We start from the raw sequence: 57671 nt of genomic DNA on the forward strand, positions 1-57671 counted from the left end.
TAGCATGGAGCCGCAAGGGCTTAAAGGCCATGTCTTCTTTGAGGGCTTACATCTGTAGCGGTGGCAAGGTGACGTCAGAACAGATAAAGAAAAAAGACCAAAAAGGTGAGAATGCGGACAAAAGACACAAATTCACCTTGAACCTGGAGGAGATCTTAGGTCCCGTTATAAGTGAGCTTGGATGCATAACGGTACTGAAAACGGGAAAGGTAACGCCCTTATACACGACCTTAAGGGGCATATGTCATGGCGGGTTTGATTTTTACCTAACCTAAAAGACGTTGCCCTTTAGGACACATGGGGAGTGGTTCCTAAAAATCCTACAAAAACTTGACGCGGTCGAGGCAACTCGGAGGATTGACATGTATTTCATTAGAGTATATAATTTTGACAATTTTAAAATCTATAAAGGTTTCATATTTCGTGTGAATAAAATGTCAATAAACAAAAGTTTTCATGTAGATTATATTAGTAATTTGATAACCAGATATTGTATAATTGGTGTGTAAGGGTAGTGCAAGAAATTTTAAGAAAGAAGGGTGAGTGCAACCATGATGACCAAAAAAAGCACGGACACCCATTCTTGTTTTGGCACTACTTATCACACTGCCTTTAGCTGCACAAGGACAGACTACCGTCACGCAGATCGTGACATACGAAGTGCAGGCGATAAACGAGATCAGCCTTAACACCCCAGTGACACTGGTGATAAACGCAGCTACAGCCGGAGCGCTTCCCGACGACGCTACGGATGATACTACGACGTATGCCATCACCACGAACGAGACCGGCAAGAAGATCACGGCCAGGATCGACTCCCCCATGCCGGCGGGTTTACTTCTGAAGGTGCTTCTAGATTCGCCATCTACCACGGGCACTTCGGAGGGCGAAGTCAGGCTAACCACAACCCCGCAAGACGTTATTACAGGGATAGGTCCGGCAACGGCAAGTAAGATTAGGATATTCTATACGCTTTCTGCCACAGCCGCAGTTGCTCCGAGTTCGGGCCAAAGAAGCGTTACCTTTACCCTTATGGATGAATAGCAGCCGACGGCCCTTTCAACACATCTAATTCATGCTGATACGAAATTAAAGTTAAGGGGGTGGGAAAGCAAGGAAGAAATGTAACTCATTCTATATAGGGGGGCAAAGTTACAAGGTAAAATTATTATGATTTCAAGGATGAAAGGAGTGCTAAATACAAGTGACTTAAACACTTTTAAGAAAATAACCACCGAGATGGCTAAATGTGCTTCAAGCGAGAGGGAAAGAAAGATGATCGCAGATTTTAGGAGATATATAACCAACAACTGGGGCTCCATTACCATTCGAAACGAAGAGGATTGCGGAAGCTTAAGTCCTAAAGGGTCATATTAGCCACGTACTTTCTTCTAGGTTAAGTTCCAGGCCTATAGCATGGAGCCGCAAGGGCTTAAAGGCCATGTCTTCTTTGAGGGCCTATATCTGTAGCGGAGGAAGGATAAGGTCAGAACACATAAAGGATACAAACCAAGAAAGCGAAAGAGCAGACAAAAAGGGATATAACTTCACACTAAACCTGAAAGGTATATTTAGTTCGGCTGCAAGTGAGCTTGGAAGCATAACGGTACTCGGCACCGGAAAGGTGACGCCCTTATACACGACCTTAAAGGGCATATGTCATGGCGGGTTTGATTTTTAACTGACCTAAAAGACGTTGCCCTTTAGGACACATGGGGAGTGGTTCAGGGAAATCCTACAAAAACTTGACGCGGTCAAATACCTAGGGGGTTGACATGTATTTCATTAGAGTATATTATATGGATCATTTCAAAAATTATAAAGGTTTCATATTTCATGTGAATAGAAAGTCAATAAACAAAATTTTTCATCTCTTAGTTTGTAGCCATAGTATACAAGAAAAGGCTGCTTTACTTGCATTTTATTTAAGGTGAGCTCGACGTCGCTACTGACAGTCCCATGAGAATGGCTGCGGATGGGCGAAGAGCTCGACCGGAAAACACAAATAACAAAATTTAAGGGGGGACTTAAAAGGGGAAAACATGGTGTGCCGTACAGGGCAAGAAGTTAAGATCTAAAGATTTGATGAAAAAGCATTTTAAGAAAGGAAGGGGTTAATTAGATGAATATGAAGAAGGCAGTGACAATAATATTGACCATAGCTTTAGCTTTAGGGGTTTACGGCGTCGCGCATGCAGCTGATACAGATACAGCTACACAATCTGTGCACTTTGAAGTGGCGGCGATTAATGAAATTTCAGTGAGCGACGACCCACAAACTCTCATTATAAGTGAAGCCACGCCCGGAAGCGACCCCACCCCCGTTACGGACAGTTCTACGACGTATGCCATCACCACTAACGGAACCAACAAGAAGATCACCGCCGCGATCGGCCCCGCCATGCCGACGGGGCTGACGCTTAAGGTGGAGCTAGAAGCGCCGACCGGGGCTACACCACAACCCGATGTAGTGCTCGATACCAGTGCTTCCGACGTGGTAACAGGGATAAGTCAAGTGGCAGCAAGCAATCTCACAATAACCTACACGCTTGAAGCCACGGCCGAAGCTGAAGTTGGTTCCGGTTCGACAACCGTGACATTTACGCTTACGGATGCGTAATAGCGACGGCATGTTTCTCAGGATAGGAAAGCGGACTTTTGCCCCGCTTTCCTATCCTGCATGAAGTGGAATGGCTTGCATAGGACACCAATGGTTCGAGCACGATGAGGAGTGTAAATGTTGTTTATCTATGGCAGGGGCGCTTTTGTCTGCTCACGAAAAGGCAGAAATATTCTTTTGGGTAAGCATATAAAAGCGTGGTCACTCATTTTGATGATAATGATGCTAACGCTGGGGTCATGCTGCATTGCACAAGCAAATAATGTCGCCACTCAAACCGTTACATTCTTCATAGCCGACATAAACGAACTCAGCAATTTGGCTCCGGTAATTCTCACCATAAATACAGCTACAGCCGGTGCCATGCCCGACCCCGCTACGGACAGTTCTACGACATATTCGATAACAGCAAAAGGGAAGAAAAAAAAGATCACTGCCAGGATCGACACCGCCATGCCGCCGGAGCTGACGCTTATGGTGAACTTAGAAGCGCCGACCTTGGGTACATCATTAGGAGATGTAATCCTATCCACGACAGCTCAAGACGTGGTAATAGATATAAGGAATGCTAAAAACGAAAGTCTGGGCATAACTTACACGCTTTCTCCTGTTGGTAGTACACCGCCGGCGCCAACTGCTGGCGCAAGAACTGTCACTTTTACGCTCATGGATCAGTAGCATGACCATTAATATCTCTTCAATGGGCGTTTTGCCCCTACCCTTCTACACGAATCGGGGTGGTCTGTCATAAAGAAAGCAGCTTTTTTTGCTTTTGTTACTGTGGCATTTCTAATTTTATCCGGGCCTTCCGCTTGCGCCGTTGACATTTACGCCGCCGGCGGCTGCAATTTCATCATCGATTCTTCCTGTCTTGTCGGCGGCGCGGGAAGCGATTTGATGAAATACTTTGAAAGCAAGCTCGACGCCACGGTGATCAATATAACCGGCACCGGCGGAAGCGGCGACGCATGGCAGGTGCGGGTGCGAAAAAGCGGTGTTTCGCAGATGCAAGGGGTGACGCTTTACGTGAAGCGCACGGGGGACGGAAGCGGAAGCGGCACCGTAAGCGGGGGGAGTTCTTATGTAGCTGTCGAGACGTCTGATACGGATTTCTTTGAAGGAAGCGGGGACAGGACGGACATTACCGTCCAGTACAAGGTCTCGGGCATCTCCATAAACGTACCCCCGGGCAACTACAGCGCTACTATAATTTTTACGGTGGTGGATCGATGAAAAAGATACTGCTGTTATTTTTATGTCTGTGTATTTATTTTTTATCTTCCGGTAGGGCTTGCGCCATCTCCCTTCCCGGGGGCCTAACCATAGAAAACGAAGTGACAATAGGTGGAATGGCTTCCGGGAATATCGTCATCATAAACAACGACGCGGAGCCTGTGACCGTCAATATTTATCAGACTGACTACATGTTTTACGCGGACGGAAGAAGCGACTTCGGAAAGCCCGGGAGCACGCCGCGTTCCAACGCTTCCTGGATCACGTATTCGCCTAACCAGATAACCGTGCCGCCGAAGGGCAGCGCCAGTGTGGCCTATCAGATAACCGTGCCGAACGACCAAAGCCTTCGCGGCACCTACTGGAGCGTTATCGTGGTCGAGCCTATCCCTAAGGCAGCGCTTGAACCGCCGAGCGCCAAAAAAGACAAGGTAGCTATCGGCGTGCAGGCCGTATTCAGACACGCTGTCCAGATGATCACGCACATAGGCGACACCGGAGAAAGGGCCCTTAGGTTTGCTTCAAAAAGACTTGAAAGCAGGGACGGCAAGGTCTTTTTGGTCCTGGACGTGGAAAATACAGGGGAAAGGTGGCTTGTCCCTGCCCTTTACGTTGATCTGGCAGACCAGAGCGGGCGTTCGCTGGGGCGGTTTGAAGGGGGAAAACTAAGGATATTTCCAGGCTGTTCCGTCAGATATTTCGTCGACCTTGGAGCGCTGAAACCCGGTGGATATAACGCTCTGGTCATAGCCGACTGCGGCGAAGAAAAGCTCTTCGGCGCAAGATACACGCTGGAAGTTAAGTAACTTCAAAAGCTGCACTATAAAACCATGAAAATCTGTAATCAAAGGTTTACCTTTCTCGTAACAGGAGAAAGCCAATGTGAAAGTTAACAATTTGTCTTTCAGACCGTCCGTTCGCGTCCGGCACATACTGTCTAGGTGCCTTTTACGGCTGCACAAGCGCCGCTGTTTAGCTGTGTTTATCTTCGCCCTTTCCTGCGTTTTAGGAACGAACGCTTACGGTCAAGGGAAAGGCTACGGCGTGCAGGTACGCCTTATGTCTCCGCCTTTAGTGCAGGTAAAGCCCGGCGAGATAGTAAGCGCCACCTTCGTCGTGGAAAACATGACGGGCAGGGAAGAGACCTTTGAAGAGTCCCTGGTCCTGCCCGAAGGGTGGCATGCGATAACGCCTTCGGACGTTTTCACCCTGCAGACAGGACAGGAAGCGGTAAGGATGTTGGCCTTTCAGGTTCCAAATACGGCCGAAGCGAAGGATTACGAGATCATTTACTCTGTGCGGTCCAAAAGGGACTACGCCATAAGGGACGAAGTTGCGCTGGGCGTATCCGTCCTTTCCGTGGGTGAAATGAAGCTTTTCCTTGAAAGCGCACCCGACACGGTTACAGCCGGGCAGACATACGAAATAAGGACCAGGATTACAAACAACGGAAACAGCGCACTTGACGTCCTTATATCCGCAAGAAGCTCAAGCGATTACCCCTTGACCTTGTCCGCTATGGAGATGACCCTAAAGCCCGGCGAAAGCGCTCCCATCTCCCTTTCGGTTCACACCCCTTCAAAGATCCCAAAGAGCTTAAACCACATAGTCACGTTGGAAGCTTCAAGCAAGAAAGACCCTTCAGTGAAGACTTCCCTTTTCGTCAGGACGGAAGTGCTGTCGCAGATGGCAAGGGTAGACCTGTACCAGCGCATCCCGACCACGCTTACCCTGCGCTCCTTGGGGCAAAAGGACGAAGACAAGTCCGAAGGCTTTGACGTCGAGCTTGAAGGCAAGGGATATCTCAAGGAAGGAAGCAGCCAGGTGGAATTTCTCTTTCGCGGCCCCGACACGCAGGACAAAAGCCTTTACGGGGAAAGGGACGAATATTACCTAAATTACTCTGATCCAAAGTTCGACTTTAGGGTGGGAGACCAAAGCTACGGGCTCTCTTACCTGACGTCTTATTCGCGATACGGCAGGGGCATTGAAGCGAAATACCACCCGGAAGATAAAAACTTCAACTTAGGCAGCTACAGCCTAAAAAGCCGATTCGGCGCTCCGGAGTGGGACGAACAGGGCATATACGTAGAAAGCAGGCCTTCATCCAACGCCGCGTGGAAGATAAACTATCTAAAAAGAAAGCAGGACAGCTACTACGTTACCCCAAGCCTTAAAGACGACATTTATAGCGTAGAAGGAAGCTTCAAGCCCGCCAGGGATATGGACCTTGAAGTTGAATACGCGGAAGGAAAGCGCAGAGGCAGGACAAAAGACTTAAAGGGCAGTGCCTACGACGTCAATATGTCGGGCAACTTGGAGAAATTTCGCTATTCCTTCAGCAAGACCCATGCAGAGCCGGACTTTTACGGCTACTACAACGACAGCGACTACACGTCAAGCTCGCTGAGCTTTCTTCTCTCGAAGCGTCTAAACGGATTCGTCTCATACAGCAGCTACGAGACAAACCTTGACATGGATCCCGACAGGGGAGATACGTCGACCGAAGAGACGCTCTTTCAGGCGGGAATCAATCACAACCTCTCTAATGGCTGGTATGCTCAGCTTGCCTACGACGACTTCAGCAGGAAGGACAGGCTGCAGCCTTCAAACTACGACATAAGCGAGAAGGCCTACCGTTTCAGCATCGGAAGAAGCGCTGAGAAATTCAACTACCGGGTCGAAGCCCGCTATGCAGATCAGCACGACGGGATAAAGGGCGTCAGCGCTTCTCCTTGGAACTACAGCTTTTATGCGTCCTACATGCCGTCAGCTGAACTTTTTCTGACGCTTTACGGCGGCTTCGGGGATAATTCTGCCATAGAAGGCAGCAGGCTCCTTTCGGACCAGAATAATCTGGGCCTTTCCTTTCGCTGGCAGGCGACGGAACGGCTGACTTTAAGCGGTTGGTATACGAAGTATAACTTCAACTCCAAAAGGCCTGAAAGCGACCAGTACAACTTCGAGCTGAAATATTTCATGCCCGACGAAAGCTACTGGAGCTTCAAAATCCGCCGCTACGATTGGGAATACGGCGAGTACGTCGAGACGAACTACGTCCTTTCCTACTCCATCCCCATCGGCATACCCGTGGGAAAGAAGAAGTCCCTGGGGGTCATATCCGGAAAAGTTTGGGAACTTCAAGACGACGCCAAGGAGCCCCTTTCAAGGGCGATCGCGACCTTAAACGGCAGCAAGACGGCTACCGACGCCGGGGGGAGGTTCACTTTCTCTGCGCCGCCCGGCACATACCTTTTAAACATGGACCTAAGCTCCATGGGTTTTGGAAAGACGACAGAAGAAAAGCTTCCTATGAAAGTCACCGTCGAAGCGGGAAAGACTGTAAACGTCGAGCTGACCATTGTAAAGGCAGCCACCTTGAGCGGACAGGTGGTCCTGGGCAAAAGCGAACCCGCTCGTGCTCCTGAAACTACCAAACCTGTAATACTCGGAGAACCCGGCTCGGCCGAAACGCCCCAGGTATTTAAGGGAGTGCTGGTCGAGTTGTCCCGCGACGACGAGACTATACGCACGTTGACGGACGACGAAGGAAAGTTTTCGTTCGTGAACATTCGCCCGGGCACATGGAAGTTTAAAGCCTACGATTACAACCTGCCGGCCTACCACTACATCCAAAACCCCGAAATGGAGATAACGCTTTCTCCGGGCGAGAAGAAGGACATCACGGTAAGGGTCCTACCCAAACAAAGGCAGATCGAGATACTGGAAGAAGGGGTTATAAGCAGCAAAAAGATTAATTAGATGCTATACTATATCTTGCAGGTGTAAATTTATAATCCCAAAAGGATGCGCAGCCTGTCTTCCGCTTCCGCAAGCGTTCCTTCTTCCACCCTTCCAAGGCATCTAACAAGCCGTTCTTTTGCAACCGAACGGATGTCTTCGCATTTTATGAAGCTTTGCTCGTTCAGACCGCCTTCCGGCGGGAAAACTCCGACGTGAAGGGGAATGCCCTTATCCTTTGTGGTAATAGGAATTACAATCACAAGCCCGGCAGGTCCGTGATTAAAGCCGTCGACCGAAACGACAAGGGCCGGACGTCTGCCTGCCTGATCGTGATCACAAACGGGATTTAAGTCCACCAGCCATATCTCTCCGCGAGACGGTTCTGCCATTTTTAATTGTCCTTCAGCCCGTCAAGGAGTGTAACATCCCAGGCGACTCTTTCTTCCTGCTCTTCCTTCCACGCCTGTGAGTCTGCCTTCAAAGTAGCAAAGGCGGCGTTAGCTTTATCGAGCAGGAGCTTGCGGCGGTACAGCTCGACCGCTTCGCGCAAAATTTCCTGCATCTTGCGCCCCGTTTGGGCCGAAAGGCTTTGCAGCATCTTGTGAGTTAAAGAGTCGATGCGCACGGTGCTGCTTGCCATTTTTCATCATCTCCCTTGAAAGTCTTATATTAAGTATACTTATTAGTAACAAATTTGTAAACACAAATGTGTCATAAATATGAAGTAAGCTCTACGAGCTTTTAAAGCACATCCCTAATCGGTCTAACTAACAAGCTTACCCTGCGTAAATACTGTAACGCCGATGCTTTATACAGGCTATAATAGATAAAAAGGGGGCATCCAAAGATGACGGACCGAAGAACTGTCGCTTTTTTGGCTTTAGGAATATGTTTAGCCTGTGGGCTCATAATCTCCAGTTACCTTTTAGGCAGCGCCATAAAGGAAATAAAGATGGCGGAGCGTTACGTCACGGTAAAGGGGTTGTCCGAGCGAATCGTGGAGGCAGACCTCGCAATATGGAACATCTCCTTCAGAAACTCGGCAAACACCCTTGAGGAGCTTCAACGGGACATAGACGACAACAAATCGAAACTCTACAACTTCTTACTCGAGGCCGGCTTTTCCGAGTCGGAAATTTCAAGCATGCCGCCTCAAATCACCGATACGCAGTCCCTTCCCTACTACGACGCAGGCAAAGACAGGGAGTATCGTTATATAGCTCTAACCAGGATCACGCTCAGGTCAAATGACATCGCCGGCGTGAAAAAGGCCATGGAAAAGTCCGGAGAGCTGGTATCGGCAGGCATCGCTCTCGGCGAGAACAGCTCTACGCGTTTTTCCTTCACGAAATTAAACGACATTAAACCGGAGATGATCGCCGAAGCGACCAAAAACGCCAGAGAGGCTGCCGAGCAGTTCGCCAGAGATTCGGGAAGTCAGGTTGGCGCCATAAGGCGAGCAACTCAGGGATATTTCACCATAGAAGACAGAGATGCGGGCTCACCCGACTTCAAGATAGTAAGAGTCGTAACGACCATAGATTTCTTTCTGTCTTCCCATTGATATTAATCGTCAAATTTGGTATAAAGACATGTCATTTAATCTAAGCCGTCTAAATTGCAATCGCGACTTTCGTTAGTCATAGCGATCCGACGGATTCACGGGCGTTGCCGGGAGGATGAAGTATGGAAGAGTTGGTAATGGGGCTTGAACTGGATTACGACCAATGGACAGAAACCCTGACGGAAAATTTTGGCCTCCAAAGGTACAGGGCAGACCAGATATGTCAGTGGATATATCAAAAGAAGATCTTCGATTTTCAGGAGATGACGAATCTAAGCAAAGAATTAAGGGGAAAGCTGGCAGATGCGGTTATGGTGGCACCTCCTATCTTAACCCGCGAGGAAACCTCCAAGGACGGAACTAAAAAGTACCTCTGGCAGTTTCACGACGGCGAAAGGGTGGAGTCGGTCCTGCTCACTCAGGAGGGTCGGCTTACTTCTTGTCTTTCCACACAGGTGGGTTGTCCTCTGGCATGTACCTTTTGCGCATCGGGACAGGGCGGTTTCGTGCGCGACCTATCGGCAGGGGAAATTGTGGGGCAGTTTCTTGCGATGGAAAAGCTTGCAGGCCGAGACATAGATAACGTCGTATACATGGGTATGGGCGAACCCTTTTTAAATCAGGAGTCGGTATTTAAGAGCATCAAAATATTAAACGAACCTAAAATGAGGGGCCTCGGTATCAGGCGGATTACCATATCGACGGCAGGCATCGTACCGGGGATACTTGCCCTGGCCGAAGCGCAGATGCCGGTAAAACTTTCCGTCTCGCTTCACGCGCCAAACGACAGGCTGAGGAGCAAGCTAATGCCGATTAACAAAAAGTATCCTCTGACATCTCTGCTGGAAGCGCTTCGCAGATACCAATCGGCTACTAACGACCGCGTTACCTTCGAATATCTGATGCTGGAGGGCGTAAACGACCTGCCCGAACACGCCTACGAGCTCGCAGCCCTCTTGAAGGGGTTGTTCTTTTATATCAACCTGATACCCTACAACCAGGTAGAAGGTTCGACGTACAAACGCTCCTCTGCCGGGCGCATCAAGGCCTTTAGCAACATCCTTTCTCAACTGAACATAGAGCACGAAATAAGGCGAGAGAGAGGCTCAGACATAAACGCAGCCTGCGGACAGCTGAAGCGGATTATGGCATAGCAAATTAAAGGATGCCGGGGAGACCCTGCTTGCCCTGGTATTCTTTTTTTAAAGCCTTAGGTAGTTACTTTAATTCCACGATGATTTCTTGCAATTTCTCCATCGCCTCAGAGGGCAGCTTATCGAAACCGCCCTTTTTGGTTTCTTTTTCCCTTACGAACTTAATCCTATCCTCCATCCGCTCAACGAAGTGTTTTCTATAGGATTTCTCGTCAAAGTCAGGTGAAAAACCATCTATGGCTATGATCTGAAGATCCTTAAAAGGCTTCCACGAGACGAATTTGGCCTCATCTTCGGCGATGTCCTCTATAATTTTTAAAGTAAGGTCAGGACCTATCTTTTTCCCCATAAAATCTCCAGTGTTCAGGATGAAACAATCTATACCGTCAGACAAAAGCTCCTTGAAACCCAGATAATCTATGCTCAACGGATATACCCTGAAGGGATTGGCGTAGGGCTCAAAGACCAATGCATATGGGTCGATCTCAGGTGAAAGCCTCTCTGCCGTGGTCCTCTTGGTAGCGAGGGTAGCCCCCAGGGTCGAACCCAAAGCGGGATCGGTCACCTTTATTACAGGAGGCAGGGTCGGATCCCTCATGAGCCAGAAGATCGCCTTGATGGGGTCATCCATTCTGTCTACCCTATTAGGCGACCATAGCCTGGACCTGATTGCCCTTCCATTGCCATTTCTCACGTCCTCCATGACGGCGTAAAGCTTTCCGTCACTTCCCCTTGCCGCGCCATTATTTTGAAGAGTCAGGATATATTTGCTGGCCTCGCTGTTCATTGTGTAATCTTGCGTCTTATCGAAGTAAGTAGGCTCTAAAGCTATTGAGTATTTTTTGTCGCAACGGATGATGAAGGCATCGTCGTGGAGGATTGTCACTTCGTACTTCCCGCCGTGTTTTGCATGGGTAATGGTAGATTTTCCCGAACCCGACAGACCGAAGACCGCCATGACGAAATCTTCGCCATTGGGCAGGCGAAGCCGTTTTAAGCCGCCATGGCAGGAAATAAAGCCGTTTCTAGTTGCTATGCCCCAAGCCAAAGTCAAGGTACCCTTCTTAAATTCGCCGAAATACCGCATGCCCAAAATGGCAGCACAATTATGTGACGGATCAAATAAAGATAAGCCCAGCGGGTGATCGGGATGTCGCCAATCGGGATCCGAGAAGATGAAAATATCGCCTTCGGGATAAGCTTTGGAATCGCCATACATATTGCTGTACTCACCGTTTAAATGCTGAAAATTAAGCAGCCAGTTATACAAAATGTTTTCATGACCCTCCGGGATCAGAAGATGAGCCTTGACCATGAAGTCAGGATCCAAGCCTACAACGGCTTCGACGTGATATAACTTTCGATAACGGGTACCGTATATTGCCTCGCGAAGCTTGAAAGCGTATTCATCTACGTCGACATCGGGCTCCCCTATAATCTTTCTGGCAGCGGCACAACGACCGACCACCGCCCCGTCGTTAAAAAGAAGCACATTGGCCCCCTGAGGCAAACCGAAACTTTCAGTCTCGCACATCGGCATACCCGTAAGCTCCACCGTTCCCGGACTATTCTTCGCAAGCAGGTAGGCATCTCTCACAGAAGCAACGGGCATCACATTATTGCCGTAAAATGCAGTTTCGACGGTCGCCCTGATCCTTGATCGCAACCCCTCCAACCCGTCCTGATAATGCCCTACAGTAGCCATCTATATCTCTCCTCTCTCTTTAAATGGCTATGTAAATAATTAAGACACAGCTTATAGAATCAAGGGAGCGTTTATCTTGCACGACGATACTCTGGCACGTTTTATTTAATTATAAACATTCCCTACTGTCCTACCCCAAAAATCATCAACGCTCCCAGAACGGCAAAGATGATGCCGACTATCCTTCCCAAGACCGCTTCATTTGTCTTGTTGGCAAAGCCTGCTGTTAACCTTCCCCCTACCACCGTGCCGATCGCGCTGGGTATGGCAATGTCCATGGGGAGATTTCCCGTGAAAGCATGTCCCAAAGCTCCGTAAGCTGCAACCTATGGCATCGAAGGTAGAAGAACCCAACATCACGAGTCCCGGAACTATTACCATTACGCCGCTAGCGCCAATTAGCCCGGTGATCGAACCTGCTATAAAGCTTATGACAGTTATCAGAATATAAAACATATTACCTCATTTCTGACCCACGTACTCGATATATGTTATATGTCATATATTACCACTTCTCCACTTTGAGCTTTACTGCAATTTGTCACATATAAACAGGTAGTAATCGGGGATACCGCCGAAGTACTCCCTTTTATAGGCCAAGTAAAGTTTTACCCTATACTTTCCGGGCATCAGAATCTTGAAATCGTCATTCATCACGCCTGCTACGTGATAAAAGGGGCCCGACCTGGTCATGCCGGTAACGGTCAAAATGAAACCCTATTCGCGCTCGTCGGTTTCGTGGGCTTTAAGTTCTTGATCCAGTATTCCTTGAGGCCGCGGGCTTCCTTACCGAGGGAGAGTATAAGAGATCGCTTTCCTTATGGGTCAAGATGACAGGTGAACTGTTTCTGTTGCGTAGGGTTTTGCAGAAGTCAACTCCCAGAACTGCTGTAAATTCAGACCCGGTTACATATTCACCACCACGGCCTCGGGTTGAGCCATGTTTACTGGTTGTTTCGCCGAGGCCGTTTCCTTATGTCATGTCGTCTTTGGCATTGTCCAAAATACCCACAGCCTCGGGATAGCGCTCTTTCAGAAAGTCCATGAGCTCTTCGGCAGCTTTCGGGGCCTTTTTTCTTAGTCGGTGCGTCGTACATGTATTTTTAGCATGGTATGGACCTGCTGCCGGTCGGTTTTGTACAGATTTCAATCCACGCCGCCTAGCGAACGTGCAAAAACCCATTACCCATGTCCACCACTTGCCGCCAGGTGCACTTGAGAGGCACTAGGATGCATGATGTTTGAGTAAAAGGTATAATAAAGTCGCACTTAGCTGTTTTAAAATTGAAGCTGAACCGTCTACGAGCGTCAAACCCCTTAAATAACGCTTAATAGTAGCGTACAGGCTGTCATAGACAGTATTTACAATAAATACCATTTAGGGGAGGGTTTAGCATGACACAGGAAAAGGTCACCCTGGAACAGCTCAAGGCGGCTCACAAAGCCTTTGCGGAGCACGAGCCCCGGGATCTGTTTTACAAGGCGGCCACCGAATTGGTGAGGCTCGTTTTCGAGGGGAAAACAAAGCTGACACTGGCGGAAGCCCTCGCCGTGCTTCTCCAGACATGGAACAGGGCCTTTTATCGTTACACCCCCTTTGACAGCCGGCATTTTGACGAAATAGAAGGACTTTTGAATCGCCATCGGCAGGTGATTGAAGGCTTCAGGTTGCGCACTATAGAAAGCTTTTCAACTGAAGACAAAGACCCTGTAAGCAAAGTTTTTTCAGAATTTGAAGAACTTCTGGGGCCCGTGGGTGCCGCAAAAAGCCTGCACCTTTTGGCGCCGGAATTTTTCCCCCTCTGGGACCGTGCAATCGCTAAGGCCTGTCGTTGCCCGCTGAAAAAGAAGGGGCAAAACGCCCCTTCGTATTGCAGGTTCATGGAAATGATGCAGGAACAAGTCCGTAATCTTGGAACCGGCTCGGGCATCGATCAAAACCCGCTCAAGATCCTTGATGAGTACTACTACTGCAAATTTACGAAAAAATGGGTTTGAGGTATCGCAAGGAGTTCGGTATGAAAAAGGTTTTCATCGGTGGTTCCACGCGTTTTTTGGAATTTGAGCAAGGACGTTTGCGAGCGGTTGGTCTGAACCGCCCCGGTTTTTCCGGAGGCTCGTTTATTTGAGTCCGGCAACCATGGCGTGGGGTCTTTGGTTCCTGTAATATGTTTCCTCAAGCTCCGCTGGCGGTATATACCCGATCCTTCCAAGAAACCTCCGGTTGTTGAACCAGTCCACCCGTTCCAGGGTCGCGAATTCCACATCTTCAAGGCCTCACCAAGGGCCCCTTCTTTTGATGACCTCCGTCTTGTACAGACCGATGACCGTTTCAGCCAAGGCATTGTCGAAAGGATAGCCGACGCTGCCGACGGAAGGCTTGATCCCCGCATCGCTCAGCCTGTCGGTGTAACGGATCGAAAGGTATTGCGATCCCCTGTCGCTGTGATGGATCAGACCTTTTGCGTCTTCCCGGGCGTACAGCGCCTGTTCCAGGGCATTTAGGGGCAGATCTGTCTTCAGCGACGTCGAGGCGCACCAGCCGACGATGTTCCGGGAAAAGACGTCTGTGACAAAAGCGACATAGACGAAACCGCTTTTGGTTCTCACGTAGGTGAGGTCAGCTACCCACAGCCGGTTGGGGGCCTCAGCCGTGAAGTCCCGGTGGCTTTTTTGTCTTACCACCAACTGCCGCCTTTTTTAGACGACCTTTTTACAACAGTTTAGGGGCTTGATCTTTGCAGAAAGGAATGAAACTTAAAAATATTGACTTTTATACCCATCTATGCCATAAATGTAAGGTAAAATTCCATGTGTGAAGGTGATGAGATGAATAAAATTAAGCTAATTTACGAGGGCAAGGCAAAGAAAGTATACGAGACCGACGATCCGACCCTTGCGATATTCGAGTACAAGGATTCCTTAACGGCCTTCAACGCGCAAAAGAAAGACAGAATGCAGGGCAAAGGAAGGCTGACCAACCTCATAAGCGCCACATTTTTAAAGCTCCTTCAGGACAAAGACATTCCCACTCACTTCGTAAAACTCCTCGACGACAACCATCAGCTCGTTAAAAGGCTCAAGATAATCCCCCTGGAAGTGGTCGTAAGAAACACAAGCACGGGCTCTTTGTGCAAGAGGCTCGGCGTCAAGGAAGGCTTAGACCTGGTGCCACCACTTGTGGAGTTTTACCTCAAAAACGACGAGCTTGGCGATCCCCTGGTAACGGAAGACCACATCAGGGCCTTCGGCTTCGCCTCAAAGCCTCAAGTGGAAAAAATGAAGGAACTTAGCCTAAAGGTCAACGAAATCTTACATAAATATTTGTCTAAGAAAGGCATCAAATTGGTCGATTTCAAGCTTGAATTTGGCATGGACGATGAAGGAAATATTTTCGTGGCCGACGAGATATCTCCCGATACCTGCCGTTTCTGGGACATAACCTCAAAAGAAAGGCTTGACAAAGACAGGTTCAGGAAGGACCTGGGAAACGTCCTTGAAGCCTACGAGGAGATATGGCGCAGGATCGCGGACTGGGACAAAAGTTGCTCAGCCGAATACCGGGCTAACATCCTCGTTTACCTCAAAGAAGGCGTACTGGACACCCAGGGTAAGGCCGTCTGTTCTTCGCTGCATTCCTTGGGTTATGATGAAGTGAAAAACGTAAGGGTTGGGAAATATATAAAAATTACCCTGACCTCTCCATCTCAAGAAGACGCTGCATCCAGGATAAAGGCAATGTGCGAAGACCTGCTTGTAAACGACCTCATCGAGGAGTATTCCTTCGAACTGGAGGAAATATAGATGAAGGTATCAATTGTAATTTTTCCAGGAAGCAACTGCGACAGAGACGTCAAATGGGCTTTTGAACTTTGCTGCAACGCCGATGCGGAGATGATATGGCACGCGGAAAAAAGTCTGCCTTCCGATACTGATATCGTAGTCCTCCCGGGAGGCTTTTCCTATGGCGACTATTTGAGATGCGGGGCCATGGCGGCAAAATCTCCCATAATGAAATCCGTAGCCGAATTCGCCCAAAGGGGAGGCCTGGTCATAGGGATTTGCAACGGTTTTCATATACTCACCGAGGCAAAGCTCCTGCCCGGCGCCCTTTTGCCGAACGCATCGACAAAATTCATATGCAGGTCTTGTCAAATAAAAGTTGAGCGAAACGACACCCCCTTCACCCAACTTTACGAAAAGAACGAAATAGTGAATTTCCCCATCGCTCATCACGACGGGCTTTTCTACCTTGACGACGACTCTTTGACGAAACTTGAAGAAAGCGGCTGTGTAGTCTTTCGCTACGCAGACAACCCTAACGGCTCTCTGAAAGCCATAGCGGGAATAACGAACAAAGAGGGTAACGTACTGGGGCTCATGCCCCATCCTGAAAGGGTTGTTCACCCCCTGCTGGGAGGAGAAGGAGGCGTCAGGTTCTTCAAGGGATTGAGCAAATGGGTAAAGGAGATGCGATGATGGCTAAAAATCTTTACGGTCTAAAGGAAGGGGAATACCTTAAGATAAAAGAGGGGCTTGGAAGGGAACCCAACGAGACAGAGCTGTTGCTCTTTTCCGTGATGTGGTCAGAACACTGCAGTTACAAATCCTCCAGAAAGCTGCTTTCCCTGTTTCCCACGACGGGAAAATACGTTTATCGGGGACCGGGAGAAAACGCCGGGATCGTCGATATCGGTTCGGGCTTAGGCATCGCTTTCAAAATTGAAAGCCATAATCACCCTTCAGCCGTGGAGCCCGTCCAGGGTGCGGCCACGGGAGTCGGAGGGATAATCAGAGACATACTGGCCGTAGGCGCCCGCCCCATAGCCTCTATGGATTGCCTTTTCTTCGGCCCTCCCGAGGAAAGGAGGACAAAATTTTTGAGAGAAGGCGTAATCCGGGGCGTCGGAAGCTACGGAAATGCCGTTGGCGTTCCAACCGTCGGCGGCATGACTTACTACGATCCCGCCTACAGTGGAAATCCCCTGGTAAATGCCATGTGCGCTGGCTTGGTTGAGCTTGACAAGGTAGTAAGCGCAACGGCGGCAAAGCCGGGGAACATCTTAGTTCTCGTGGGCTCAAAGACGGGACGTGACGGTATTGCAGGAGCAGCTTTCGCCTCGGCGGAGCTTGATGCATCCGTAAAGGAAAGCAAGCCGCAGGTCCAAATGGGAGATCCCTTTGCCGAAAAACTCCTCATAGAATGCTGTCTCGAAATTTTGGACAAAGGGCTTATAGTGAGCATGCAGGATATGGGCGCCGCAGGCATAACGTCGTCTTCCGTAGAATTGGCCGCAAAGGCAAAAGCCGGAGCTGAAATCTACCTAGATAATGTCCCCCTAAGAGAAGAGGACATGAAACCCTTCGAGATAGCCCTTTCCGAATCTCAGGAGAGGATGCTACTTGCCATCGATGAAACAAATTTTGGAGAAGTTAGGGCCATAGCCGATAAATGGGGACTGGAGTGCGCCATTATAGGAAAGATCATCGACGAAGACCGATACGTATTGACACATAAAGGCGAGATCGTAGCAGACCTTTCCGCCTCCTTTCTTGCCTCGAGCCCAGAGACGGACTGGCCGGTCCATAAACCCGATGAACTTGGGGTAAGCTACCCCAAAGTTCAAGGTGCTGCGCTTGATCGAAGCGACCCTTCGAAGGTAGTCGATTTTCTGGCCTCTCTACCTCAATTTGAGGACAAATCATGGATTTACGAGCAATACGATCACATGGTCCAGACAAGGACCACTTTAGGTCCCGGAAATCCAGTGGCAATCCTTTATATAAAAGAGGCGGACAAACTAATAGCCCTTGCGGCAGCAAGCGACCCTTGGACATGTGCTGCAGATCCCTTTGCGGGAGGTGTGGAAACTGTAGCGATGGCCATACGAAAGCTGGCGGTAGCCGGCGCATACCCCCTCGGGATGACCGATTGCCTCAACTTCCCATCCCCGGAAGTCCCCGAAAATTTCTGGATCATATCGGAGGTCGTAAAGGGCATGGCCTTGGCGTGTGAAAAGCTCAATTGTCCCATAGTATCGGGAAACGTAAGCCTCTACAACGAATCTCACGAAGGCGCTATACTTCCCACGCCCGTCGTTTGTGCCGTCGGAGCTTTCGATGGCATGCATTTCCTCAAGGCCAAAGGGCCGGAATTATCGGACAGGTTGTTTTTGGTCGGAAAAGAGGCAAGCCTGCAGGCAAGCGCCTATAGGCGCTACGTGGAAGGAAGGATCTCTGGCCCCGTAGACCCCGTCAATTTCGACGATGAACGCACTTTCATCGAAAGGGCAATAAAGACCGCCGCCTTAAAGCTTGCCACCTGTGGAAGATGCGTCAGCCTGGGCGGATTGGCTTTAGCGGCAATAAAGATGGCCTCGGGGTCAAGGTTTGGCCTTGAGATCAAGGGGGGAGACGTCCAATTTTTGTTCGGCGAAGGAGGTCCCCGCGCCCTTTATTCCGTCCCTGAAGCCAAAACAAGCGAGTTTTTGAAGGTGTGGGACGGCTTTCCCGTAAAAGAGATCGGAAGGGTCAGGGAAGACAAAAACGTAAGGTTTGCCTGATCGGCAACGGAGGAAAATCGAAAAATGTGCGGAATCTTTGGCGTTATAGGACCGAAGGAACCTTCTATTTTAGAGGACGTGTATTTGGGACTTTATGCCCTACAGCATAGAGGTCAGGAATCGGCAGGTGTAGCCTGGTTCGACGAAGGCGGCGCCCTGCGCCTTCAAAAGGGAATGGGCCTGGTACACGCTGCGTTAAGCCAGGAACAACTTTCCAAGGAAAGAGGAAGTTGCGCAATTGGACACGTGCGCTACTCCACCGCCGGAGAGTCGTCGATCATAAACGCCCAACCCCTTCATGCAACCTACTCCAAGGGGCAGGTAGCCATAGCCCACAACGGCAACATCACTAACGCCGAAATGCTGAAGCGAGACCTGGAGTCGCGAGGCGCCATATTTCAGTCAACAACGGATACAGAAGTGATACTCCACCTAATGGCCCACGAACAGGACTTGCCTCCAATCGATGCCCTGATAAAGGCACTGAGCAAGTTGCGGGGAGCCTTCAGCATCGTCGCCCTCATAGAAGGACGACTCGTAGCCGCAAGGGACCCTTGGGGCTTCAGACCTCTCGTGATAGGAAAAAGGGACGGCGTTCACTACGTGGCCTCCGAAAGCTGTGCCCTGGACATCGTTAAGGCTACTCATGTGCGCGACGTCAACCCTGGAGAGATCGTAATAATCGAAAGGGGCGAAATAACGAGCCTTTCCATACCGGTTAAGCCGGCGAGGCGTTTCAGATGCTCCTTCGAATACGTCTATCTTGCCCGCCCTGACAGCGAAATTGACGGCAAATCGGTTTACGACGTGAGGTTAAAACTTGGCCAGAACCTGGCCGGGACGTGCCCTTCCCCCGACGGAGAGATGGTCTTAGGCATGCCCGATAGCGGTACCATCGGAGCTTTGGGCTACGCCGTGGCCTCAGACCTTCCCTTCGAGATGGCCATAGTAAGAAACAGATACGTGGGAAGGACCTTCATCCAGCCCACCCAACGCGTGAGGCAACTGGGCGTTCAGATCAAACTCAATCCTATCGACAAGCTCATTCGCGGCCGTAACATAGTGGTCGTGGACGATTCCATCGTCAGAGGCACCACTTCGCAGCTGGCAGTTCGCTTTCTTCGCGAGGCGGGAGCGCGCAAGATACATCTTCGCATAGCTTCTCCCCCTGTCAGGTTTCCCTGCCTTTACGGCATAGACACGCCAAGGTCGGCGGACCTCGCCGCCGCTGCCATGGATACAGGGGATTTGAGGGATTTTATAGGGGCCAACACGCTCTGCTTTCTCAAAGTGGAAGATTTGATAAACTCCATCGACCTTCCCGCAGAAGAACTTTGCACGGCCTGCTTCGACGGCAAGTATTTGGAGGAATAATAAAATGAAATGGACCTACGAAAAGGCGGGGGTTTCCTTAAAAGCAGCCGACGATTGGATCCGAATCGTGAAGGAGGCCGCTTTTATAGCAGAAAGCCGGGGGGTGGTCTCAGGCATAGGAGGTTTTAGCGGCCTATATGACTTGGGAGAAGGGCTTTGCCTGGCAGCATGCTGCGATGGCGTTGGCACGAAACTTGAGATAGCAAAAAGAGCAGGTCATTTCGACGGGCTAGGTCAAGACCTCGTAGCCATGAGCGTAAACGACCTGGTTACATGCGGCGCCAGACCTCTTTTTTTTCTGGACTACCTTGCCTGCGGAAAGTTGGATGGAAAGCGCTACTCTCCCGTGATCTACGGCATAGCCAAAGCCTGCAGGGACAGCGGTTGTGCACTCCTTGGGGGCGAGACGGCCGAGATGCCGGGCACCTATCCGCCCGATGGCTTTGATCTGGCGGGATTCGCCGTCGGAATCGTAAAAAAAGAAGAAGTCATTGCAGGAAGCGATATCCAAGGGGGCGACCTGCTCGTAGGGCTTGCCTCAAGCGGGCTTCACAGCAACGGCTTTAGCCTGGTACGAAAGGTCCTCCTCGACGATGGATTAAAGCTGGACCTGGACAGCAAACCCTTCGGTGAGGATCTGCCCCTTTTTAAGGTTTTACTTGAACCGACAAGGCTTTATCCCAAGATCGTGATAGAGGTCCTACGCAAAACAAAGGTCAAGGCCATGGCCCACATCACAGGCGGCGGCCTTAAAGACAACGTCCTTAGGGTGATCCCCGAAGGTCTATCTGTATCGATAGATTACGGCTCCTGGAAGAGGCCTAAAATTTACGATCTCATAGCCCAAGCCGGCGTCGAAGAGAAAGAGATGAGAAGGGTATTTAATCTCGGGGTAGGCTATGTCTTCATTGTAGAAAAGGGCGAGCTTCCCACCTTGAAAGAGGCCCTTGAGGAGCTTAACGAGCCTTCTTTCCTAATTGGCGAGGTGACAGGGCCGTGACGAAGATGGCCGTTCTTATATCCGGAAGAGGAACAAACATGGTCGCTTTGGCCCAGAGGTGTTTCAGCGGAGATTTAAAGGCCCGCATCTCATTCGTGGCAAGCGACAAAAAGGATGCCTTAGGGATAAAAAAGGCAAGGGAAATGGGCTTTGAGACGATTATTTTGCCTTACAATGAAGGAAGAGCAAGGGCCGAGGGGCATCTTAACGAAAATATATTGTCCCAATCCGTCGAATGGATCGTCCTGGCTGGCTTTATGAGGATTCTTTCTTCAGATTTCGTCAGTAAATACAGGGACAAAATCGTCAACATACACCCCTCTCTTTTGCCGGCCTTTCCCGGCACCAGTGCAATTAAGGATGCCTTTGAATACGGAGTAAAGGTGACGGGCGTCACCGTTCATCTCGTCGATGAACTGATGGATCACGGCCCAATATTAAGCCAAAGGGAGGTCCGCGTCGAAGACAGCGACACCCTCGAAAGCCTCGAGGGAAAAATCCATAAGGCAGAACACGACCTTTACTGGCGGACCTTAAGGGAACTTTTTTCAGGACGTTATAGGAAGAAAGGGAGGCGAATGATAATTGAAGGACCATATTAAGCGCGCATTGATATCCGTGTTCGATAAAAGAGGGATAGAAAAGCTGGCAAAGAGCTTGCACGAATTGGAATACGAAATAGTTTCCTCTTCGGGAACGGCACAATACCTGAAGGACCAGGGTATCCCCGTGAAGGAAATCGCCGATCTTTCGGGATATCCTCATATTTTGGGAGGAAGGGTCAAGACCCTTCATCCTTCCGTATTGGGCGGCATACTGGCCCGCAGGGATTTTCAAATGGACCTGGCCGACGTAGAAAAATGGGGAATTCCCCTAATAGACATTGTGGTCTGTAATTTATATCCCTTCGAGGAAGTGGCCAAGAAAAGGTCAGGGCTGGGAGATCTGATCGAAAACATAGATATAGGCGGAGTTACCCTCATCAGGGCTGCTGCCAAAAACTACCGCTACGTGACAATCGTCACCGATCCCGACGACTACGAAGGGATAACGGAGGAACTTAAAACCCTGGGCAACGTGACTATAGAGACTCGCCAAAGGCTCGCCTTGAAGGCCTTCGCAAGAACCGCCACCTACGATTCGATCATCCATTCCGTCTTAAAAGACGCGATAGCGGAAGAGGAGTCTTTCCCCAAGGCTTTCCCCATTGCCCTGACAAAGGCAATGGATATGAAATACGGCGAAAACCCGCATCAGACCGCTGCACTTTACGAAGACCCAATCAAGGAAACGCCCTTTAAACAGTTGGGAGGAGGCGCCCTTTCCTACAACAACATCCTCGATGCCGACGGCGCCGTAAAGGGCATAAAGCTTTTAAGCGACTCCATAGGGTGCGTAATCATCAAACACACAACACCCTGCGGGATGGCCATCGGAGAAAGTTTGATCTCCGCCTACCGAGGCGCCCTTGCCTCCGATCCCGTATCGGCTTACGGCGGCATAATAGGCTTCACCCGCGAAGTGGACGAAGAGGCAGCTCTTGAGATCTCAACGAAATTTTACGAGATAATAGTCGCCCCCTCCTTCGCCCCCAAGGCGCTAGAGGTGTTTCGACAAAAAAAGCCAAATTTGAGGTTGCTGGCCTTTGACGTAAGCAACATCGACGATTTTCGCATCGCCAAGACAGCCTTTGGTTTTTTAGCCCAGGAAGATACACTCCCACCCGAGCCCGATTTCGACGGCGGCGAATGGATAGGAGAGAAAAGACCGGACCTCAAGCTAGATGCCCTCGTGGCCTGGAAGGCGGCCGCACTTGCGAAAAGTAATGCGATAGCCCTTGCAAAGGATGGCGCCACTATCGCTATCGCTTCAGGTTTTACGAGCCGCGTGGACGCCGTAAAATGGGCAATCGAACATGCAGGAGAAAAAGTACGCGGTTCCGTCATGGCCTCCGACGGATTTTTCCCCTTCTCCGACAGCGTAGAAGCAGCTGCCAAGGCTGGAATTGCCCTAATCCTTCAACCGGGAGGCTCCAAGCGCGACGAGGAAGTAAAGAAGGCCTGCATCGAACGGGGCGTTCCAATGCTTTTGACGAAGGCAAGGACCTTCCGTCATTGAGGAAAGCATTGAGGAAAGCATTGAAGAAAGCGAGGGTTTCGCAATGAAGGCGCTAATTTTAGGTGGCGGAGGAAGGGAACACGCCCTCCTTTACTCCCTTAAAAAATCTAGGGTCATAACGGAAGCGATAGCCGCTCCCGGAAACGGCGGCATCTCGGAAATGTGTCCCCTTTTCCCGTCGAATATTCTGGACGCAAAAGAGGTAACGGATCTGGCAAGGAGTCAAAAGATCGACCTCGTCGTCATAGGTCCAGAAGCCCCCCTGGTAGCCGGAGTGGCCGACGCCTTAAGGCACCATGGCATCCTGGTCTACGGCCCTGGTAAAGAAGGAGCAAAACTTGAAGGCAGCAAGGCCTTCGCCAAAAATTTCATGAAAAGGCAAAACATACCAACTGCACCTTTCGACGTGTGCAGTGATCTTGATGAGGCAAAAAAGGCGCTCGTCAAACGGACTCCTCCCTACGTGATCAAGGCCGACGGACTGGCCGCCGGCAAAGGGGCCTTCGTCGTCAGCGAGATGAAGGAGGCAGAAAGGATCGTAAGTGAGCTTTTAGTCGAAAGAAGGCTTGGTGAAGCGGGCCAAATCATCGTGGTCGAAGACTTTCTAAAGGGCTACGAGCTGACGGCTATGGCGGTAACGGACGGGAAAAGCTACAGGATGCTGCCTTTAAGTCAAGACCACAAAAGAGCCTTCGACAACGACGAGGGGCCAAACACGGGCGGCATGGGCGCCTACTCTCCTCTGCCTCAGGTGAGCAAATCACTCATAAACAGGATAGAAAGGGAGATCATAGCCCCGACAGTTGAAGGCTTGAAGGCAGAAGGCAGGGACTTCATCGGAACCATCTACGCCGGGATCATGGTACACGATGGCGATCCCTACGTGCTTGAATACAACGTCCGCTTCGGAGACCCCGAAGCGCAGGTAGTCCTTTCCATATGCGACGTCGATTGGGGCGATCTTTTCACTGCCTGCTGCAGCGGCACCCTCGAGGAGTTCGGTGAGATAAAGGCCAAGACGACAGCCGTTGGGGTTGTCATGGCCTCGGGCGGATATCCGGGCAGTTACGAAAAGGGATACCCCATCGAGGGCCTGGAGAGGCTGAAGGATAGGGAAGATATTTTAGTCTTTCATTCGGGCACCAAAAAGGCCGAGGGAAAATTTTTCACCGACGGAGGAAGGGTCCTGACCGTCGTTGGCTTGGCCGACGACCTGAGACAGGCGAGAGAAAAGGCCTACCACGCCGTATCGTCCATAACTTTCAGGGACGCTCATTACCGCAGGGACATAGCATGGCAGGCCTTTGTTTAGTATTTATTAAAGCATGAATTCCTTAAGCAAAAATAGCACGGCAAGCACGTACATCGTCTTGCTGACTTCCCTGCTGCGTCCGGCAAGGAACTTTATCAGCGCATAGGAGATTATCCCCCAGGAGATGCCCTCCGCTATTGAGTAGGTAAAGGGCATTGCAAAGATGGTAATGCAGGCGGGAACGATCTCCGTTATGTCGTCGAAGTTCAAATTTTTTAGCGACTGCATCATGAAGACGCCGACCATGACCAATGCGGGCGCTGTCGCGACGGATGGTACTATCTTTGCTATAGGTGATATGAAGAGGGCGCACAAAAATAGTATCGCTACAACTAGGGCCGTAAGACCCGTGCGTCCTCCTTCCTCAACTCCTGCTGCGCTTTCCACGTAGGTCGTCGTGGTGCTCGTTCCAAGGCATGCACCCAAAGTCGTCGCCACGGCGTCGGCAAAGAGGGCACGACCGACCTTGGGAAGCTCTCCCTTTTCGTTCAGCATGCCGGCCCTTGTGGAAACTCCTATGAGCGTGCCTATGGTGTCGAACATGTCGACGAAGACGAAGGTTATAATCACGGGAAACATGGCAAAGGTCAAAGCAGATTTTAGGTCCAACTTAAAAAAGACGGGAGAAAGGCTCGGCGGAGCGGAAATGATTCCCTCCGGGGGAGTCGTGATGCCGAGGGGGATGCTAACGATGGTGATCAGCAAAATACCCCAAAGCAAGGACCCCTTGACCTTATAGGCATGAAGGACTGCCATGAAAAGAAGCCCCACCATAGCCAGAATAGGACCTGTAGACTTTATATTGCCCAGCGACACTAGCGTGGCGGGGTTATCGACAATGATGCCCGCCTGTATCAGGCCTATCAAGGCTATGAACATCCCGATGCCCGCTCCAACCGCTACCTTTAGCGTGTAGGGAACGGCATTGACGATGGCCTGTCTTACCTTACCTGCCGTCAATATTATAAATATGATTCCATTGATGAAAACGCAAGCGAGGGCGACTTCCCACCCAACCTGCATACCAAGCACTACCGAGAAGGCAAAAAAGGCGTTAAGCCCCATGCCCGGCGCCAGAGCGAAGGGATAATTAGCCAAAAAGGCCATCAAAAGCGTCCCTATCGCCGAGGCCAAACAGGTGGCCGTCATGACCGCTCCGAAATCCATACCGGTCTCGCTTAAGATAGCGGGGTTCACGAAGATGATATAGGCCATAGTCATAAAAGTAGTGATGCCGGCAATTATCTCGGTGCGTATGCTGCTTCCGCTCGCAGTTACGTTAAACCTCTTGTCCAACCACTCACCCATAATACGAACACCTCCTTTAATAACGACTGCCCGTAAAATTATATTGCGCTTCTCTTCCGTAAAGGGAGAATTTAAGTTTATATCAACTCTATCACTTTCTTATAATATTATCTATACCGTCCTTTATGCTTTGATACTGCCGAGATAACGCGTTGTACTCCTCTATTATCCTCTCGACTCTCACTTTCGCTTCCTCATCTTGGAAATTCTTCAACATCTCCATGATGCTGTACGACTCAAAGAAGGAGTTCCTATGGCTCGGACGCTCGCATCCAAATACCTCTTTGAGCATCTTGATGTCGTGAGGTATGTTGAAGACATCCTCGGTATCCTCGTACTTAAAAAAGTAATAGATCTTCGGAAATCCTGCCCAGGCTATGGCAGACAGGCACATCGAGCAGGGCTCGTGTGTCGAAAGAAAGATGCAGTCCTGCGGCTTTGGACGATCTTCAAGCTCAAAAAACTTCAATATCGTATATATCTCGCCGTGAAATATGGGGTTTTCTCCCTCGTGATTAGTGGCTGCAACCACGAGGGAAAGATCGTCTGCTTTAAGCACGGCGCCGCCAAAGACCTTATGGCCCAGGGGGACGCATTTTTTAGTCTGCGGCAGAATGTCGTACTCGATCACGTCAAGCAGCCTGTTGAACAACGCCTTATCGTCGCAGCTCATGATCTTGCCCCCTTTAAGAATCGCGATATCAATCTGCCCGTGACGCGCTTTCTGTAGTCCTTCGAAGTCCTGGGGGAGACTTCTTCGCTTGCAATAAGGCGGGCTTCGTCGATGACTTCCTCTGTTAGTTTCTTTCCCCTGAGATATTTTTCCGTCTCAGTCAAAAAGATCGGGACGGGCGACATGCTTCCCGCCGCTAAGCGGATGTCACCTACTGCCTCGCCGTCCAGCTCGATAAACCCGGCCACGGAAAGCCTTGAAATGGTCAAAGCAAGCCTGGAACCTCTTTTGTAGAAAAATTGGCGCGACTTCACCGAAGGAAGGGGTATTTTTACGCTTTTAAGCAACTCATCGGGCCTTAAAACAGTCTTTCTGTAGCCGCTGTAAAGCTCCGTCACGGGAATTTCGCGCACTCCCCTTTTGCTTTGAAGCACTGCTATTGCGCCAAGGACGAAAAGCAGGGGCGGACTGTCGGCAGCAGCTGATCCGTTGACGAGATTCCCTCCGATTGTGGCCCTATTTTGTATGGCCACGGCTCCAATTAAAGTCGAAAGATAAGCCAGGGCGGGAAAATGCTCTTTCACCAAATCCGAAGAGGCAACCTCGGAAAAGGTCGTGCCGCTTCCGATCTCCATGTAACCCTCTTCGAGCTTTATCCCCTTTAGCTCCTTCAAATTCCAGATGTCCATCACCCTCTCGGGCTCGGGCTTTCCCTTCATAAGGTCGGGGTAAAAATCGGTACAACCCGACAACAAGGTCACGTCCGGGTACCTTTCCAGAATTTCCAAGGCCTCCTCCAGATCGTCGGGCAAAAATACCCGGGAGGGCTCGCTTCCCTGAAGCTTTACCGATTCCTCGGACACATTATCCCTTCTGCCCTTTTCAGCAGCAATCTTTCTGCCGTAGCCTTCGGCCGCCGCTTTATCTACGGCGCGAAATATCCGTTCGTAACCTGTGCATCGACAGAGGTTTCCCGCCAGGGCCCATTTTATCTCCTCTCTGGTTGGATTGGGGTTTGTGCTTAAAAGAGCCCGTGCTGCCAAGACCATCCCCGGAATACAGAATCCGCACTGTACCGCCCCCTCCTCGACGAAGGCCTTCTGAAGCGCGTCTTCCTCGCCGTCCAATCCTTCTATAGTGAGCACATCCCCGCCCCGCACCTGCAGAGCTGGAACCAGGCAGGAGTTCACGAGTTTTCCGTTTAAAATCACCGAACAGGCTCCGCACTCTCCCTCTCCGCAGCCTTCTTTGGTGCCAACATACCCAAGCTGCTCCCTCAAGACGTCAAGCAGTCGGTCCAGGGGAGAAGCCTCGGCCGTAACTTCCTGTCCGTTTAAAGTAAACCGTAACTTCATGATCGTCTTTCATCCCCTTCTTGCTCAAGCGCGGTAAGCACCTCTCCCGTAACGGGAAGTCTGTTTGCAAAAAGCCCCGTGGCGTGCTCAATGGCAGCTACCACCGCAGGTCCTCCCCCGCTTAAAGGCATTTCACCCAATCCCTTTGCCCCAAAGGCTCCCCTGCTGCAGGGAATTTCCATAAGTTCCACGAAGAAGTCGGGGCAATCGACGCTGGTAGGGATGGCGTAGTTGGCAAGCCTGTTGTTCCTGTATCTGCCGCCTTCCATCTCTATGACCTCTAGGTAACCGTATCCTAATCCCTGGAGGCTTCCGCCTTCTACCTGACCAAGGGCGAGCAAGGGATTTATGGCAGTGCCGCCGTCAACGACAACGGTGTCTCGCAAGGGCCTCACTTCCCAGGTATCTGTATCTACTTCCACTTCTAAGACGCTTGCTCCCCAGGCGTAACCCTGGTATGCGTCCCCCTGACATTTCTCGTCGTCCCAGTTAAGCTCCGGGGGGTGGACGTAATCGCCTATGACCTCCAACGGTCCCCTTTCTTCCTCGATCCGTCGGGCTATTTCAAAAAAGTCAGCCAGGGGAGTACCGTTTTCAAAAAATGTTCCCCTTGCATAGGTTATGTCCCTAAGGGGGACGTCAAAATGTCTGGATACGTACTCCTTTATCTGCATAATTAGCTTTTCTGTCCCACGAAGCACGATCTTTCCCACGATCATAGTGGTGCGAGAGGCGACTGTCGGACCACTGTCAGGGGCCTTGGACGTATCGGGCTGGCAGTACTTCACCTTCTCAAAGGGAATTTGAAGGCCCTGAGCTGCTATTTGAGTGAGCACCGTCGCGGCACCTTGCCCCATCTCGACGTTGCTCACGTGAAGTTCGACTGACTCCCTCGCCAAAAAAAGCTTTATTTTTCCGTTGATCTTCTGCTCTCCCGCTCCAGTAAAGCCTCCTCCGTGAAGGAAAAGCGACACGCCGATGCCACGTTTTTTCGGGCCCTGATCTTTTGAATACTCGGCCCTCTTTCTTTCGTATTCCGAGATCGCCAAGGCACGCTCAAAGACTAGTCTTGCACCGTCGTCCTCGACCCTTTGACCGAAGGGAAAGGCATCTCCGCACTTTAACAGGTTTTTACGCCTCACTTCTACAGGACTTAAACCAAGCGTCCTTGCGATTTTATCCATCTGTCTTTCCATGGCAAATATGCTTTGAGGTGCGCCAAAGCCCCTGAAGGCACCATTTGGCGGGGTATTTGTGGCCACGGCCCTGGCAAGGATTCGTGCGTTTGGTATCTGGTAGCAGCCCGTAGCGTGAAGCAGCGACCTTTGAAGCACTACGATGCTCAAAGTCGTATAAGCTCCTCCGTCCAAGACCAAGTCTACATCCTGGGCGACTATCGTGCCGTCCTTTTTTACCCCCGTTCTGTGCCTTATCCTGGAAGGGTGTCTCTTGGTGGTGGAGACTATATCTTCGGCCCTGTCGTAGATGATCTTCACGGGCCTTTTGGCCTTCAAGGCCAGCACAGCTGCGTGTATCGCAAGAAGGGAGGGAAAATCCTCCTTTCCGCCAAAGCCTCCGCCCGTAACGGCCTGTTTTATGATGACCTTATCGGGTGGGAGGTTTAAAGCATGCGTCATGGCGCCATGTATATAGTAAGGACACTGAAGCGAACCTACTACCTCCACGCCTCCATCATCGCGGGGAAGGGCCACCATCCCCTGGGGTTCCAGGTAAAGTTGCTCCTGATGGCCCGTCCTGTAAGTTTCTTCAATGATGATATCTGCTTCTTTAAATGCCTCGTCGACGTCTCCTCTTTTTACCTCGAACTTGGCCAAGACGTTGTCATTGCCCCATATCACCTTTTTGCCCTCAAGGGCCTCCTCGATGGAAAGAACAGGCTCCAGTGGTTCGATTTCAACCTTTACGGCCTTTAGTGCAGCCTTGAGGAGTGCCTTTGTAGGAGCGGCAACGAGAGCTATAGGTTCCGATACGTAATTTACGATATCCTCTGCCAATACGGGCATGTCACGCCTTACCATGGCCACCTCATTCGGGCCCGGAAGGTCTTTTGCCGTCACAAAGACCACCTTCGACCAGTCAAAGGACGGATTCTGTCTGATACCAACGATCCTTCCGTGAGGTACGTCGCTTCTCACAGTGCCTCCGTACCAACAACCAGGGATTGGATAGTCATCTATGTACTCTGCCTTCCCCATAACCTTATCCCAGGCATCTACCCTAACGACGGGCTTTCCGATAACCTCCCTAAATTTTTTCTCCGTCGGCGTAACCTTTAATTTTTCAACCAAAGGGCAACATCTCCCCTCATCCAACCGGATTATTGGTTTTTATTATAAAACACGTAATTTATAAGCAAATTGCTCACAATGCCCACAGTGACGGCCAAAAATACGTTGTTCGTTAGGTAAAGTTTCACGAAGGGATGCAAAGTCTCAAGCCAGGCGCCCCTGTCCAAATTTAAATAGTAGGGCATCATGACGGAGATCCCAAGGGTAACTCCGGCTACGATCATGTTACCGAAGTTGTTTTTGACATCGGACATGACAGTGTTAATGCCAGAAAGCAGTATCAAACCCGCGCTTATTATAAAGGCTCCGCCTATGACCGACTTTGGGATCGCAGCCAGGATCGTGGTAAACTTGGGACACAGCCCGTAAAGAAGGAATATAAAAGCCGCTGTTTGCGTGACTACCCTGCTTGCGATCCCCGTCGAAGCTATGATACCGGCGTTCTGGCTTGCGCTGGTGACAGGAAGGCCTCCGAAAAGAGAACACAAAGCGCAGGAAAAGCCCTCGGCAGCTATTCCCCTGTTCATATGCTTTACTTTGTAAGGCTCGGCCGCTGCTGTACATACGGCAGCATAATCCCCTATGGACTCAAACATGGAGCATGCATATCCCGTTAACACCAATAAAATGGCGGAAATACTTATTATCAAAGGCGATGTCGCACCGTCGTAGCCCTTGAAGGGGAAAAGCTTTGGAAGGCTCACCCACCCTGCGCGGGCAACGCTTCCCCAATCGAAAATACCCAGAACCGTTCCGCCAATTATACCCACAATAAGAATTGAGATGAGCACAAAGCCCCTGGAGATCAGGCCCTTAAGTTTAAACCGCAAAAAGAGGGCAAAGAGAAAACTTATTATCCCAAGTGACAAATGAAGGGCATTCGGAATGGCAAATACCCAAGAAAGCGATATGCGAGTGATGACAAAACCGATGGTAGCTACTACCGATCCCACCACGACGGGAGGCATGAATTTCCTTAAAACCGTGAGTACTCTGGATGCTCCGAAAAGTCCCTCGATAATACCGCCAGTAAAGGCAGCTCCCCAGGCGGTGGTGAGCCCGTAGGGATAAGTTTTGGCTATGGAAGCCATGTTTATGAATATGGGAACGGAAGGAAGCTGCACCACTGGAAGCCTGTTTCCCAGGGTGGTCTGTATCATGGTCGCCACGAAAACGCCTATGAAGCAGTAGCTTATCATGGAAGGCGTAACGCTTTCCGGAAGCCCCGCCATGGCCACGAATGCCGTAGCCCAGATGAAGGGGCTGAAATCTACCAAGGTTAGCTGGAGGGCGTAATAGAGCGTTTCAAACACGGACTTCGGCTTCTCGTCTATCGTCAAAACAGGCTTCGTCAAAGCCTCCACTTCCTGCTTGAATACTGCCTGTTCGGGGTCATACGCCATTATTTTCACCATCCTTTTTAAAATCAAAGGGGCATCCCGCAGCGGACACCCCTTTTGCCTTAGCTTACTACCTTTTCCCTGATTGCCTTTAAGACGCGCTCGGGCGTCATGGGAAGGTCGTACATCCTGACTCCGACGGCGTCGTAAATGGCGTTAGCGATCGCAGGCCCCGGCGTATTGATGGCCACTTCTCCGACCGATTTTGCGCCATATGGCCCGTACTCCTCGAAAGAGGGTACAAGTATCGTAACGACCTCCGGCAAGTCAGTGGTCTTATATACCTTGTAGTCCCAGAAGTTGGGGTTTTTCATCTTCCCCTTCTCGTCAAAGAGGTACTCTTCGCAGAGAGAGAAGCTTACGCCGTTTAATACTGCTCCTTCCACCTGCCCCTCGGCAAGCTTCGGGTTTAAGACGTTGCCGCAGTCCATGGCCGTAACGACCTTGAGGGGCCTGACGATACCGGTCTTTATGTCGACTTCCACTTCGGCGAAGGTGGCACAAAAAGGGAAGGGCGACACGGGGCTGACAAAGGAGGCGCTTTCCTCGATCTGAAACTGGTTTTTCGCATAAAAGGCATAGTAAGCCACGTCTTTAAAGCTTAGGCTTCGGCCGCTTTTTACGTGAGAGACTTCCTCCACCCCCAGGGTCAGCTCTTCCCTGGGGCATTCGAGCATCTCCGAAGCGACTTCCATGATCCTCTCCGCTATCTTTTGGGCGCACCTTTTGACGGCGTTGCCCGATACGTAAGTTGTGGAAGAAGCATAGGCTCCCACGTCGTAGGGCGTGAGGTCCGTATCGGAAGAAAGCACTATTATCTTCTCCGATGGCACCTTTAATGTTTCGGCCGCAATTTGGGCGAGCACCGTATCGGAGCCCGTCCCTATATCTGTGGCTCCAACGTAGAGGTTAAAGGAGCCGTCCTCGTTCATCTTTATGTGGGCGCCGCCCATGTCTATCAGGGGAATGCCCGATCCCTGGGTCGCTACGGCCATTCCAACGCCGTAGCATTTGTCGCCCTCTTTCCTTTTGACCCCTCTCTTTTCCTTCCACCCGATGACTCGTGCAGCCTCGTCTATGCACTCGGAAAGCTTACAGGAAGTGACGACCTGCTCGTGTCCGGTCTTGCCCTCGCCTATGGCTTTAAAGACCTCGGAGGTCTCGCCCGTCTTTATGTGCCACTTCTTGACGAACTCGGCCATGTCTATGCCGAGAAGCCTCGTTATGTGATCTATGTGCTGATTGAGCCCGAAAAACCCCTGGGTAGCTCCGTAGCCTCTATAGGCTCCGCCGACGGGGAGGTTGGTGTATACACAGTCGGCGTAGAAGGAGACGTTTTCTATTTTGTTGAAGAGGGGAAGCACCTTGGCGCCCGTATTTGCCAGGACGGTAGGCCCATGGGGCCCGTATGCACCTGCGTTCATGAGGTCATCGATCTCCATGGCAACGATTGTGCCGTCGTTTTTGACGCCCATCTTTATTCTGGAGCGCATGGCGTGCCTCGTCCTTCCCGATACGAAGTACTCCTCCCTGGAGGTTACTATCTGTGCCGGCCGCTTCGTCCTCCATGCAACCAATGCCACGTAAGGCTCAAGCAGCACTTCCTGCTTGCTCCCGAATCCGCCTCCAATGCGGGGCTTGATCACCCTTATTTTGCCCAGGGGAATTCCCAATATGTTGGAGACTATCCTCCTGGCGTGGAAGGGAACCTGAGTCGAGGTAATGAGAACCAGTCTGCCGTAGTGATCAAACGTGGCCTTCGTCACGTGCGTCTCCAGGGCGCAGTGGGAGGCGATATGGGTATAGTAAGTTGCCTCCTGCACGAAATCCGCCTCTTCAAATCCTTTCTGCGAATCGCCATATAAGAAGGCTATCCTGGCAGCAAGGTTTTTCTCCGGCCTGTATATGGCGGAAGGTATCATGACGTGTTCTTCTCCGTCGTGAAGTACGGGCGCTCCATCTTTTTCGGCCTCTTCAATATCAAAAAGGGCAGGAAGCATCTCGTATTCCACCTTGATTTTCTTCACCGCTTCCTTCGCTATCTCTTCACTTTCTGCTGCTACCAGGGCCACCCTGTCGCCGACGAACCTCACTTTTTCGTCGAACATGTACATGTCGTAGGGCGAAGGTTCTGGATGTGACTGGCCTGCGGAGGTGTAAAGCACCCTTGGGGTGTTTTTGTAGGTCAACACCAGCGCAACGCCGGGCATCGATTCAGCTTCGACCGTATCTATGCTTTTTATCTTCGCATGAGCGTGGGGCGAGTAAAGAAAGGCTATATGAAGGGGATCTTTAAGCGCAAAGTCGTCAGCAAAGAGCGGTTCGCCCGCCGCGAGCGCCAGGGCATCGACTTTCTCCTTATTTTTTCCAATGTTGATATAATCAGTCATTTTCCTTCACCTTCCTCGCGGCAAGTTTCACGGCATCTATTATCTTCACGTAACCCGTGCACCTGCAGAAATTTCCGTCAAGGGCTTCCTTTATCTCTTCGGCAGTGGGATCAGGGTTTCTTTGAAGTAGAGCGTAAGTGGCAAGCACCATGCCTGGAGTGCAGTAGCCACACTGTACTGCTCCTGCCTCGACGAAGGCCTCCTGTATCGGGTGGGGTTCGTGAATAGACCCTATGCCTTTGACCGTCGTTATTTTTCTTTCGCCTACTGAAGCAGCGTAAACCATGCAGGAGTTTACGAGTTCTCCATCGAGCAGAACGCTGCAGGCGCCGCAAAAGCCTTCCCTGCAGCCACATTTTACCTCCGTAAAGCCGTTGTCGCGTAAAAGGTCTAACAGCCTGACATGGGGAGCAAATTCCAGTTCGTGTACTTTTCCGTTTATGTTAAACGATGCCTTCATCTCCATCACCTCGCACCACCTAAAGCATTCAGGCCGCGACAAAGCAATACCTTAGAGACCTCGGTCAGATAAGGGCCGCTTCCTGCTGGCTTGTCGGCAAATTCGACGTTGACATTCCTTAAAATCCCTTCGGCATCCACGTCCTCAAGCCTGCTGCCTTGAAGCGCCTTTTCAACTCCGCTTAACCTGTCGTATGCCTTCTTCGTGCCTGTAACCACGACCTTTGCACCTCTTATAGACTCGCCTTCGACGGACAGAGCAATTGTAACGGTCAGGGCCGAGTAATCCGTGGCCGTTCGAGCAAATCTGTCGAAATAGCCGATTATTTTCGCGTCAGGAAATCTGACTTCAGTCACGGCACAATCTTGAAACTTGCCCCTATTGGATAAAAACTCCTCGTATTTACAGGTACCCTGCCCTTTTCCCAGGACTTCAATTTCTGCTTCCAATGCCAGAAGGGGGCCCATAAGGTTCGACCAAAGGGGCGACAGATACACGCTTCCGCCCATGGTGATCCTGTTCCTCAAGGGTGTCGTCGCCGTGCACTTTAAAGCCTTGACAAGCAAGTGGTCGCTTTCTAAGGAATCCATAACTCGACTCAGGGTTGCCGTCGCTCCGATGCGCCACATGTCGCCTTCTTTCTTGATATAGTTTAGGGGTAAAGAAGAGATGTCGATAACCCGCTTTGCCGATTTTATCCTCTCTTCCTTTATGACCGTGCCGCCTGCATGGATAAGCGCGCCCTCTTCCTTTAAAAGCTCTGCCAGTTCCTCTAGGCTTTTTGGAAAATACCACTCCATCGCTTTCAACTCCTTTTCTTCCAATAGCTTTCTGCCACCTTTCTGGCTTCCGCCATGACGCTTTCTTCAATCATGCTCACTAGGACGTGGTCTTTTACGACCTCGCGGTCTCCTACTATAACGGTATTTACCGCGCTATCACGAATGCCAAATATAAGATGGCCTAAAAGGTTTTGGGGCGTCAAAGGCGTTGGTGGATAGTAATCAAGGACGACCAGGTCGGCAGCAGCTCCTTCTTTTATCGCTCCCATGGGTTTGCCGAAGTGGGCCGAAAAGATGGAAGCGTTTGACTCGAAAAGCATCTTCGCCGTCTCGGTCCAGCCCACGGTCGGATCCCGACGCTCGTGTTTGTGTATTATGTAAGCCACCTTGGCGGACTCAAGCATGGAAGGGGTGTAGCCGTCGGTCCCCAAGCCCACGTTTACGCCTTTTGCTATCATCCCTACGACGTTTGGCACGCCCACGGCGTTGTTCATGTTGGACTCAGGATTATGAACGACATTTACGCCACATTTCGCCAAAAGCTCGATTTCGGGCTCATCTATATGCACTCCGTGAATGGCAAGACTGCCAGGGGTTAAGACTCCAAGCTCGTACAACCTGTCCGTTACGCCCTTGTAACCCCTCTCTCTGGCATCGGTCACGTCAGCCAAACCTTCGGCCAAGTGAAAATGAAAGGGCGCGTTGAGATCCTTTGCTTCCCCCACGCAGCGCCTTATCGTTTCATCCTCAAGCGTGAAAGAAGCGTGAAGCCCAAACATGGCCCGAACAAAGGGATCATTGGCATTCTTTTTTATGAACCTCACGTTTTCTTCTATGGAGGCATCTCTTGCCTTCGGTCCCCAGCGGTCCGAGACCTCAAAACATAAAGACCCCTTAATTCCGACGTCCTTTAAGGCCTTTTCAAGCACGTCAAGGCTTCCGTCGATCATGCCAAAAGAGGCGTGATGATCAAGTATCGCGGTCGTCCCGCTTTTGAGCGAATCTATGGCGCCTACAAGGGCACTGTAGTAAAGCTCCTCTTCCGTCATAAGGTCTTTGTCCATACTCCACCAAAGCCGCTCCAGTATCTCCTTAAAGGTCTTTGGCGAGGGTCCCGCTATGGACATGCCGCGGGCGAAGCTGCTGTAAAGGTGCATGTGGGCATTGAGAAAGCCTGGCATCACGAGCCTGCCGCCCAAGTCTTTAACCGTTATCCCTTCCTTATTGCCATATTTTGCAAGAATATCATCACTTTTGCCCACGGCAGCTATCGTTTCGCCGTCTATGACCAGACCGCCATCTTCTATGACCTTGCAGTCTTCGCCAAGGGTTACAACTGTCCCGCCTTTTAATATGAGCATTCCCACCCCTCCCTTCTTGATCGATATTTCAATCGATCCGAATAAATTATATTCTGCCCTTTCTCAACTTCTCAACGGCTCTCCAGCGCCCTGGCTGCACTCTCTATCGCCTCTATAATTTGTTCGTACCCCGTGCAGCGGCACAAGTTTCCCTCTATGGCGGTCTTTATCTCCTCCCTGGTGGGGTTAGGGTTTTTGTCGAGCAAGGCCTTGGCGGACATGAGCATGCCGGGCGTGCAAAAACCGCACTGCACGGCGTGATGCTTTATAAATGCCTCCTGCAACGGGTGAAGTTGACCTTCTTTTTCCAGGCCCTCGACAGTAAGGACCTCGCTTCCATCGGCTTGAGCCGTCAAGACCATGCAGGAATGTACCGCCTCACCGTCAAGTATTACAGTGCAGGCTCCGCATTCCCCGACGCCACAACCTTCCTTCGTGCCGGTAAGGTGAAGGCGCTCCCGTAAGGTGTCAAGCAGCCTTTCCTTCGGCCCGACTGTAAGGCAATGTTTCGTCCCATTTACGGTGATGGTGACTTCTATATTACTCATCGGCCTTCGCCTCCCTAAAAATCGTCTCCAAGGCGCGCTTTACCAGGCTTGCCAGGGCTATGCGCTTATAAGGCGTTGACCAGCGAACGCCCGTGGCAGAGATCATCTCCTCGCTTGCCCTTTCGCCTATCTCGGCTGGATCAATTTCGCCAATCCTTTTGCCGGAAATTGCTTCCTCGATCTTGCCAAAGCGAATCGGGTACGCCGTCGCTGCGCCTGGCACAATTCTAGGGTCAAAGACGGTATCGCCCTTTATGCCCAAGACGACCGCCAGATTAAGCCTGGCTATGTTCATGGCCTTTCTTCTTCCTATCTTTTGGAAATTAGTAAAGTAACCTTCGCCGAGCAGGGGCACGCATACTTCCGTCATCATTTCGTCGCTTTGACGGTTCGTCCTATAGGGACCGGCCAAAAATTCGTCCAGTGGAAGCTTTCTTTCGCCATTTAAAGTACGCAGTTTCACATGCGCCTTTAGGGCAATAAGAGGAGAAAGCAGATCGGCAGCGGGTGAGGCGTTATTTATATTTCCCCCCACGGTGCCTCTGTTTCTTATTTGGGTGGAACCTATGGTCTTGGCAGCGGAGGCCAACAGAGGAAAGTGTTTATTAATTACGGGAGACTCCACAAGCATCGTATGAGTGGATAAAGCCCCTATCGCCACGCAGTCCTTTCTTTCTTCGATGAACTTCAATTCCTTTAATCCGCTTATGTCCAGCAAATACCTGAAACCCTTAGCACGCGCGTTTTCCTTCCTGATGTCCACCAATAGGTCCGTCCCGCCTGCTATGGCTCTCACGCCTTCGTGAGAGCCGAGAAACTCCAGTGCTTCCTTCAAAGAAGGAGCTTTAAAAAATTCATAGTCTATCATTTTTTGCCACGTCCTTTCCTCAAGGGGTGGCCCAAAAGCACCCTCTCCAAGTTCAACGGCAGCGATCTTATCCTCCTGCCCGTAGCCTGTGCGATTGCGTTGGCTATGGCAGCTGCCCCAAGCTCAAGCGTAGGCTCCCCAATGGATTTCGCGCCGAAGGGTCCGTCGGGGTCGGGATTTTCGACGATTATGGGGATTATGTTGGGCATGTCCTTAGAGGTGGGAATTATGTATTCGTCAAAGTTGGTGTTTGCGATATAACCTTCGTCGGTCTCCACCTCTTCCATGATGCCGTAACCCAGGCCCATCATAACTCCCCCGTATATCTGCCCTTTCAACATCTCAGGATTTATCGCCCGTCCCACGTCATGGGCGGCGGCCATGTTCAAGACCGTCACCTCGCCCGTCCCCATGTCTACCTCGACCTCGGCTATCTGACAGCCATAGACGTAGGTGAAGTAGGGATTGCCCCTTCCTTCCTCCTCGTCCCAGTAAATATTTGGCGCCACGTACCAGCCCACATGGGACAGCTGTACGCCGGCCCAAAAAGCTTTGTTAGCCGCCTCGGCGAAGGAAATCAGCTTTTTGCCATCGGGAGTATATATCCAGTTTTCCTTGAACACCAGGTCACTTGAAGGCAATCCAAACTCCTCGGCCAGAAAGCGGGAAAGGGCCCTCTTGGCGCTCTCGACGGCCCTCATAACGGAGTTTCCTCCTACTAAGGTGGAGCGCGACGCTACGGTGGAGCCGCTGTCCGGTGAGATCAAGGTATTTGCCTCGAGGAAAGTTATATGTTTCATCTCTATGCCAAGTTCTTCCGCCGCGATCTGACAGAAGGCTGTCTTAAGACCCTGGCCGTTTTCTGCCAGGCCGCTATAAAGGTAAACGCTTCCGTCCTTTTGGATGGACAAAACCGTTCCGGCAGCGTCAACGGCCTCGGCGCCTAGGCTGCAGCCCCTGAAACTTATGGCCATGCCTATGCCTCTGCGCTTGTCGCCCCTTTGGGGTTTGCTGTATTCCCTGTATTTTTCTTCATAGCCTATGGCCTCTGCGGCCTTTTTCATGACTTCAGCAAGGCTTACCTCGTGGCGGTCAAGCTTCTGTCCGCTTGCCGTCACCGAACCGTTCTTCAAGATGTTTTTAAGCCTTATCTCAAGCGGAGTTATGCCAAGTTTCTGGGCAAGCTCGTCCATTAAAGACTCGTTTGCAAATATCACCTGAGGGGAGCCGTAACCGCGCATGGCGCCTGTGTATACGTTGTTAGTATAATATCCGTAGGTATCGGTCTTGACGTTGGGCACTTCGTAAGGCCCCGTCGCTTGGACGACGGACCTCCAGGTGACGAAGGGGGTCTGGCAGGCGTAAGCTCCGCCATCGGCTATGGCCTCAATTTCCATAGCAACCAGCTTGCCGTCCTTAGTGGCTCCTACCTTATATTTCATCTTATAGGGATGTCTTTTGTAGCTTTCAACTATTGACTCTTCCCTGGTATTTACCATCTTAACGGGCTTGCCAGTCTTTAAGGCCAAAAGGGCTGCCCTGCAGGCCATGGCGGACACGACCTCGTCTTTGCCGCCAAAGCTGCCGCCTATGTGGTTTTGAACGACCCTTACCTTGCTCAGGTCAGCCTTAAGGCACCTCGCTACGGCATCCCTGGTAGCGAAGACGTTTTGAACGGAACCGTAGATCGTCACCAGGCTTCCGTTTTCGTGAGGGACAGCAACGACAGCCTCAGGCTCTATGTAGCTGTGCTCCACAAACTGCGTCTCGTACTCTCTCTCAATGATGACATCGCTTCCAGCAAAGCCCTCATCGACGTTGCCCTTTCTCAATTTATGGTGTACCACTTCATTGCTGACTCTTTCGGGATGTATAGGATTGCTTTCCTTTGACAATAGGGGGTCAAAAATTCCTTCTATTTCTTCGTATTCCACTTCGATAGCTTCTAAGGCCTTGGCGGCAACGTCAAGGGATTCTGCCGCCACCATGGCTACGCCGTCGCCTATGTAGTAAATACGTTCCTTGGCCAGGACCTGCTGGTCCTGTATGATGACGCCTATTTCGTTGCAGAAAACGTCTTGGGCTGTCATGACGGCCCATACGCCCGGTATGGCGCGAGCTTTATCTACGTTAATGTTTTTTATCCTCGCCGAAGGATGCTTTGCCCGAAGCACCTTGCCGTAAAGCATCCCGGCAAACTGAAGGTCTGCTCCGTATTTCGCCCTTCCTGTAACCTTCTCGTAGGCGTCGACCCTCTCTGCGGGTTTATTTACCGTGCTAAACATCTCTCTTCCTCCTCTGTCCTTTCACTAGCCCTGTAGCATCGAGCCTACAGGGCTAGTGCAGGTGTTTAAGAAAGCGTAATGGCGCCGACCGGACAACGCGTGTAGCAAAGCCCGCATCCAAAACAGGCATCGGGAGTAACGCCTGCCTTGCCGGAAGGACCAACCTTTATGGCATCATAAACGCAGGACTCCTCGCATTTACGACATCCTATGCACTTTTCCTCGTCTACGCTCGGATTTACCTTGACAAGAGGTTCTTTCCTGGAAGACCACTTCTTGGCGGTCAAGCCCTTGATCTCATCTAAGGACGAGTAACCGTGTTCGTCGAGCCACTTCGATGTTTCTTGAGCTATCCTCTTGAAGGCCTTGGGACCTTCAATGATGGCCTGTGTGCATATCTGCACTGCCGACGCTCCTGCCATGAACATTTCAACGACATCTTCGCCGCTTGATACTCCTCCCACACCGATAACGGGTATGGAGACGGCACGTGACAGTTCAAAGACATGTCGAAGGGCGATTCCCTTTATGGCAGGTCCTGAAATCCATCCGTAGCCCGTATCGCTTCCCATGTAAGGAAGGCCCGTTTTTAAGTCTATGCGAAGGGCAGGCCCGACGGAGTTGATGGCAGCCAAGGCGTCAACGCCAACTTCCTCAAGTTTTTTGCCAAGTTCAGCCAAATCGGGAACTCCAGGGCTTACCTTTACGATGATCGGCTTTTTGGTGGCCTTCCTTGCAGCCGCGACTGTGTTTAGCACAGGAGTTAGGTCGCGCCCCACGTAGTGAGTGGAAAGCTCGAAGGCATCGGCGAAGGGTTCGGTCCTGGGAATGAGATCGGTCAGCTCTTCGGCCGTATATCCTAGGCCCACTATTATTGGTACGGGTAGAGCAGAAATCTTGCCGTACTCACTTTCGAGCCAATGCTCAGGCGAATGCTCCGACCAAAGCTCTGCATTTACGAAGCTTTCCTTGAAGGCAGCCATGCAGGGGCGGGGTACGTCAGCTGCCTTAACGGATATGGTCTTGGTAACGACGCCGCCTGCTCCCCCCTCCACCATCCTCTTTATGGTCTCGTAATTTCTTGAAGGAGGCCCCGCAGCTATTATCAGGGGATTTTCGAACTCCATCCCCGCTATCTTCACTTTTAAGTTTGCCATTTTTGCCTTCTCCTCCTTTAATCTTATTTTTACTTTCCGCCCATTGTCAGGGTCATAACGGCCTTGGCCGTGTGTATCCTGTTTTCGGCTTCGTCGTAGACTATGGAGTGAGGCCCGTCTATTACGCTGTCTTCGACCTCGTTCTTGCGGTCTGCCGGTAAAGCATGCATGTACATTACGTCCGGGTCGGCCAGGCTCATCATCTTCTCGGTGCACTTCCAGTGCTTGTTGGCCTCAAGGCGAGGATTGATGACAGCAGGGTCGGGGTTCGTCACCCAGTCTCCCCAGTTTTTAGGGATAACCACGTGTGCTCCCTCGTAAGCCTCCTCCTGGTTGTGGGTGATCTTTAAGCTTCCGCCGTTTGCCTTGGCGTTTTCCTCAGCTTGCTTTATGACCCAATCCGGCAGGTCATATCCTTCCGGATAGGCAAGCGTCACGTCCATGCCGTACCTCGGGAAAAGAAGGACCTGACTCAGCGGCACCGATATGGGCTTTTTGTGGGTCGTTGCGTAAGCCCAGATTATCGAGACCTTAAGCCTCTGGGTGTCTTTGACCTTTTCTTTGATGGTCATTAAGTCGGCCAGCACCTGCATGGGGTGGTAAAGGTCGCACTGGAGATTCATGACCGGCACTGTGGCCCACTGAGCCATATCACGCAGATATTTGTTTCCTATGCCCCAAAAGCAGTTCCTGCAGGCTATGCCGTGTCCGAATCGCGAGAGTATTATGGCCGTGTCCTTGGCGGATTCGCCGTGGGCGATCTGCATAGTGCTGGTATCCAGGTAGTTCGCATGTCCTCCGAGCTGGGCAATGCCCGCTTCCATGGAATTTCTCGTCCTCGTCGACTGCTCAAAGAACATCAAAAATATTGTCTTATAGGAAAGATAAGGCGTCGGAACTCCCATGGCGAAATGTCTTTTGAGCTCAAAGGAGACGTCCAAAAGGGTATCGACCTCTTCCTTGGTCCACTCTTGAAGCGTTATAAAATGCTTGTTATGAAACTGCGTCTGCATAATTTTTTACCCCCTCACACTAGCTCTTCATATTTGAATATACGTAAGGCACGGCCGCGTAAAGGGCAGCAGCCTTTACCAGTTCGTCCTTCCATGTTATTTCGTTTGGGGCATGAGCCTGATCCTCATGTCCAGGGCCAAAGCCCACGCAGGGAATGTCGTAACGGCCCATTATGGAAACCCCGTTGGTGGAAAAGGTCCACTTGTCGACTATGGGATCTTCACCAAAAAGCTTTTTGTAGGATTCGACGACGGTCCTGCAGGCTGGATGGTCTTCCTCCACCACCCAGGTGGGGAAGTAGCAGTCCGTGGGATAGACCAACCCTTTCCAGGAGGGACGCGAGTAGGAATAAAGGGACACTTCAGCACCGCTGGCCTTTACGGCAGGCAGCCTCCTAATCTGTTCCAAGGCCTCCTGCCAGGTCTCCCCGTGAGTCAGGCGCCTGTCAATGGAGATGCTGCAGCTATCGGCGACGGCACACCTCGACGGTGACGTGAAGAAGATCTCGGAAACCGTTAAACTTCCCTTGCCCAGAAACTCATCGTAGGCGAGATTTTCGTGGAGGGCTCGAAGCTCAAGTATGATGGGAGCCATCTTGTATATGGCGTTTATGCCCCTTTCGGGTGCGGAACCGTGGCAGGACACTCCTTTGGTCGTAACCTTTATCTCCATCCTGCCGCGCTGGCCCCTGTGGACCTTACAGGACGTCGGCTCGGTGAGAAGGACGAACTCGGGCCTTATCTTGTCTTCCTCGATGATGTACTGCCAACACAAGCCGTCGCAGTCTTCCTCCTGGACGGTACCCGTTATTAGCACCGTGCAATCACCAAGTAGCCCGAGCTCCTTCATTATCTTCGCTCCGTAAACCATGGAAGCCATTCCGCCTTTTTGGTCGCTTGCGCCCCTTCCGCCAATGACTTTTTCGTCCTCGTAACCCTTGTAGGGATCGAACTTCCAAAGTGACGGGTCTCCCACGTCGACGGTATCTATGTGAGCATCCATGGCAATCAACCTAGAGCCATTTCCCACGTACCCGAGGACGTTTCCCATGGGGTCTATCTCCACTTTATCGAAGCCCACATGTTCCATCTCCTGGGCAATCCTTTTTATCACCGCCTCCTCGCCCGAGCTTTGGCTTGGAAGGGCAATGATGTCCCTCAAAAACTTGCTTATGTTGGCCCTATAACCCTCGGCCTTAGATAAAATTTCCTTGCTAAGTTCCACGTCGACCCCCCCTAACGCGCCTGTTTTAATTTGCTACTCCAAATCACTTAAAAGCCCTGTTCTCTCGTTAAAGTTTCTTATGAGCTCGTCGATCTTCGGAGCCATACCGTGTATGCCGCCCCAGTAGTTGTCGTAATCGAACCACTGGGCGTTGAGTTCGTCGACCGATTTGCCCTGTTGCTCCACCCATGTGTAGTACTTGAGGTTATGGATGCGGAACCTGTCATAATAGGAAAGCTCAAGCATCCAATCGGAGGTCTGAGACAGCATGTGAACGTGGTGATCCTTTTCCGCCATGCGCTCGTCATAAGGACCTTCGCGGTCGCTCATCTCTCGGATCCTCGAGAGATACATGTCGGCAGAATCAGTAAAGACAGTGAAAACCATGTCATGTTCCGTCAATCCGTAGTATTTTGCCATCTTGATTGCGCCTATTACATTTGCGATGCCGGAGATACCTAGAAGTGCCAAGTTATCGATGACTTGAGCGGGAACGCCGATTGCCTTCAAGTAATTTCTTCCTGCCTCCTCGTTGAAAAGGCGAAGCAGGCGCAGGCAGGATTCATCGTCGATGTCGATGACCATATCGGTATTTTTAACATTATGGATCCAGGGGACGTGTTTGTCGCCAATGCCTTCGATCCTGTGGTCACCGAAGCCGTTATAAAGGAGCGTTGGGCACTGCATTGCCTCGCCAACGGCGATCTTGCTATCCGGATAAAGGGTCTTCATGTAGTCGCCGCAACCAAGCGTCCCGGCCGAGCCGGATGTGAGCACGACGCCAAAGTACCTTTCTCCCGAAGTGGCCAGTTCATTAACCACTTCTTCCATGGCATGTCCTGTGACCTCGTAATGCCACAGGTGGTTTCCAAACTCCTCGAACTGGTTGAATACGACTACGTCCTCCCTGGTGCGCTTTAATTCCCAGGTTTTGTCGAAGATCTCCTTGACGTTGCTTTCGCCTCCGGGCGTGGTTATGATCTCGCCTGCGACGCTTTTAAGCCATTCAAACCTTTCCCTGCTCATGCCCTCAGGAAGTATGGCGATGGAGTCGCACCCCAGAAGCTGGGCATTGTAAGCTCCGCCCCTGCAATAATTTCCGGTAGATGGCCAGACTGCCTTTTGCGAGGTCGGGTCAAACTGTCCCGTTACCAGGCGCGGAACGAGGCAACCGTAAGTCGCGCCTACCTTATGTGCCCCCGTAGGGAACCACTTGCCGACCAAGGCAACTATCTTGGCCTTTACTCCGGTTATCTCGGGCGGCATCACGAAATAGTTGACCTTGCCAAATGTCCCGCCCTTTTCCTTAGGCTCGTTCTTCCAGGTTATGCGAAAAAGGTTAAGGGAATTTACATCCCAAAGGCCTACACTTTTAAGTCTTTCCTTAACAGCCTGTGGGACTTTCGTCGGATCTTTCATCTGCTCAAAGGTCGGAAGAATGATGCCCCTCTCTTTCGCCCTCTCGACTGCCTTTTTTAGTATCTCTTCGTTGACTGTAAGGTCTATCAATTTCGCTCTCTCCTTCTGTTTGTATATTTTAATTTGCAGATCCGATAATCCTGCTTACCGCTTCAAGGGTTGGTTCAACTTCGTATGGGCTGCCGGCAGCCCTTTTTGCGCTTTCGGAGTCCTTCAGGCCGTTTCCGGTAACTATTACGGCCACACGCTCATGGCTGCCCAGTTTGCCTGTTTGGGCGTATTTAAGCAACCCCGCAAAGCCCGTAACGCCTGCGGGCTCGCCAAACACCCCGCTGGTGCGGGCCAACAACCTCATAGCCTCAAGTATCTCGTCGTCCGACACAGCGACCATATCGCCACCAGAGTTTCTTACGGCACGAAGCGCTTTGGCCCAGTTTCGCGGTTCGCCCACGGCTATGCTGTCGGCCAACGTATTGGTGGGCTTCTTTTCGATGACATTTTTGCCTTCTTTAAAGGCCTTGTATATGGGATTAGCGCCTTCTGCCTGAACACCTATCAGCTGCGGGATTTGGCTTATCAATCCGATTTGTTTTAAGTCGTAAAAGGCCTTGTAAAAGCTGCTTATTATGCAGCCGTCGCCTACCGAGACGAACACCTTGTCGGGCAGGTCGAAGGACAGCTCCTCGGCCAGCTCAAGCCCGCAGGTCTTTTTGCCCTCCACTAGATAGGGATTGATGGCGCTGTTTCTGTTGTACCAACCGTAAGCATCTATGGCCTTCACGGCGAGCTTAAAGGCATCCTCGTAGGTGCCCTTTACCAAAAAGACCTTGGCCCCGTAGATTAAAAGCTGGGTCACCTTGTTTACTGGGGCCTTTTCGGGCACGAATATGTAGCAGTCAAGCCCTGCGACGGCAGCACATCCGGCCAGAGAGCTTGCGGCGTTACCGGTAGAGGCGCACGCTATGGACGTAGCGCCCTTTTCTTTAGCCTTTGCCACGCCGATAAAGCTTGCCCTGTCCTTAAAGGAAGCAGTTGGGTTTCTTCCGTCGTCTTTTATCAGGACCTGTTTAACTTTCAGTTTTTTTGCCCAATAGGCGCTTTCATAAAGAGGTGAAGAGCCGACTTTCAAGTTTGGGAAAAAGGTCGGGTCATTTATGGGAAGAAGCTCAATGTAGCGGGAGATGCTTCTTTCTTTATTTCCGGCTAAAGCCTCGGGCGTAAATTGCCGCTTCACCTCCCCGTAGTCGTACAATACGTCCAATGTGCCGTCGGGCCCACAATCCGGACAGGTAAAGACGTCGCTTTTTGGGTCGAATTCCCTTCCGCAGAGCACGCACTTTAGTTTATCCGCTGAAGCCACGATCATTACCTCCTAACCTTTTATCTTTAATATTGTAAAAACTACGAAGCATCGAGATAGGACGCGGCTATAGCCGCATATCCCTGAGTGGCCTTGACAAGCTGCTTGATGTTCACTCTTTCGTCTTTTGTATGAGCTAGCTGTTCTTTGGATGGACCGAAGCTAATCGTGGGGATGCCTTTAATTCCACCGTAAAAGCAGCCGTTCGTCCCAAACCCGGATTCGGAAAGGGAAGGCTCCATATCCAGGTAGTGCAACCCTCTCAAGGCCCTTTCGATCAATTCTTCGTTTTCTCCGAAAAACCAACCCGGGGCGAAATGCTTCACCTTGATCCTCTTTCCCGTAAAACACTGCACATAATCCTCAGCCACCTTTACGTCGGCCTGGATATCCGGGTCTATGTCACGTGCCAAAGATATCAGGCGTGCCACTTCTTCCACTACCCTGCTTTCCGCCTCGCCGGCCAAAAGCCTCCTGTCGCATGTGGCCACGCAGTTGTCGGGCAAAACGCTCGTTCCCATGGATGGGGCGGTGGACAAATCGGTCAGGACCATGATTCCGTCTCCAAGTAAGTAGTGGCGGGGCGGCAGGAAATGCTGCTTTATAAACGTGAGGAGAAAGACCATCTTTTCGGCTGCATTTACACCTGAAAGAGGAAAAGAGGTGTGAGCGCTTTTTCCCTGGGCTTCAATGACAATCTCCGCCCTTCCTCGTTGGCCCCTTTTGATGTTTAAATTAGACGCTTCTCCGATCACAACGCCATCGGGCTCGAAGATCTCGTATACTTTAGACGAAGCTACACCTTCGGCAACCTCTTGGTTGACGACGCAAGCGACGGCAAGTTCGCCATAAAGAAAATCGGAGCACTTTTTAAGTTCACTGCCGGCGATTATCATCGCAGCTAAGCTGCCCTTTGCGTCAACCGATCCCCTTCCGCAGATATGGCCATCGATGACCGTCCCCCCGTAGGGGTAAAAGGACCATTCAATGGCATCGCTAACGCCGACGTGATCCATTTGCGCCTCGAAGAGAAGGCGCCTTCCTCCGGGATTAAACGCAATCTTTCCGACGACGTTTCCCATCTCGTCCATAATTACCTCATCGTAACCAAGCGACAGCATGAGGTCGTGGATATAATAGGCGATCCTTTCCTCCCTGCCTGACGTACTGGGGATGGATACCAACTTGGAACATAACTCCGTTATAGTTTGAGGTGAGACCTGTCCCGCAATCGCTTGAACGGTTTCCTGCACCAATACACTAACCTCGCCATTATGGGAATCATTTGTTGATCTTTATTATAACTGATATTCTATAAGTTACAATTAATAAATATTTTTGATATACTTTAGGCATGTCTTATACAAATGATAAAGGGAGAGATCGATGAGATGACCCTACAACAGCTAAAGACCTTTCTCGCCGTTTGCGAGGAAATGTCCATAACGCAGGCTGCCTTCAAACTTTTCATCACTCAGTCGGCCGTAAGCCAGCAAATAAAGGCTCTGGAGGAAGAATTCGATATTAAACTTTTCGAAAAAAGGGGCAGGCGTCTTTGTATTACAGCAGAGGGCAAGATTTTCCGGGATAGCGCCAAGGAGATCGTTGAAAATGCAGAGCATATAGCAGAAAAGCTCAAGGCCAGCAAAAGCCTGGAGGTGGGGAAATTAAACATGGCCAGCACCCATCATTTGGCACAGTATCTTCTAATGAATCCTCTCTTGGAATTTCATAAAAGCTATCCAAAAATAGACCTGTCCCTCTACACTCTCGATGCTAGCGAGATAAAATCCGCCGTCGAATCCAAAAGAGTTGACATTGGCTTCATGCCCGATGGAGCTGCCGTCTTTTCTCCTCACTTAAGAATTACTAAAATATACGAAGATCGCATGGCCTTAATAGCCTGGCCAGGACATCCGTGGCGAGAAGAGGAAAAAATAAAGCCATCGCAATTGTCGGGGGAGCCCCTTGTATTCGCATCTACGCCCTCAAGCATTAACGAGATAGCCCTCGCCTTTTTGAAACGACATCACATACATATCGATACCGTCATTGACGTCGGTAACATCGATCTTCTGAAGGAAGCGGTGAGACATCGTGTGGGAGTGGCGCTGACGAGCAAGCTCGCGGTCCGGGAAGACATCAACCAGGGAAGCCTTATCGAGCTTCCCCTTTCGGGAATCGATGAATTGAGTTTTAATTTCCTCATGCTAACCCACAAAGAAGAAGAACCGAGCTATCCCTCCTGGGCCTTTCAAAAAATCTTGAAGGGATATCTGCCCTAATTTAAAATTGTTATAATTATGTCGTAAACACGGTTATTACAACCCTTTATCGCCACGTGGAGATAAAATTAGATGAGGATACACAAGATAAAGATATTCATGGAAAAACCCTACACGGCAACATGCTGAACATCTTACCAGTATCGGGCCGAGGAAATGCAAACCTTCTCCCGAAAGGACCTTCGAGCTAGTTCGCGAAACCAAACAACCTGGGCAAGAACAAAGTAATTCCAGGGATAAAAGTAATGATAATTAAGGCTATGTAAACGACTACTATATAGGGGAATATCTCTCTGCTAAGTTGCTCCAGAGTAATCTTGCTTATACCACAGGCAACGAACAGGCAAGCTCCTACGGGCGGTGTCATGAGAGCTACGTTTAGAGATAGTATCATGATGATTCCAAAGTGAATAGGATCAAAACCTAAACTAACCGCTAAAGGATGCAGTATTGGCCCCAAGATGATCAAGGCAGCTGTAATATCCATGAACATGCCTATAAACAACAGGATCAACAAGATCATTGAGATAACTATCCATTTGTTGGTGCTGATACTCAACATTAAAGTTGCAACCTTTTCGGGAATTTGCTCCATTGTAAGAACCCAACCTAAAATCGTAGCCGAAGCTATTACCAAAAACACCACGCCCGTCGTTCGTGCCATCTTCATGCATAGAGGCCAAAGATCCCTATAGGTTATATTTCCGTAAACGAAATGTCCAATTATGAAGGCATAGGCAACTGCTACTGAAGCGGCTTCCGTTGGAGTAAACAAACCACTCAAAATGCCTCCTAAAATTATAACAGGCATTACCAATGCAACAGCCGCCTCCTTGAAGGCCTTCCAAATTTCACCAATCGTTGCCCTGCGTTCCCCCACCGGATAGCCTCGCTTTTTCGCTATTCTAGCGGTGACTATCATCTCTACGGCAGCTATTAACAGACCAGGGATAAAACCCGCTAAAAAAAGACCTGCTATTGAGACCTGCATAAAAGCTCCGTATATTACCATTATATTTGACGGTGGGATCGTCGGCCCAATAATTGATGAAGCTGCTGTAACGGCAGCAGAAAAATCCTTATCATAACCTTCCTTTACCATTCCGGGGATCAACATCGACCCAATGGCTGCGGTATCACTAACTGCTGCTCCTGTTATGCCGGCGAAGAAAATAGATGCAACTATGTTGGCATGGGCTAAACCGCCTCTCAAATGGCCGACTAAGACGTTGCTAAACTTCACCAAACGGGATGTTATTCCCGATTTATTCATTATTTCACCTGCAAGGATGAAAAAAGGCATTGCCATTAAAGTAAACATATCTACACCAGCGAAATAGCGTTGAGGAACTAGGTACAATGCTGAAGGAATCCCAGTTTTCAGCATTCCCAAAAGACCAGTTACGCCAAGGACAAAGCCAATCGGCATGCCGATTATAATGAAAATAGTGAACAAAATGGCTATGTAACTCGTCAAGTTAATCTTCCTTTCTTTATCATGATCATGTCAAGATTGTTCAAATATCTAGTTTTTCTTCCCTTTTTACAGCATCCAATACTTCCTCGGACATCAAGATCTCCTCTATATTTGATCTCTTAATGTCGAGAAACATTTTGCAGGCCAAAAAAACCATACAAACAATTGAACTTACTGGTACAGCCATCAACCACCATTTCATTGTCGTATTTAACGCGCTTGAAATTTGATATTTCCCCTTGTCCGCCATTATAAAGCCATATTTCGTCAATACATATAAAAAATAAAATACCAATATATTTGAAAATAATACTATCGCTTTGGCTATTTTAATGGGAATTTTCTTAATAAAAAGAGTTACCCCCACATGCTCATGTCTCCATATACACAATGCAACTGAAAGTAATGCCATCCATATCATCAAGTACCTTGACAATTCCTCGGTCCAACCGAGAGGCGTCCTGAGCAAATAGCGAAAGAACACGCCTAATAAAACTGTAACAGTCATAGCAATAGAGAAGACGAACACTGGCACTGAAACTATTTTCTCTAAGAGATCTCCCGCCTTGCTTATAACTTTAAAGTAGTCAATATTGTTTTTAGCATTTGATTTATCAGTCATTTAGTCCCTCCAAAATATTTCAATGGAGAGCAAGGACGCTAACTTGCTCTCCACGGTTATGTTTAATCTTCTGCCTCTTCAATAGCTTTTAAATATTTCTCCGCCAATTCGACTCCTTCGTCCTTAAACCTCTTTTCAATGAATTCCATCATACCTTCCCTTCCTATACGCCTAAACTCCTCCAAAGATTCAGGAGAAAGGACGTTCACTTCCATACCGGCCTTAATCAGTGTCGGTAACCCCTTGTCTGAGGCCTCTATAATTCTGTTAAGCCCTCTGCCCGAAACATTTGCTTCTCTTGCCGCTCGATCCACTATCTCTCTTTCTGTTTCGCTTAAGGAATTATAGAAATCTTTGTTCATCACCCAACAATAAGGACTGTATAAGTGATTCGTAATCGTTATGTATTTTTGAACCTCATAGAGCCTTCCGGTGAGAATGATGGGAATTGGATTATGTTGTCCGTCCACCACGCCCGTTTGCAGGGCAGTATAAACCTCAGCCCATGCAACAGGAGTCGGAGCAGCCCCATAAAGCCTCATTAATTCCTCATGTGTTGGAATAGTCATGGTCCGGATCTTTAAACCCTTCATATCTGCTACGCTTTTAATAGGTCTTTTGCTATTCGTTATTTGAAAAAATCCTCCCGATTCGCCAAAGCCAAGCACCTTATATCCAGTCTTTTCCTCAATATCTTTGGCAAGATATTGGCCAAAAGGACCGTCAAATACCTTCCACGCCACCTCGTAATTGGGCAAGGCGAAGGGTATGTCCAATATGCTATAGAGGGGATAAAAAATGGCAATTCCTCCAGCAGAAGCGATGTAGCTTTGAATCACTCCCAATTGCACCTGCTCCATGGTCTCGCGCTCGTTGCCCAACTGCCCGGCAGGATAGATCTCTACCTTTAATGCACCGCCGCTTTCCGACTCTACGATGTTTTTGAATACGGCAGACATGGCCGCAGTGGCAACCTCAAAGGGTTGTTGGGGGTTGAGGTGCGATAGCTTTATTACTTTTTCTGCTCCAAAAGCTACCGACGAAACAAACAGAAACACAAAGGCTACCATAAAAACGACACATTTTCTCTCAGCTTTCATGATTTTTTCCTCCCTTTCTCTATTTTTAATTTATCCTTCAACTTACGTCAATTTCCGAGCAAACAGTATAGACCAGATTTCGTGAAAAAAATTTAGGACGTTATCATTTGTTAATGTCTACGATGTATCATATTAATACGTCTAATCCAATATGCTTTACACAAATATAATGCTCTTTCACATTATATCAGAATATACGATATTTGAATATACGACAAATTACAAATGGCTTTTATTTTTGATATACTTTAGACTAAACTTATCATTTAAAGTAAAGTCAAGATTGTCGTTTAACATTTTTTCAAAAAAATTACACTTGCAAAAACTACCGACTAAGGAGGACTTGAAATGGACAAACCGCTAATAGGCATAGTGATGGGGTCGGACTCAGATGTAGAGCGCCTGAAGGGCGCTTTTGACGTATTGAAGGAATTGGAGGTTCCTTTTGAAGTCACGATAGCTTCAGCTCACAGGACTCCAAAGGACGTGGCAAACTACGCTAAAACGGCAAATGACCGGGGTATCAAGGTAATTATAGCCGCAGCCGGGCTTTCAGCTGCTTTGCCGGGTGTTTTGGCCGCCCATACGACGCTTCCCGTCATAGGCCTCCCGTTGGAAGTAGGCCCATTAAAGGGCATGGATGCCCTGCTTGCCATGGCTCAAATGCCTCCGGGAATACCAGTCGCGACCGTGGGGATAGGACAGGCTGTCAATGCTGCCCTCCTTGCGGTTCAAATTCTTTCCCTTCAAGATTCCTCATGCAGCAAAAAGACCACACAATACCGGGAGAAGGCATCAAAGAAAGTATCAACGGCACGAGACACTTTGACCGAGCTTCCTAAAGCTCCTCCAGAGGCATTTTTAGGCTAAGACCTTTATTCAAAAACTGGCCTACACCCTCATCGGCGCAGGCCAGTTTTTTCGCCAAATCCTACAAAATATCTTTTAAGCCCAAGGATTGCTCAGTTCCGGATAAAGCGGGAAGCGGTGAGCAAGCTCCTTGACCTCGCGGTAAACCTTTTCTTTTTCGCTTTCGTTGTCGGGATTGGACAAGGCTCTGTCGATTAGGTCGGCTACGAGCTCCATCTCCTTTTCTTTCATTCCCCTGGTCGTTAAAGCAGGAGTTCCTATGCGAATGCCGCTTGTCACCATCGGCTTTTCGGGGTCAAAGGGGATCATGTTCTTGTTTACGGTGATGCCCACGCCTTCCAAGACTTTTTCAGCATCCTTGCCCGTTATATTTTTGCTCCGCAGATCCACAAGTATCATGTGGTTATCCGTGCCTCCCGAGACGAGCCTGAAGCCTCGCTCGCTAAGGCCCTTAGCCAAAGCCTTTGCGTTGGCAACAATCTGCTTGGCGTACTCCTTGAATTCAGGTTGCATGGCAAGGTGGAAGCATACCGCTTTGGCTGCTATCACGTGCATGAAAGGGCCTCCCTGGATACCGGGGAAGACCGTTCGGTCCAGCTGCGCACCGTATTTTTCCTTGCAGAGGATCAAGGCGCCCCGCGGACCGCGCAGTGTCTTATGGGTAGTCGTGGTCACAAAATCTGCATAAGGCACAGGGCTGGGATGGGCGCCTCCTGCGACAAGCCCGGCTATGTGAGCCATGTCGACCATCAAAATCGCGCCCACTTCCCGGGCTATATCGCTGAAACGTTTGAAGTCTATGAAACGCGGATAGGCACTTGCGCCGGCGACAATCACCTTGGGCCTGTGTTCCTTGGCCAAAGCCTCGACGGCTTCGTAATCTATAGTCTCCGTATCGGGCTTTACTCCATAGGGGACGATCTTATACCATTTGCCCGTAAAGTTCAAAGGATGCCCGTGCGAAAGGTGACCTCCCTGATCCAGGTTCATGGCAAGGAGCGTATCGCCCGGCTCCATCACCGAAAAATAAACGGCCATGTTGGCCTGGGTGCCTGAGTGAGGCTGAACGTTTGCATGCTCCGCCCCGAAAAGTTCACACGCCCGCTTTATGGCCAACTCTTCGATGTTCTCCACGTATTCGCAACCGCCATAGTATTTTTTATGAGGGTATCCTTCTGCATATTTATTGGTAAGTACCGAACCCTGGGCTTGAAGGACCGCCAATGAGACGAAGTTTTCCGAAGCAATGAGCTCCAATCCGTCGCGTTGTCTGGATAATTCGCCTTCCATCATCCCGCAAACCGTAGGATCCGCCTGGGATAACGATGAGATCAAGCTCTTTTCTATCATTTTTCTCCTCCTTGACAAAGGCTTTTGTTCTGCTTTCCCACGAGGACAGCAGTGTGCACTTTACATATTATTTTAGAGCTTCATTCTTTAAGAAGCAATTCATTATACCTTTCGTTCTACATAATAAAAAACTTATGACTATGACTTGCCTAAAAATCAGCCCCCGCTCTCCAACAAAAAAAGGTAAAATCGATCACGCAAGGGTTATAAGGATTATATCGGGGAGGAAAAGAATAATGACAAAAGACGAATTTGCAAAATATATCGATCATACGAATTTAAGTCCTAAGGCTGCGCGTTCGGATATAAAAACTTTATGCGAGGATGCCCTTCGATACAACTTTGCCGCCGTTTGCGTAAATCCCTGTAGAGTGGGCTTAGCAGCATCGTTTCTTGAAGGTTCTAGCGTAAAAGTCGCTTCCGTTGTGGGTTTTCCTTTGGGAGCAACCTTCACTGAGGCCAAAGCACTTGAAACTAAACATGCCCTAAGAAGCGGCGCATCCGAGATAGATATGGTCATAAATATCGGAGCCCTGAAGGATGGGGATGACAAATTTGTCATAAAAGACATCTCCGCCGTAGTAAAAGCCGCTGACGGCGCTACGGTAAAGGTTATACTTGAGTGCTGTTATCTGACGGATGAAGAGAAAGCGAGAGGCTGCCGGCTGTCGGTCAAAGCGGGAGCAAATTTCGTCAAAACCTCTACAGGATTTGGAAGCGGCGGAGCAACGATAGAAGACGTGAAGATCCTTCGCGAAAATGTACCAGCAAACATAGGGGTTAAAGCCGCCGGAGGAATTCGCGATTTTAAAACCGCTTACGCTTTTATAAAAGTTGGTGCAACCAGGATAGGAACGAGCAGCGGGCCTCAAATAATGTCCTCTTTTGATCCTTTGGTTTAAGAATTGCCGGTTACAGTCGCCATTTAAAAGATGCCTGTAACCGGCAATTCTAAGTTAAAACTTGGTGCTTTTGTTAATATAAGCTACTCTTTTCTGGCATAAACGGGCTCCCGCTCTGGATTCAACCTCAATTGATTTTCGTAATCCCTGAAAACTTTGACGACTATTCCCGAGAGACAAATGATACCAACGAGGTTGAGCAGGGCCATCAAACCGTTGAAGAAATCGGCCAATTCCCATACCAGAGGCACGGAGCTAACAGCTCCAAATATTATCATTCCCAAAACCCCGAGCCTGTAAATTAAAAGCATGATATTGCTGCCGGACCCGGAAAACAAATACATCAGATTGCTTTCTCCGTAGTAGTAATTTCCCAATATCGATGTCCAGGCAAAAAACATAAGAGCTATACTAATGAAGTAGGGACCCCATGAGCCCACGACCGTCTGCATGGAAGTTTGGGTCAGCTCAACACCAGTAAGCCCGCTGGAAAGCTGTCCTGAGAGCAGAATGAACATTGTAGTGGCCGAACATACTATTACAGTATCGACGAAAACACCGAACATGGCGATAAAGCCTTGGCGCGCAGGATGTTTCACCTCGGCTGTAGCATGGGCATTCGGAGTGGAACCCATGCCTGCTTCGTTAGAGAAAAGCCCCCTCGCCACTCCATATCTTAAAGCCTGTGCCACGGTATGTCCCATTATGCCGCCGGCGACCTGCCTCACCCCAAAAGCGCTCTTGAAGATGAGAGAAATAATGGCAGGTATTTCCGTAATATTCATTATCATGGTAACCAAGGCAATGGCTATATACATAATTGCCATAAAGGGAACCACAATTTCTGCCACCTTCGCTATCCTTCTCAGGCCCCCAAAAATTACCACTCCGGTTATTATTGCCACGACTATCCCAAGGTAAAGTTCGATGTTTGCTGCTGAAGATTCCTTCAGAAAAGCACCTCTTACTCCTGCAACGATCGAGTTACACTGCACCGCATTGAATACGAAGGGCATGGCCAGGATGATGCTTATGGCAAAAAGGACGCCCATCCACCTTTGCCCAAGGCCCTTTTCCAAGTAATAGGCCGGTCCGCCACGATATGTACCGTCTGCGTTTTTGACCCTGAAAAGCTGGGCCAGGATGGCTTCGGCAGAAATTGTAGCCATGCCTACCAAAGCCGTAATCCACATCCAAAAGACAGCTCCGGGCCCTCCTGAGACCAAGGCAGTCGCAACTCCGGCGATGTTACCCGTACCCACTTGCGCTGCCAAACCAGTGCAGAGGGCCTGAAAGGAAGAAATGCCCTTCTCCTCCGCTTTTCTGCTTCCCAACAACACCTTAAACACATGTCCTATATGGCGTATTTGAGGGAAGCCCAGGCGAACCGTGTAGAAAACGCCCGTTCCTATCAATAGCCATATCATCAAACTACCCCATAAAATTCCATTCGCCGCCTTTACAAGCTCCATCAACAAAGCCAACACCTCCGAACTATAGGATAAATGACATAAACGCCGCTTTTTTATTTTAACTACTACGAAAATTTGAGCAACTTTTTGACTGTATACGACAACTTAAGCAGGCGAGATCGAGCTCTTATTTTTAGAATGGATCTCTTGCAGTAAATTAAAATAGGTTGAGGCACGATCTGATATACTATTTATATGGGTGACTTCACTGCATTTATAAAAGGGCTGGAAAATAAGAAGGTGCTGGGTATAAACCCTCCTGTCTTCGATTTTGCCTTTTTCGACTTCTGGGCAAAACCACTGGGGTTGTTATACATTCTGGAATACCTTCGTCGCAGGGGCAATACCGTAAATTTGATCGACTGTATTTACGAAGGAAGGGATAAGCCTAAGTCATACGGACGCTACAAACCCAAAAGAAGGGAAATAGGAAAACCCCTACCCTACAAGGCCATCCCCCGCCGGTTTTATCACTTTGGAATGACGAAAGAAGAGCTGGAGGAAAGGCTTTCCGCGATAGAGCCTCCCGATATTATCCTCATGACCTCCGGCATGACCTATTGGTATCTTGGCGTAAAATGGTGTATAGAAATCGTAAAAGGCATTTTCCCCGATGTACCTTTGCTGTTGGGTGGCATATACGCCCAACTATGTCCCGATCATGCACAAGGTCTTGGCGCAGACGGAGTCCAAACGACGCCGCTCGGCGTGCCCTTCTTCCGTCCTGCATTGGATTTGTACGATGCTCCAGAGTACGGGATTACGATTACCTCCATCGGCTGTCCTTTAAACTGCAAATATTGCGCCTCAAAAAGGCTTTGGCCAAAATACAGGAAGCGCAACGTTGACGAAGTTATTGACGATATATCCTTTCAGGCCGGCATGCGATCCGTTGGAGATATCGCCTTTTACGACGACGCGCTCTTACTAGACAAGGAAAGACACTTCTACCCCCTATGCGATGAACTCAAAAAAAGGCATGGCCACCTGCGTTACCACACCCCAAACGGATTGCACGTGAGGGAAATTGACGAAGCTTGTGCCCGTTATCTGTACGAAACAGGCTTTAAAACTATACGGCTAAGCCTTGAAAGCACCGACCCTTCAATACAAAAAGCGGGCTCCGACAAGGTTCATGATAATCAATATATAAGGGCCGTAGGAAACCTGCTTAAGGCAGGTTACACCCACGAGGACATAGAAACCTATATTCTGGTGGGCCTTCCAGGACAGAAATACGAGACTGTAGAGAGGGCAATCCATTTTGTAAAATCCCTGGGTGCGACAGTCAAA

Annotated in this window: 50 protein-coding genes and 3 pseudogenes (1 of these 53 running past the window's edge); 23 read left to right on the forward strand and 30 right to left on the reverse strand. The window is 50.0% G+C overall.

What is annotated here, in order from left to right; all coding sequences use genetic code 11:
* The 8 genes and pseudogenes from BLU12_RS01605 to BLU12_RS01640 form a co-directional block, all read left to right on the forward strand.
* A pseudogene (locus BLU12_RS01605) lies at window positions 1–275 on the forward strand (UPF0236 family protein); the annotation flags it as partial.
* Between the two features lie 313 nt (window positions 276–588).
* Complete coding sequence (locus tag BLU12_RS01610) at window positions 589–1044, forward strand: hypothetical protein (RefSeq protein WP_091460090.1); 456 nt, start codon at window positions 589–591, stop codon at window positions 1042–1044.
* Window positions 1045–1194: 150 nt separating this feature from the next.
* Window positions 1195–1681 (forward strand): annotated as a pseudogene (locus BLU12_RS01615) (UPF0236 family transposase-like protein); the annotation flags it as partial.
* A gap of 441 nt (window positions 1682–2122) precedes the next feature.
* Entirely contained in the window at window positions 2123–2620 is a 498-nt protein-coding gene (locus BLU12_RS01620; protein WP_091460092.1) for a hypothetical protein, read from the forward strand.
* A gap of 117 nt (window positions 2621–2737) precedes the next feature.
* Window positions 2738–3298: a hypothetical protein gene (locus tag BLU12_RS01625; protein WP_091460093.1), complete on the forward strand. Its 561-nt coding sequence runs from the start codon at window positions 2738–2740 to the stop codon at window positions 3296–3298.
* 219 nt (window positions 3299–3517) lie between these two features.
* Entirely contained in the window at window positions 3518–3853 is a 336-nt protein-coding gene (locus BLU12_RS01630) for a hypothetical protein (RefSeq protein ID WP_091460095.1), read from the forward strand.
* The gene (locus tag BLU12_RS01635) at window positions 3850–4659 is read left to right on the forward strand and encodes a hypothetical protein (RefSeq protein ID WP_091460096.1); all 810 of its coding nucleotides are present in this window, start codon (window positions 3850–3852) and stop codon (window positions 4657–4659) included. The genes BLU12_RS01630 and BLU12_RS01635 overlap by 4 nt, the downstream gene beginning before the upstream one ends.
* Before the next feature lie 76 nt (window positions 4660–4735).
* A complete protein-coding gene (locus tag BLU12_RS01640; protein ID WP_143270371.1) occupies window positions 4736–7615 on the forward strand; it encodes a hypothetical protein in 2880 nt (959 codons plus the stop codon).
* Between the two features lie 29 nt (window positions 7616–7644).
* Here the strand turns inward: BLU12_RS01640 and BLU12_RS01645 are convergent, their stop codons facing one another.
* Both BLU12_RS01645 and BLU12_RS01650 read right to left on the reverse strand, forming a co-directional pair.
* Window positions 7645–7986 carry a type II toxin-antitoxin system PemK/MazF family toxin gene (locus BLU12_RS01645; protein ID WP_091460099.1) on the reverse strand — a complete coding sequence of 114 codons (342 nt, stop codon included), beginning with the start codon at window positions 7984–7986 and terminating at the stop codon, window positions 7645–7647.
* A gap of 2 nt (window positions 7987–7988) precedes the next feature.
* On the reverse strand, window positions 7989–8237 hold the full coding sequence (locus BLU12_RS01650) for a ribbon-helix-helix domain-containing protein (RefSeq protein WP_200778689.1): 249 nt from the start codon (window positions 8235–8237) through the stop codon (window positions 7989–7991).
* 207 nt (window positions 8238–8444) lie between these two features.
* On the opposite strand from BLU12_RS01650, the gene BLU12_RS01655 reads away from it, so the two are divergent.
* Window positions 8445–9161, forward strand: coding sequence for an SIMPL domain-containing protein (locus BLU12_RS01655; protein WP_091460101.1), 717 nt, complete (start codon window positions 8445–8447; stop codon window positions 9159–9161).
* Between the two features lie 122 nt (window positions 9162–9283).
* Window positions 9284–10315 (forward strand): 23S rRNA (adenine(2503)-C(2))-methyltransferase RlmN, encoded by a 1032-nt coding sequence (gene rlmN, locus BLU12_RS01660; RefSeq protein WP_091460103.1) that lies wholly within the window; start codon window positions 9284–9286, stop codon window positions 10313–10315.
* Window positions 10316–10379: 64 nt separating this feature from the next.
* On the opposite strand, the gene BLU12_RS01665 is transcribed toward rlmN, so the two are convergent.
* From BLU12_RS01665 to BLU12_RS09925, 4 genes are all read right to left on the reverse strand, one after another.
* Window positions 10380–12020, reverse strand: a complete 1641-nt coding sequence (locus tag BLU12_RS01665) for a phosphoenolpyruvate carboxykinase (ATP) (protein ID WP_091460105.1) — start codon at window positions 12018–12020, stop codon at window positions 10380–10382.
* Window positions 12021–12142: 122 nt separating this feature from the next.
* Window positions 12143–12328: a hypothetical protein gene (locus BLU12_RS10040; protein WP_234945366.1), complete on the reverse strand. Its 186-nt coding sequence runs from the start codon at window positions 12326–12328 to the stop codon at window positions 12143–12145.
* Window positions 12329–12548: 220 nt separating this feature from the next.
* Entirely contained in the window at window positions 12549–12728 is a 180-nt protein-coding gene (locus tag BLU12_RS01675; RefSeq protein ID WP_234945367.1) for a hypothetical protein, read from the reverse strand.
* Between the two features lie 265 nt (window positions 12729–12993).
* Window positions 12994–13170: a hypothetical protein gene (locus tag BLU12_RS09925; RefSeq protein ID WP_159428494.1), complete on the reverse strand. Its 177-nt coding sequence runs from the start codon at window positions 13168–13170 to the stop codon at window positions 12994–12996.
* A 245-nt stretch (window positions 13171–13415) separates the two neighbouring features.
* Between BLU12_RS09925 and BLU12_RS01685 the strand changes: the two genes are divergently transcribed.
* Window positions 13416–14018, forward strand: coding sequence for a hypothetical protein (locus BLU12_RS01685; protein WP_091460109.1), 603 nt, complete (start codon window positions 13416–13418; stop codon window positions 14016–14018).
* 123 nt (window positions 14019–14141) lie between these two features.
* Here BLU12_RS01685 and BLU12_RS01690 read toward each other — a convergent pair.
* Window positions 14142–14687: pseudogene (locus tag BLU12_RS01690) on the reverse strand (IS3 family transposase); the annotation flags it as partial.
* Between the two features lie 162 nt (window positions 14688–14849).
* Between BLU12_RS01690 and purC the strand changes: the two are divergent.
* The 8 genes from purC to purD are packed head-to-tail and all read left to right on the forward strand — an operon-like array spanning window position 14850 to window position 24387.
* Complete coding sequence (purC, locus tag BLU12_RS01695; RefSeq protein ID WP_091460112.1) at window positions 14850–15824, forward strand: phosphoribosylaminoimidazolesuccinocarboxamide synthase; 975 nt, start codon at window positions 14850–14852, stop codon at window positions 15822–15824.
* Entirely contained in the window at window positions 15825–16499 is a 675-nt protein-coding gene (purQ, locus tag BLU12_RS01700; protein WP_091460113.1) for a phosphoribosylformylglycinamidine synthase subunit PurQ, read from the forward strand.
* Complete coding sequence (gene purL / locus BLU12_RS01705; RefSeq protein ID WP_234945368.1) at window positions 16499–18583, forward strand: phosphoribosylformylglycinamidine synthase subunit PurL; 2085 nt, start codon at window positions 16499–16501, stop codon at window positions 18581–18583. The genes purQ and purL overlap by 1 nt, the downstream gene beginning before the upstream one ends.
* 24 nt (window positions 18584–18607) lie before the next feature.
* The gene (gene purF / locus BLU12_RS01710; protein WP_091460116.1) at window positions 18608–19957 is read left to right on the forward strand and encodes an amidophosphoribosyltransferase; all 1350 of its coding nucleotides are present in this window, start codon (window positions 18608–18610) and stop codon (window positions 19955–19957) included.
* A 4-nt stretch (window positions 19958–19961) separates the two neighbouring features.
* Window positions 19962–20957, forward strand: a complete 996-nt coding sequence (gene purM / locus BLU12_RS01715) for a phosphoribosylformylglycinamidine cyclo-ligase (protein ID WP_091460118.1) — start codon at window positions 19962–19964, stop codon at window positions 20955–20957.
* A gap of 5 nt (window positions 20958–20962) precedes the next feature.
* Window positions 20963–21559: a phosphoribosylglycinamide formyltransferase gene (gene purN, locus BLU12_RS01720; protein WP_327020373.1), complete on the forward strand. Its 597-nt coding sequence runs from the start codon at window positions 20963–20965 to the stop codon at window positions 21557–21559.
* The gene (gene purH, locus BLU12_RS01725) at window positions 21543–23075 is read left to right on the forward strand and encodes a bifunctional phosphoribosylaminoimidazolecarboxamide formyltransferase/IMP cyclohydrolase (RefSeq protein ID WP_091460121.1); all 1533 of its coding nucleotides are present in this window, start codon (window positions 21543–21545) and stop codon (window positions 23073–23075) included. Before purN ends, purH begins: the two co-directional genes overlap by 17 nt.
* 43 nt (window positions 23076–23118) lie before the next feature.
* A complete protein-coding gene (gene purD / locus BLU12_RS01730) occupies window positions 23119–24387 on the forward strand; it encodes a phosphoribosylamine--glycine ligase (RefSeq protein ID WP_091460123.1) in 1269 nt (422 codons plus the stop codon).
* Between the two features lie 6 nt (window positions 24388–24393).
* On the opposite strand, the gene BLU12_RS01735 is transcribed toward purD, so the two are convergent.
* The 18 genes from BLU12_RS01735 to BLU12_RS01820 form a co-directional block, all read right to left on the reverse strand.
* Entirely contained in the window at window positions 24394–25695 is a 1302-nt protein-coding gene (locus tag BLU12_RS01735) for an NCS2 family permease (protein WP_091460124.1), read from the reverse strand.
* Between the two features lie 91 nt (window positions 25696–25786).
* Window positions 25787–26368 (reverse strand): deaminase, encoded by a 582-nt coding sequence (locus BLU12_RS01740; RefSeq protein WP_091460126.1) that lies wholly within the window; start codon window positions 26366–26368, stop codon window positions 25787–25789.
* The gene (locus tag BLU12_RS01745; RefSeq protein ID WP_091460127.1) at window positions 26365–27723 is read right to left on the reverse strand and encodes an FAD binding domain-containing protein; all 1359 of its coding nucleotides are present in this window, start codon (window positions 27721–27723) and stop codon (window positions 26365–26367) included. The genes BLU12_RS01740 and BLU12_RS01745 overlap by 4 nt, the downstream gene beginning before the upstream one ends.
* Window positions 27720–30032: a xanthine dehydrogenase family protein molybdopterin-binding subunit gene (locus BLU12_RS01750; RefSeq protein WP_091460129.1), complete on the reverse strand. Its 2313-nt coding sequence runs from the start codon at window positions 30030–30032 to the stop codon at window positions 27720–27722. The genes BLU12_RS01745 and BLU12_RS01750 overlap by 4 nt, the downstream gene beginning before the upstream one ends.
* Before the next feature lie 29 nt (window positions 30033–30061).
* Complete coding sequence (locus BLU12_RS01755; RefSeq protein WP_234945369.1) at window positions 30062–31435, reverse strand: uracil-xanthine permease family protein; 1374 nt, start codon at window positions 31433–31435, stop codon at window positions 30062–30064.
* Between the two features lie 59 nt (window positions 31436–31494).
* Window positions 31495–33822: a xanthine dehydrogenase family protein molybdopterin-binding subunit gene (locus tag BLU12_RS01760; RefSeq protein ID WP_091460131.1), complete on the reverse strand. Its 2328-nt coding sequence runs from the start codon at window positions 33820–33822 to the stop codon at window positions 31495–31497.
* Window positions 33815–34282: a (2Fe-2S)-binding protein gene (locus BLU12_RS01765; RefSeq protein ID WP_200778693.1), complete on the reverse strand. Its 468-nt coding sequence runs from the start codon at window positions 34280–34282 to the stop codon at window positions 33815–33817. The genes BLU12_RS01760 and BLU12_RS01765 overlap by 8 nt, the downstream gene beginning before the upstream one ends.
* A gap of 5 nt (window positions 34283–34287) precedes the next feature.
* On the reverse strand, window positions 34288–35106 hold the full coding sequence (locus BLU12_RS01770) for an FAD binding domain-containing protein (RefSeq protein WP_234945370.1): 819 nt from the start codon (window positions 35104–35106) through the stop codon (window positions 34288–34290).
* Window positions 35088–36425, reverse strand: coding sequence for a putative aminohydrolase SsnA (ssnA, locus tag BLU12_RS01775; RefSeq protein WP_091460134.1), 1338 nt, complete (start codon window positions 36423–36425; stop codon window positions 35088–35090). The genes BLU12_RS01770 and ssnA overlap by 19 nt, the downstream gene beginning before the upstream one ends.
* 71 nt (window positions 36426–36496) lie before the next feature.
* Complete coding sequence (locus BLU12_RS01780) at window positions 36497–36973, reverse strand: (2Fe-2S)-binding protein (RefSeq protein WP_091460136.1); 477 nt, start codon at window positions 36971–36973, stop codon at window positions 36497–36499.
* Complete coding sequence (locus BLU12_RS01785) at window positions 36966–37841, reverse strand: FAD binding domain-containing protein (protein ID WP_091460137.1); 876 nt, start codon at window positions 37839–37841, stop codon at window positions 36966–36968. The genes BLU12_RS01780 and BLU12_RS01785 overlap by 8 nt, the downstream gene beginning before the upstream one ends.
* The gene (locus BLU12_RS01790; RefSeq protein WP_091460139.1) at window positions 37838–40126 is read right to left on the reverse strand and encodes a xanthine dehydrogenase family protein molybdopterin-binding subunit; all 2289 of its coding nucleotides are present in this window, start codon (window positions 40124–40126) and stop codon (window positions 37838–37840) included. The genes BLU12_RS01785 and BLU12_RS01790 overlap by 4 nt, the downstream gene beginning before the upstream one ends.
* A gap of 65 nt (window positions 40127–40191) precedes the next feature.
* Entirely contained in the window at window positions 40192–41283 is a 1092-nt protein-coding gene (locus tag BLU12_RS01795; RefSeq protein WP_091460141.1) for a 4Fe-4S dicluster-binding protein, read from the reverse strand.
* A gap of 29 nt (window positions 41284–41312) precedes the next feature.
* Window positions 41313–42296, reverse strand: a complete 984-nt coding sequence (locus BLU12_RS01800) for an ornithine carbamoyltransferase (RefSeq protein WP_091460142.1) — start codon at window positions 42294–42296, stop codon at window positions 41313–41315.
* Between the two features lie 19 nt (window positions 42297–42315).
* Window positions 42316–43521: a YgeY family selenium metabolism-linked hydrolase gene (locus tag BLU12_RS01805; RefSeq protein WP_091460143.1), complete on the reverse strand. Its 1206-nt coding sequence runs from the start codon at window positions 43519–43521 to the stop codon at window positions 42316–42318.
* Window positions 43522–43554: 33 nt separating this feature from the next.
* Window positions 43555–45030, reverse strand: coding sequence for a pyridoxal-phosphate dependent enzyme (locus BLU12_RS01810; protein WP_091460145.1), 1476 nt, complete (start codon window positions 45028–45030; stop codon window positions 43555–43557).
* 28 nt (window positions 45031–45058) lie between these two features.
* On the reverse strand, window positions 45059–46306 hold the full coding sequence (thrC, locus tag BLU12_RS01815) for a threonine synthase (protein ID WP_091460147.1): 1248 nt from the start codon (window positions 46304–46306) through the stop codon (window positions 45059–45061).
* 35 nt (window positions 46307–46341) lie between these two features.
* Window positions 46342–47553 (reverse strand): YgeY family selenium metabolism-linked hydrolase, encoded by a 1212-nt coding sequence (locus tag BLU12_RS01820; protein WP_091460449.1) that lies wholly within the window; start codon window positions 47551–47553, stop codon window positions 46342–46344.
* A 114-nt stretch (window positions 47554–47667) separates the two neighbouring features.
* Here BLU12_RS01820 and BLU12_RS01825 point away from each other — a divergent pair, with 114 nt between their 5' ends.
* A complete protein-coding gene (locus BLU12_RS01825) occupies window positions 47668–48585 on the forward strand; it encodes a LysR family transcriptional regulator (RefSeq protein WP_234945371.1) in 918 nt (305 codons plus the stop codon).
* A 187-nt stretch (window positions 48586–48772) separates the two neighbouring features.
* On the opposite strand, the gene BLU12_RS01830 is transcribed toward BLU12_RS01825, so the two are convergent.
* The 3 genes from BLU12_RS01830 to BLU12_RS01840 form a co-directional block, all read right to left on the reverse strand.
* Window positions 48773–50062: a TRAP transporter large permease gene (locus BLU12_RS01830; protein WP_091460150.1), complete on the reverse strand. Its 1290-nt coding sequence runs from the start codon at window positions 50060–50062 to the stop codon at window positions 48773–48775.
* Window positions 50063–50102: 40 nt separating this feature from the next.
* A complete protein-coding gene (locus BLU12_RS01835; protein ID WP_091460151.1) occupies window positions 50103–50684 on the reverse strand; it encodes a TRAP transporter small permease in 582 nt (193 codons plus the stop codon).
* Window positions 50685–50746: 62 nt separating this feature from the next.
* Complete coding sequence (locus tag BLU12_RS01840) at window positions 50747–51784, reverse strand: TRAP transporter substrate-binding protein (protein WP_234945372.1); 1038 nt, start codon at window positions 51782–51784, stop codon at window positions 50747–50749.
* Between the two features lie 348 nt (window positions 51785–52132).
* Here BLU12_RS01840 and purE point away from each other — a divergent pair, with 348 nt between their 5' ends.
* Window positions 52133–52654 (forward strand): 5-(carboxyamino)imidazole ribonucleotide mutase, encoded by a 522-nt coding sequence (gene purE / locus BLU12_RS01845; RefSeq protein ID WP_091460153.1) that lies wholly within the window; start codon window positions 52133–52135, stop codon window positions 52652–52654.
* A gap of 75 nt (window positions 52655–52729) precedes the next feature.
* On the opposite strand, the gene BLU12_RS01850 is transcribed toward purE, so the two are convergent.
* Window positions 52730–54004 carry a serine hydroxymethyltransferase gene (locus tag BLU12_RS01850; protein WP_091460154.1) on the reverse strand — a complete coding sequence of 425 codons (1275 nt, stop codon included), beginning with the start codon at window positions 54002–54004 and terminating at the stop codon, window positions 52730–52732.
* A gap of 236 nt (window positions 54005–54240) precedes the next feature.
* Between BLU12_RS01850 and deoC the strand changes: the two genes are divergently transcribed.
* Window positions 54241–54906 carry a deoxyribose-phosphate aldolase gene (gene deoC / locus BLU12_RS01855; protein ID WP_091460156.1) on the forward strand — a complete coding sequence of 222 codons (666 nt, stop codon included), beginning with the start codon at window positions 54241–54243 and terminating at the stop codon, window positions 54904–54906.
* Between the two features lie 83 nt (window positions 54907–54989).
* Here deoC and BLU12_RS01860 read toward each other — a convergent pair whose 3' ends face one another.
* Window positions 54990–56378 (reverse strand): alanine/glycine:cation symporter family protein, encoded by a 1389-nt coding sequence (locus BLU12_RS01860; RefSeq protein ID WP_091460453.1) that lies wholly within the window; start codon window positions 56376–56378, stop codon window positions 54990–54992.
* Between the two features lie 240 nt (window positions 56379–56618).
* Here BLU12_RS01860 and BLU12_RS01865 point away from each other — a divergent pair, with 240 nt between their 5' ends.
* Window positions 56619–57671, forward strand: the 5' portion of a protein-coding gene (locus BLU12_RS01865) for a B12-binding domain-containing radical SAM protein (protein ID WP_234945373.1). It continues 228 nt past the right edge of the window; only the first 1053 of its 1281 coding nucleotides appear in the window; the start codon lies at window positions 56619–56621; its stop codon lies off the right edge, out of view.

The sequence above is a fragment of the Acetomicrobium thermoterrenum DSM 13490 genome (genome assembly GCF_900107215.1).
GTDB lineage: Bacteria > Synergistota > Synergistia > Synergistales > Acetomicrobiaceae > Acetomicrobium > Acetomicrobium thermoterrenum.

Excerpts from the sequence above, each read along its gene's own strand:
- BLU12_RS01620 (WP_091460092.1), top strand. The coding sequence starts at position 2,123 with ATGAATATGAAGAAGGCAGTGACAATAATATTGACCATAGCTTTAGCT.
- BLU12_RS01625 (WP_091460093.1), top strand. The coding sequence starts at position 2,738 with ATGTTGTTTATCTATGGCAGGGGCGCTTTTGTCTGCTCACGAAAAGGC.
- BLU12_RS01630 (WP_091460095.1), top strand. The coding sequence starts at position 3,518 with ATGAAATACTTTGAAAGCAAGCTCGACGCCACGGTGATCAATATAACC.
- BLU12_RS01635 (WP_091460096.1), top strand. The coding sequence starts at position 3,850 with ATGAAAAAGATACTGCTGTTATTTTTATGTCTGTGTATTTATTTTTTA.
- BLU12_RS01645 (WP_091460099.1), bottom strand. The coding sequence starts at position 7,986 with ATGGCAGAACCGTCTCGCGGAGAGATATGGCTGGTGGACTTAAATCCC.
- BLU12_RS01650 (WP_200778689.1), bottom strand. The coding sequence starts at position 8,237 with ATGGCAAGCAGCACCGTGCGCATCGACTCTTTAACTCACAAGATGCTG.
- BLU12_RS01655 (WP_091460101.1), top strand. The coding sequence starts at position 8,445 with ATGACGGACCGAAGAACTGTCGCTTTTTTGGCTTTAGGAATATGTTTA.
- rlmN (WP_091460103.1), top strand. The coding sequence starts at position 9,284 with ATGGAAGAGTTGGTAATGGGGCTTGAACTGGATTACGACCAATGGACA.
- BLU12_RS01665 (WP_091460105.1), bottom strand. The coding sequence starts at position 12,020 with ATGGCTACTGTAGGGCATTATCAGGACGGGTTGGAGGGGTTGCGATCA.
- BLU12_RS01685 (WP_091460109.1), top strand. The coding sequence starts at position 13,416 with ATGACACAGGAAAAGGTCACCCTGGAACAGCTCAAGGCGGCTCACAAA.
- purC (WP_091460112.1), top strand. The coding sequence starts at position 14,850 with ATGAATAAAATTAAGCTAATTTACGAGGGCAAGGCAAAGAAAGTATAC.
- purQ (WP_091460113.1), top strand. The coding sequence starts at position 15,825 with ATGAAGGTATCAATTGTAATTTTTCCAGGAAGCAACTGCGACAGAGAC.
- purL (WP_234945368.1), top strand. The coding sequence starts at position 16,499 with ATGGCTAAAAATCTTTACGGTCTAAAGGAAGGGGAATACCTTAAGATA.
- purF (WP_091460116.1), top strand. The coding sequence starts at position 18,608 with ATGTGCGGAATCTTTGGCGTTATAGGACCGAAGGAACCTTCTATTTTA.
- purM (WP_091460118.1), top strand. The coding sequence starts at position 19,962 with ATGAAATGGACCTACGAAAAGGCGGGGGTTTCCTTAAAAGCAGCCGAC.
- purN (WP_327020373.1), top strand. The coding sequence starts at position 20,963 with ATGGCCGTTCTTATATCCGGAAGAGGAACAAACATGGTCGCTTTGGCC.
- purD (WP_091460123.1), top strand. The coding sequence starts at position 23,119 with ATGAAGGCGCTAATTTTAGGTGGCGGAGGAAGGGAACACGCCCTCCTT.
- BLU12_RS01735 (WP_091460124.1), bottom strand. The coding sequence starts at position 25,695 with ATGGGTGAGTGGTTGGACAAGAGGTTTAACGTAACTGCGAGCGGAAGC.
- BLU12_RS01740 (WP_091460126.1), bottom strand. The coding sequence starts at position 26,368 with ATGAGCTGCGACGATAAGGCGTTGTTCAACAGGCTGCTTGACGTGATC.
- BLU12_RS01745 (WP_091460127.1), bottom strand. The coding sequence starts at position 27,723 with ATGAAGTTACGGTTTACTTTAAACGGACAGGAAGTTACGGCCGAGGCT.
- BLU12_RS01755 (WP_234945369.1), bottom strand. The coding sequence starts at position 31,435 with ATGGCGTATGACCCCGAACAGGCAGTATTCAAGCAGGAAGTGGAGGCT.
- BLU12_RS01760 (WP_091460131.1), bottom strand. The coding sequence starts at position 33,822 with ATGACTGATTATATCAACATTGGAAAAAATAAGGAGAAAGTCGATGCC.
- BLU12_RS01765 (WP_200778693.1), bottom strand. The coding sequence starts at position 34,282 with ATGAAGGCATCGTTTAACATAAACGGAAAAGTACACGAACTGGAATTT.
- ssnA (WP_091460134.1), bottom strand. The coding sequence starts at position 36,425 with ATGCTCATATTAAAAGGCGGGACAGTTGTAACCCTTGGCGAAGACTGC.
- BLU12_RS01780 (WP_091460136.1), bottom strand. The coding sequence starts at position 36,973 with ATGAGTAATATAGAAGTCACCATCACCGTAAATGGGACGAAACATTGC.
- BLU12_RS01785 (WP_091460137.1), bottom strand. The coding sequence starts at position 37,841 with ATGATAGACTATGAATTTTTTAAAGCTCCTTCTTTGAAGGAAGCACTG.
- BLU12_RS01790 (WP_091460139.1), bottom strand. The coding sequence starts at position 40,126 with ATGTTTAGCACGGTAAATAAACCCGCAGAGAGGGTCGACGCCTACGAG.
- BLU12_RS01795 (WP_091460141.1), bottom strand. The coding sequence starts at position 41,283 with ATGGCAAACTTAAAAGTGAAGATAGCGGGGATGGAGTTCGAAAATCCC.
- BLU12_RS01800 (WP_091460142.1), bottom strand. The coding sequence starts at position 42,296 with ATGCAGACGCAGTTTCATAACAAGCATTTTATAACGCTTCAAGAGTGG.
- thrC (WP_091460147.1), bottom strand. The coding sequence starts at position 46,306 with ATGATCGTGGCTTCAGCGGATAAACTAAAGTGCGTGCTCTGCGGAAGG.
- BLU12_RS01825 (WP_234945371.1), top strand. The coding sequence starts at position 47,668 with ATGATAAAGGGAGAGATCGATGAGATGACCCTACAACAGCTAAAGACC.
- BLU12_RS01835 (WP_091460151.1), bottom strand. The coding sequence starts at position 50,684 with ATGACTGATAAATCAAATGCTAAAAACAATATTGACTACTTTAAAGTT.
- BLU12_RS01840 (WP_234945372.1), bottom strand. The coding sequence starts at position 51,784 with ATGAAAGCTGAGAGAAAATGTGTCGTTTTTATGGTAGCCTTTGTGTTT.
- purE (WP_091460153.1), top strand. The coding sequence starts at position 52,133 with ATGGACAAACCGCTAATAGGCATAGTGATGGGGTCGGACTCAGATGTA.
- BLU12_RS01850 (WP_091460154.1), bottom strand. The coding sequence starts at position 54,004 with ATGATAGAAAAGAGCTTGATCTCATCGTTATCCCAGGCGGATCCTACG.
- deoC (WP_091460156.1), top strand. The coding sequence starts at position 54,241 with ATGACAAAAGACGAATTTGCAAAATATATCGATCATACGAATTTAAGT.
- BLU12_RS01860 (WP_091460453.1), bottom strand. The coding sequence starts at position 56,378 with ATGGAGCTTGTAAAGGCGGCGAATGGAATTTTATGGGGTAGTTTGATG.